This is a genomic window from Pseudomonas koreensis (assembly GCF_036668835.1).
Classification (GTDB): Bacteria; Pseudomonadota; Gammaproteobacteria; order Pseudomonadales; family Pseudomonadaceae; genus Aquipseudomonas; species Aquipseudomonas koreensis_I.
In genome coordinates, this window is sequence record NZ_JAZEVW010000006.1 from 1 (window position 1) to 57,671 (window position 57,671).

Sequence of the window (57,671 nt, forward strand, 5' to 3'; positions counted from 1 at the left end):
GGTGCAGCGCAGCAAACCGTAGCCGCTGCGCCCGGATCGATCCCGCAGCGAAGGGACCCGAGCCTGCGAGGGCCGTACGTAGGAGCAAGCGTTTTGGGTTACCTTTTTGGCGTTTGAAAAAGGTGACCCGCCGTAAGGGCGGAACCCCAAGTAGCCGTAACCGCAGCAACGGATATGCACCCAATCAAGCCTGAAAGAAAGCCATCGCCAGCAGGCTGGCTCCCACAGTTTCGATCGCGTACATCAGCCAGAAGCGCTCAGAAGCCGCCCCCCTTCAGGTATAAACAGGCCAGCTATCGACAATCCTGCCACCCCGCACAGCCAGCAAATCGCCAAATTGCAACAGCACAGATTCCGTTTGGGCAGGACGTAAAAAGACCTGATCCTCAACCCCAAGGCCCACAGCTGACGACCCATTGACCATCTCCTGATTCGAACTACGCCCATACACCGCATTACTCTGCAACCCCATGGGCGACTCGAACTCCGCCATCCAGTTACCCCCATAAACAAAGAAAGTCTGCCGCTGATTGGGGTCCCACCACGAAAGCAACCTCGACTTGCCATCCAGCGCCGGAATATTCACCGCGCCGGTACTCTTCAACACCGGCGTAGCGATATACGCCGCAGGTACATGCTCGCTCAGCGACGGCAAATCATAGTGCGTCGGCTTGAGCATCGCCGTCCCCACCGACACCTCACTGCTCAGCGTCTCGTGTTCATGCATGCGATAACTCGGACTGCCCGCCGTGTTCAGGCACAAACCCTCCCGCCACAAACCCGGAAACTGCTGCCGGGTAAAATCGACATAACGCTGATAAATCACCATGACCCTGACGAACAATTCATCGGGCGAACCGAGAATCCCTGGCACACCCATCCCCACAAACGGGTCGTAGCCCATGAACCCGGCAAACTCCAGGTGCTGCGGGTTGGCACTGATCAGCGCCAGCATCCTCCCCAGCGCCTGCACATCACCGACCCCGCCACGATGCAGCCCGACATCCAGTTCGATGTTGACGCGCATCCGCGTCCGCAAACCCTGCGCCAAAGCCAGGTATTGCTCTAACCGCTGCGGCCCATCGAGCAGCCATTGCAACTGCCGAACCGGATCGAACGAGCCTTTGTGCTCGCGGTAAAACAGCTCAGCCGAACGCACCGGCAGCGGCTTGCCGAGCAAGATATCGGACTCGGGAAACGCCACCGCATCATGGTTGAGAAACGGCTGATGAAACGACATCAACCGCTGCGTTCCGGCACGTTGCGCGACGTAGCTCAGCAGCCCCGGCGCCGGCAATGACTTTTCCACCAGCCGCAACTGCTTGCCGCCGCGCCTGACCGACTGCATTACCACATCGATGTTGTGATCGAGGCGATCGAGATCGATCAACAGTACCGGACGCATCGGGCCGTGCTCTTTCAGCTCCTTGTTCAGCGCCCGAAAATAATCACTGTACGGCCCGCCTCGGTCGCCCGGCCGCAACCACGCGCCGACGCCCACCAGCAAAGCGCCGACGCCCAAAGTGCCAAGGAGGAAATTACGTCGATTGACCGCCATCAGCTCACCCCCAGTATCGACGCCAGATGCGCATTGAGAAAACGCCCGTGCGGGTCCAGCGCCTGGCGCACTTCGACAAACTCGCGCCAGCGCGGATACAGCGGTTGCAGGGTTCGCGCGTTGAGCGTGTGCAACTTGCCCCAGTGCGGGCGGCCGTTGTATTTCCAGAAGATCGGCTCGATCGCCGCGAAGAAGTTGTGATGATCCATCTGATAATGCTGATGAACCGAGATCGAGCAGCTGTCACGGCCCTCGAACATGCTCAACGCAATGTCGTCAGCCTTGACGTAGCGATACTCGATGGGAAACCAGGTGCGCAGGTCCTTGTCCTGAATCAGCTTGAGAATTTCACGCAGGCACGCCGGGCCGTGCTCGGCGGCCACCGAGTACTCCATTTCGTTGAAACGCACCGTGCGCACGTTGGCGTAGATATCGAACGAATCGCCAACACGATCCTTGAAACTCGCCAGATGGCGCAGGCTGTTGAGCAGCGTGCGGCGCAGGTCGGGAAAGTCGCTGGCGTACTTGTCGAGTTTCTCGATCAGGTTGACGAACTCATTGCCGCCCTCTTCTTGCGCGCTGATCGGTGGCGTGGGCGGGTCGTTGGTTTCGTTGAGGGCAATAGACAAGGCGTAGTCGGAATGGGTGACGACGAGCATTTCCCAGTGCTGGTTTTCGCGGGTGTTCTTATCAAGGTCTTCGAGCAACTCTTCGGTTTTGGCGATCCATTGATGTTCGCGCAGGCGATAGGCCGGGCGGTTTTGCAGGCGGATCTTCGTCGCCACACCGAGCGCACCGAGCGAGACCCGCGCCGCGTTGAACACCTCGGGATGGCGCTGACGGTCGCAGTCCAGCACCTCGCCACTGGCCGTGACCAGTTGCACGGCGCAGACCTGTGCCGAATAGGACTGAAAGGTTTTCCCGGTGCCGTGAGTCGAGGTGGCGATGGCGCCGGCAAGGGTCTGGTAATCGATATCGGCCATGTTGGGCAACGCCTGGCCGATGTCTCTCAGCGGCACGCCCATGCGCGACATTGGCGTGCCGGCACCAAACTCGGCTTGCAGGGTTTTCCCGTCGTGGTCGAGCAAGCCGCTGAAATAACTCAGCGACAACAGCGTGCCGTCGGTGGGTACCAGCGCACTGAACGAATGCGCCGAGCCGACTGGGCGAATCCTGCCGGGTGCCTGCTGAATGGCGCTTGTCAGCTCATCAAGATTCTTCGGCGCCAGCCGCGCCGCCGGCAGGCAACTCTGCGCGCCCGACCAGTTGCGCCAGGGAATCAGGCGTGGCGCGCGGAGCAACTGGCCCAGCGCCGGGTGACTCGCCAGTGCGCTGAACGTGCCGACAACACTCGCCCGCTGCAGCAATTGCCGGCGCGTCAGATCCAAAGTCATGGCGGGCACCTTATTGCGGCAGCGGCTGATCGGCCATGAAGCCGATCAGTTGCAGGAATTGTTCTTCCGAGCACTCGACACACTGGCCCATCGGCGGCATGGCGTTGTAGCCATTGATGGTGTGCTCGAGCAGCGTGTCGGTACCTTGGCGGATTCGCGGCTCCCAGGCCTGGCGATCACCGCTAAGCGGCGCGTTGGCTGCCGGGTTGGCGTGGCACAGCTGGCAACTGTTGGCGTAGATCTGCGCCAGCGCCGGGTCGGCGGGCGTGATGTTGCGGTGGGTGGGCTGCGGCTTGGGTTCTTCGTCGCAACCGTACAGCGCCGTGGCCATTGCCAGCCATAAACAGAGTCGGATCGCCCGCATGAAAAGCCTCGCGTTGGGGTGGCGCTTGTTGTTATGCGCCCACCTTAAGGCAGCGCTGCCAGAGGGCTGAGGGCATTGCCGGACATTGAAGGGGGCAGACGGGGCCAGCCGGGGTTCACAAGCAGGGCGAAACAGGTCTAGGCTTGGAACGACAATTCCAAGACCTCCCCTCATCCCAATGTGGGAGCGAGCAGGCTCGCTCCCACAGGTATCGGTATTAACCTGCACATTGATTTCATCACGGGGTAGCGACATGACCACAGCAAACATCCTTGGCAATCTGTTCCCTTCTGTCAGCGACATCCCGGAAAAATACCGTCTCGACGCTCAGCTCGAGCAGCGCGAATACCTCGTCGACGGTGAATTGCGCCGCTGGGACGGCCCGCTCGCGCAAGTGCGCAGCCCGGTCTATCTGCAGGGTGCCAACGGCGACGAACAAGTGATCCTCGGCAGCACGCCACTGCTCGACGCTGAAACCGCCCTCACCGCCCTCGACGCAGCCGTGCGTGCCTACGACCGCGGTCAAGGTCTATGGCCGACGATGCGCGTGGCCGAGCGCATCCAGCATGTCGAAGCATTCCTGCGGCGCATGCGCGAACAACGCGAAGCCGTGGTGAAACTGCTGATGTGGGAAATCGGCAAGAACCTCAAGGACTCGGAAAAAGAGTTCGACCGCACCTGCGACTACATCGTTGATACCATCAACGCGCTCAAGGAACTCGACCGCCGCTCCAGCCGTTTCGAGCTGGAACAGGACACCCTCGGCCAGATCCGCCGCGTACCGCTCGGCGTCGCGTTGTGCATGGGTCCTTACAACTATCCGCTGAACGAGACGTTCACCACGCTGATTCCCGCGCTGATCATGGGCAACACCGTGGTGTTCAAACCGGCCAAGCTCGGCGTGCTGTTGATCCGCCCGTTGCTCGAAGCCTTCCGCGACAGTTTCCCCACCGGCGTGATCAACGTGATCTACGGCAGCGGCCGCGAAACCGTCAGTGCGCTGATGGCCAGCGGCAAGATCGACATCTTTGCCTTCATCGGCACCAACAAAGCCGCCAGCGACCTGAAAAAACTCCACCCCAAACCACACCGTTTGCGTGCTGCGCTGGGCCTGGACGCAAAGAACCCGGGCATCGTCCTGCCGGAAGTCGATCTCGACAACGCCGTCAGCGAAGCGCTCACCGGCTCGCTGTCGTTCAACGGTCAACGTTGCACCGCTTTGAAAATCCTCTTCGTCCACGAAGACGTGGTCGACAGTTTCATCGAAAAATTCAACGCCAGACTGGCCACGCTGAAACCGGGCATGCCGTGGGACAGCGGCGTCGCGCTGACACCGCTGCCGGAGTCGGGCAAAGTCGATTACCTGCACGGGCTGGTTGCCGATGCGCGCAGCAAGGGCGCCGAAGTGGTCAACCCGCATGGCGGCGAGGCCCGCGCGTCGTTCTTCTACCCGGCGGTGCTGTACCCGGTGAACCCGCAGATGCGCGTCTATCAGGAAGAACAGTTCGGCCCGGTGGTGCCGATCGTGCCGTATCGTCACCTCGATACCGTGATCGACTATGTGCTGGAATCGGACTTCGGCCAGCAGCTGAGCATCTTCGGCACCAACCCGGTGGCGGTCGGTCGGCTCGTCGACACCTTTGCCAACCAGGTCGGGCGGATCAACCTCAACGCCCAGTGCCAGCGCGGCCCGGATACCTACCCGTTCAACGGCCGCAAGAATTCCGCCGAAGGCACGCTGTCGGTACACGATGCGTTGCGGGTGTTTTCGATCCGTACGCTGGTGGCGACCAAGTTCCAGGAGAGCAACAAGGATCTGATCAGCGAGATCATTCGCGGGCGTGATTCGAGTTTCCTGACCACCGATTACATCTTCTGATCCACAATCAGGGCCTGATCCAGGTCAGCGAGCGCCCGGCCCATCAGTGTCTACACTGATGCCAGCACTGTGCTGGATGCCGGGAACCGGATCATGCTCGATTACTTCGCGTTAGGCGTGTTGGTGTTTGTTGGGCTTGTGCTGTTTTACGGGGTCATCGTCCTGCACGACATTCCCTATGAAATTGCCGTGCACCGCAACCACCCGCATCAGGATGCGATCCATGCCACGGGCTGGGTCAGTCTGTTCACCCTGCATGCGCTCTGGCCCTTTTTGTGGATCTGGGCGATGGCCTATCGCGAAGATCGCGGCTGGGGTTTTGGTGACGGCCAATCCGTGCAAAACCATGTGGTTCGCCTGGAACAACAGGTGATCGAACTGCAAGGTCGCCTTGAACGACTCGAAGCGCTGACGGCCACTGCCGCGCCCGCCCCGCACCGGGAGGGCTGACTCCCATGGACCTGTTGCTGATCCTCACGTACGCCGCGTTCTGCGTCGCCCTGTTCAAGATTTTTCGCATCCCGTTAAACAAATGGACCGTGCCCACGGCCGTGCTCGGCGGCATCCTGCTGATCGGCGCATTGATTTTCACCATGAACTACAACCATCCCTACTCGGAGGTGGCGCGCACTTATTTCGTGTCCGTGCCGGTGATTCCGGTCGTCAGCGGACAGGTGATCGACGTACCCGTAAAGGGTAACGAGCCGCTGGCAAAAGGTGACGTGCTGTTTCGCATCGACCCCACACCGTTTGCAAACCGGGTGAAATCGCTGAAAGCGCAATTGGTCGCGGCCAAGGGAGATCGCTATCGCATCACCGAACTGATCCGGCGCAACTTCGGCACCCAGCGTGAACTGGATGCCGCCATCGCTCGCACCGACGATCTACAGGCGCAGCTGGATAACGCACAATTCGAACTGGACAACACCACCGTCCGCGCGCCGAGCAAAGGCTTTGTCACCCATGTTTCGTTGCGCCCGGGGATGATGGCGAGCAAGTTGCCGTTGCGCCCCTCGATGGTGTTCATTCCCGAGGAAGGCCAATATTTTGCCGCGTGGATGCGCCAGAACAGTCTGCTGCGCCTGACCGTCGGCGACGAAGCGGAAGTGGCGTTCGACGGCATCCCCGGCAAGGTCTTCGCCGGGCGGGTTAAAAATGTCATCGGCGTGATCGCCGAAGGTCAGGTGCAACCTTCCGGCACGCTGATCGGCTACACCGGCTCACCGCCGGCCGGGCGGGTGCCGGTGATCATTGAAATCACCGATCCGGCCTTCGCCCAGTACAGCAAACTGATGCCCGGCGGTGCTTACGGGCAGGCCGCGTTGTACAGTCAGCACTTTCACCATATTGGTGCGATGCGCAAAATCCTCCTGCGTATGGCAGCATGGATGAATTACATTTTCCCGTTCCACTGATCTGAACCGAGATGACGAGAGGCTTGCACTGAGTACTTACAGCACCCATCGACTTCCGCCCTTGCTGCGCCGGGTCTTGCGCCCCTTGCTGGACCCGTATCGCCGTTACCGCCACGCCCGCCTGATCCACGCGGTGCGCGTAGCCCTTGGTTTGCTGGCGACGATCCTGCTGACCACCGGCATCAATCTGCCCCACGGCGAATGGGCCTCGGTGACCATGCTGGTGGTGATCGGCGGCCTGCAGCACCACGGCAATATCGGCAAAAAAGCCGCCGAGCGCGCCACCGGCACCCTGATCGGGGCCGCAGTCGGCTTGGCCCTGGTGGCACAACACGCGTGGCTGGGGATGCCGTGGCTGACCTATTTTGCGATGGCCGTGGTCTGCGGATTTTTCTCCTATCACGCCATCGGCAAGGGGGGTTACACCGCCCTGCTCTCGGCGATCACCGTGTTCATCGTCGCCGGGCATGGCGACAACCCGATCACCGATGGGTTGTGGCGCGGCGTCGATATTCTCATCGGCATTGCCCTCGCCCTGGCTTTCTCATTCGCCCTGCCGCTGTACGCGGTGTATTCATGGCGCTACAACCTCGCCGATGCGCTGCGCGACTGCGCCACGGTGTATGGACGCATCATCAGCGGCCAGCCAGTCAATGCCGACGAACATTTGCGTTTGATGAGCCGCCTCGGCGCGGTGATGGTGCAGTTGCGCTCGCTGATGCCGTCGGTGTCCAAGGAAGTGAAGATTTCCATGACCGAACTCGATGCGATCCAGCGCAACCTGCGCATGTGCATCAGCACTCTCGAAATCCTCGGCAATACCCGCCCGGATGCCAACGATCCAGAGGCCATGGCGCATTTGCAATCGGCGCTGAAGGCCGAGCATCGGCAGATTCGCGTGCAATTGATCGGTATGGCCCGCGCCTTGAAAAGCGGCGCCACCAGTCGCCTCGACAGGCCACAGGAGTTGCCGGAGGCCAACCTCGAGGCGCCGGTCTACAGCGCACTGGACGGTTATCGCTTGTTGACCCGGCAACTGGCGGCCAACATCGCTGAGATGCGCCAGCGCCTGGCAAAATCCGCCCCGCGCTGGAACATCTGAGTTTTATTGCGCGGCCAGTCGCCGCGCTTTGAAACCCCAGCCTTGCTGCATGCCGGCGGCGGCCAGCAGGATCGCCGCCACGCCCACCCATTGCAGGGTTTCCAGGCGATGGCCGAAGGCGAACCAGTCAACGAAGATCGCCGCGATCGGGTAGATAAACGACAGTGCGCCGGTCAATGCGGTCGGCAACTTCTGAATCGCACCGTACAACAGCACATACATCAAACCGGTATGAACAATGCCCAACGTCACCAGACTGGCCCAGGCACTGGGTGCTTGCGGCAACGCACTGAAATGCGCGAACGGCGCCAGCAGCAGAACCCCGGTGCAGACCTGAATCAGCGCGATCAGATGCGGCGGCGTGCCGGTAAGACGCTTGATAATCAGCGCAGCAAACGCATACAGCAACGCCGCGCCCAAGGCCAATGCGATGCCCAGCAGGTAATCGTTGCCACTCTCGCCTTGCGTGCCGTGGGCACTGACGATGGCCAACATGCCCATGAACGAGACCGCCAGCCAGAACAACTTTTGCACGGTGATCTTTTCGCCGAGAAACAACGCCGCCAGGCCCACCAGCATGAATGGCTGCACGTTATAAACCGCAGTGCCGATGGCAATCGACGCGCGAGAATACGATGCAAACAACAACACCCAGTTGCCGACGATCGCCACGCCACTGAGTATCGCGAGCAAAAACGTAGCGCGGGTTAGAATGCCCGGACGCAGAAAACCGAACGCCGCGCAGATCAACAGCAAGGTGCCGGCGCCGAACACGCAACGCCAGAACACCACGTCGAGCACCGGTTGCCCGGACACCAATACAAACCAGCCGATGGTCCCGGATATCAGCATGGCGGCGGTCATTTCCAGCGAGCCGCGACGCAAGGTTTTGTCCATGTTCATTCTCCCGAAAGGTTGGCGAAAGCATGGCAAAAGTATGCCAAGCACGCCGGGCGCCTCTCCAGCGCAAAAGACAGGCTAAACTTCCGATCTGCCTTTTTTATCGAGGGTCATTCATCGAAATGGCCTAATAGCGGAGTTGGCCCATGACTGACGATATCGATCAGATCCTTATTACTGCCTTGATGGAAGACTCGCGCCGCTCGCTCAAGGCGTTGGCGCAAATCAGCGGATTGTCCTCGCCCAGCGTCGCCGAGCGCTTGCGCCGCCTCGAAGAACGCGGCGTGCTCAAGGGCTACACCGTCGAGATTGATCCGAAGCATTTTGGCTATCAATTGCAGGCGATCGTCCGGGTGCGGCCATTACCGGGGCAGTTGCAGGAGGTGGAACGGCAGATTCTGTCGATCCCTGAATTCACCGAGTGCGACAAGGTGACCGGCGAAGACTGCTTTATCGCGCGCCTGCATGTGCGTTCGATGGAACAGCTGGACACCCTCCTCGACCGGCTCAATACGCTGGCGGAAACCAACACGGCGATCGTCAAGAAAACCCCGGTCAAGCGCCGTTTGCCGCCGATGGCCTAGATGTTTTTTGTGATCATTCGGCGTAGATTGTGATTTTTTGCGGCTAAGGATTGGCGCTATGAAAATTCAGGCAATGCTGCTGGCAGTCATGCTGCTCGGCGGTTGTGGCACGATCCAGACGGTCGCACGCAACGATCAGGCGGCTGTGGACGGGCTGAAGGAACAAAAAAGTTATTGCGGCGCGGTGCCGAGAATCTACAGCGGCCTCGCCTATGACTTCTGCACGCTGAACGCTCCCCTGGCCTCGGGTATTGACCCTGATGACCACCGCAACGCGGCCATTCCGGTGGTACTGGTAGACGCCGTCGTCTCCGGCGCGCTCGATACCCTGCTGCTGCCCTACACGATTTACCGCCAGCAAGTGGATGGCAGCATCGTCATCAACTGAGCCGGCACTTTCCTGCAGACAACAAAAAACCCGCCGAAGCGGGTTTTTCATCATTACATCATTGCTATCAGTCGTCGCGGCTCATGATGCCGAAGATCTGCAGCAGGCTGACGAACAGGTTGTAGATCGATACATACAGGCTGATGGTCGCCATGATGTAGTTGCGCTCGCCGCCGTGGATGATCGCGCTGGTCTGGAACAGGATGCACACCGACGAGAACAGCACGAAACCTGCGCTGATCGCCAGTTGCAGGCCGCTGATCTGGAAGAAGAAGCTCGCCAGCGTGGCACCCAGCAACACGAAGAAACCGGCGGTGATGAAACCACCGAGGAAGCTCATGTCCTTGCGGGTGATCAGCACATAGGCCGACAGACCACCGAACACCAGTGCGGTCATTGCGAAAGCCGAGCTGACCACTTCAGCGCCGCCCTGCATGCCCAGGTAACGGTTGAGGATCGGGCCGAGCAGGAAACCCATGAAACCGGTCAACGCGAAGGCGGATACCAGGCCCCACGCGGAGTCACGGAGTTTGTTGGTGAGGAAGAACAGCCCATAGAAGCCGATCAGCACCACGAAGATATTCGGGTAGCCGACCCGCATCTGCTGCGCGACGAAAGCCATCACGCCGCTGAATGCGAGGGTGAGCGCCAGTAGGCCGTAAGTGTTGCGCAGGACGCGGCTAACCTCTAGCTGCTCAGCCTGCACGCTGTTATTAACTGCGTAATCCTGTTCGCGCATGGCGACACTCCTGTTGGTTTGAAACGTTCAGTCGCAAAGATCATAACAGACGCTCTGTAACAAGCCATGCAGAGAGTTTGACAGTGTGTTTCATTCAGGTATTATGGCGCCCGCAACGCAACGGAGGTGTGGCCGAGTGGTTTAAGGCAACGGTCTTGAAAACCGTCGACTGTAACAGGTCCATGAGTTCGAATCCCATCGCCTCCGCCATCTTATGTACGACAAAGCCCTGATTATTCAGGGCTTTGTCGTTTCTGGCATTCAGGAAATTGGCTCCTCTCTCTGTGGATCGTTTCCGCATCTTTTCGGGCATTTCCGCAACGCTCCCCTTCCGACATCACTGGTTCGACCTAGATACCTGAGGATGTGGCTGTCTTCAACGGACAGCGTTCGGCCAATAGCGGTCATCGAATGTCTACACATGCAGTGGCGATTCATATAGATGGAGATACGAATTGCTGAGTGCTAAAGAGAGCGGCTCGCGCGTAGGAAATTTCCTACAGATCCGTCGGAAAAGCCTGAGCTTTTGCCGCTGAATTTCCTGTTCAAATCTCTCCTCAATGACTTTCGAGCGCTGGCTTGTTTAAGCCTGTCCTGAAAAAAATCAATGAATGAGAGATTTATGAACAGCATCTACCGAGCTATATGGAATCGCACGCGTACCTATTTTACGGTGCTGTAAGAGTCGGCGTCTGACGCTTTAAAATCGCGCAATAGCGTTGCGCGCTTACCTTCAAAAGCCCCGGCTTTCCCCTTGAGCATGTTGTCTGCCAGCTTGTTGTTGGCCTTTTCCAGCATGGGGCACGCCACTGGTGTGCTCGTCGACGGTACGATCTATAACGGTACAGGGAAAATGGTGACATCAGATGACAACAACCCTGCATTGCGGGTTATGAATGTCGGTGAGGCGACTTGGAGCAACGGTATTCTCAGCACTTCAGGCACTGGCTTGGGCGTTGTGCTGGTGGAAACCAACTCCACGCTGAACTTGACGTGGGTGCCTTCCGTTATGGCCTCGAGCAGCGCGGCGATGGTCTTGGTCGTTTGTACTTTTGTTGATAACAATCAGCAGGTTCATTTCGTTACTTCAGACAAGAAACAATTCCCTCCCAGGAAAGTAACCGCCGCCTGTAGCCAATTGGGGCACATGACTAGTACGCATTGACGTTTCTGTTGGCAATTAGGGGTTTAGACACCTGTCCGATTATGGCCGCGAACTGCCGCTTCTGACCGGCTGCTTCAGGCTAATTCATGCATAACGCGAAAGGTTCCGACGCCCCAAAGCAGAGACCGAAACAGGCTATCTACAGCAAGCCGCATACACATATTGAACCCAAAAAATCTGCCGCCCTCAGGCGGCAGATTCCAATCTCAGACGTTCCGATATGAATTACAGTATTGATAGCGCAGGTCGTCCCCTATTTGTCGCTTCTTCACCAACACTATCGTGTTCAAGCGCGGCATCCAGCACCTTGTTAGTATGGACAACTTTATTATCGCCATCACCCTCGTAGTCAACATGTTTGGCTCCGTCCAGCCGATTAATCGACGATCCGTTTTTCCCATCTTCCTCTTTGAAGTGATTCCACTCCCTTGACTGATAATCGAACATACTTTGATCATCGGGCGTATCACGCTGACCGTAATGATGAATGGCGTATCGGGCATATTCGATTTTATCCTGCCAGCCCGACTGAAGCAGACCTTCCTTGTCAAGATCGGCGTACCAGTCACTTTCTGCGTTAGTCGCGTCCTGTTCTTGTTTGTGTTGACTAAAAACCGACACGACCGCCCCGGCAATACCCAATGCCGCACCGACCAGGAACAGAGGGCCCACGGCCACTGCTGCAGCAGTGGCGCCCAACAGCCCGGCAATCCCGATCCCCCCCGCAACCACGCCTGTTGCACCTCCGGCGACCTGCAAGCTACCGGCAGCTATCAAGAGTGAATCGCCCTTTTTTCTACCTGCATCGATACTAAAAGAGCCGAGCACGACGTCCAGCGCGCCTCCCGCTAAATCTGTCAAGGCTCCCAGAACTTTTAGTGCCGAACCTCCTATCTTCGCATGTTTTGACATCGGCACTTTGGCATCGGGTTCAACGACGGAGCTGGCCAGACTTGCACTATCTGGCATGCTCGACGATGTCGGGCGCCCGATTGAGCTATCGATAACATCGTCGTGGATTGAAATGGAGGAAAGCCGCTGAAATTCTTCGTCAAATTTCAGCCTGCTATCAATGGCATTCAACTTTTCGTTGACAGCCTTTGACGACGTGTAAGGTTTTTCGTCTGGCGGAGCACTACCTAAAGGTCCTTTTTTATCCCAAATCTCCGGTAATGTCTTATCAAGTCCCAGTAGCTCGTAGGCCCCGCTTTTGCTTTTAGTCAATGAATCAAACATACCGGTTTTGATAAATTGAGAGCTGTTAGAGAGGAAGCTAATGAAGTCTTTGGAAATAGCCACCCGTTCCAAAGGATCGTCAGACAGTTTTCCACCTTGTCCGACCAACTGATAGATGCCGCTCACCAGTGAGGCGGTTCCCGATAAAGAGCTCAAGATGCCTTGGGAGTTCAGAACACTGAATACCTCCTTGAGCTTGGCGCGTTCGGCCGAAGGCATGTAGGTTTTATCGACGACCTCCTTTATCTCTGCCTCAGTGACAACGCCCCGGCTTTTGAACTCATCCAGTGCAGCCACCGCTTCAGAGCTCTTGGCTTTACCCAGGAGTAATCCATTGACGAACTGATCCATGCTGTCCTGAACGCGCTTGGGAACATCAATCCCTGCACTCTTTATGGCCGCCTTGGCCACTGCAAAAACATCCTTTATAGCCTGTTCCTTGTTTTCAGTACTGATCTTTGACGCATCGCCCTGAAGACTATCGAGCTGCACGGTCAGGCTATTACAGGTCAGTGTAGCCGTGGCTTCCTTGGCCTTGACCGGATCAAGTAGTGTCAGGCTTCCAATCAGTGCAGACACATCCTTCTGCGCAATGTCCCCTTGCCCGCTGCCGTTCATTTTCTGTAGGTAGTTCGTGTATTCGGGACTGGTCAGCTGCTGCACCAGGCTTTCAACCAATTTGTCACGATCCGGCACCGTGCTGATCGCGTCGCTCAGACTTTGCTTGTAGTCGCTGGCGATGTCTTCATTCGCAAATAATTCGGTCAGGCGAGCATCCACCTTGTTTCCATCAATGATGTCCTGCTCATCGGCAGCCGTCAGTTGAGTTTTCTTTTCATCCATTTCTCGAAAGGTCGTATCGTCGAGCCGGACATCTTCGACGTAGCCGGTCAGACCTCTGCCATTTTGCAGCGCCCCCTGAGCTTCAATGGCCATCACCAACTTGGCCTTTGGATCATCCTTACCAATCGAGCCGTCGGCGATACCCTGAGTATATTTATCCAACAGCGTCGTAGTGGCTTTTTGCGATACCGTCATATCGTCGGAGCTTTTTTGGCTGAGAATGTCCAGATCATCCAGTTTCCCCAGGCCATACTCTTCTCGCGTCCTGGAGACTTGCTCGGCATTGGCATCGGCGAGCAACCCATCCACACGTTCGTAAAGCTCAGGGTTGGTAGTCTTATCGACGATATATTTTTTATCTTCGGTCTGACCGTCTTTCTTGTCGGTCCCCACAAATTTAATTAGACCGCTTTCCGATTTCTCGGGGGTCTTGATGTCACTGGCACCCAGATAGAGGTCTGAACCCGCGAGCGTGCGCCCCTCCTCTTCCATGGCTTTATCGAGGGCGGCTTTATTGTCGGCTTCCGAATTAACGGTCGAAGGTTGATCTTGCACTAACTCCGGTGGCGGCTTCGTCGCACCCGAGTCCGCAAGCAGACTGGCGGCATAGTCCTTGAGCAGAGCAAACAGTTTAGGCGCGTTCTCTTTCAAAACTTCCGTCAGCTTTCCGTCTGCGGACACATACACAGCGCCAGTGGCCGTGTTCAGGTCGCTGTTCCAGTTAATCTGCAGCTCGGCGTTCAATGACGGTGGCGGGGTCAAGTCGGACGCGCGCAGCACCTCACCTCCGCGCAAGTTCTCCGAGTTCATTTGATTGCTTCTGGACGTCGCGTCACTCAACTGGCTGTTGAAAACGCTGGCATCCTGATTGATTGCGAGCGAGCCAGCATTGCCGGTGTCGGTCATAGATGAAAGTGAGTTCAGACTCATTGTTTTTTTCCTCACGCTGATTTTCGTAGCGACGACTTACCTCACGGCAGATCCGTCACGGGTCGAGCACCCCAACCCCATCTCCCATTTCGGGTGACAAAACAGAGGTGCGTACACGCGCCCAATAGCGTTCGAAACTCTCGGCGCTGGGCGACGTCGGGTGACGCTGAGCGGAAAGCATCGGCCCAGGTCGAATGAGTTTTTACGCCTCGGTTTAGCCTTCAGGCTCATAACAAGCGCGCTCCCACTAACAGATCGGCGACAACCTGGAACGTGTCGTCTGGCAGTGGGCTGCCGACCGGGCGTAACGCAATCCGGGCGGCCAGTTCGGCATTCACTGCAACAGGTTTGTTAAGGCGTCGGGCGTCATCGAGCAGCTCTTGCGAACCTTCTGCCTGTGCTCGACAGACGATTACAGGGACGGGGGTTTCTCCCCTGAGATATCGAACACCCACGACCCAACCACCCGCCGCACCGATTAGCAAAGTGGCGTGATGCACACCTCGCTTGGCGGTCGACGCCTGCATCTCGCTACGCTGACGGTTGCGTTCACGGCGGATCAAAGGGTCTCCGTCCATATCCTTGTGTTCGCGCTTTTGATCGCTCTTGCTCATGCGCATATCCTTTGCGAACAGCCATCGCTGAATCAGTACGTCGACCGCCCCTACAAGCAGAAAAGCCGCAATACCAGTGATGACCAGCGGTGTGAGCAATTGGAAGAATGAGCTGTAAAGGCAAGCGGTACCGCAGACCGATGACTCCATCAGGTTCTGCAACCCATTGCGATAAACCAGTACAAATGCCACTCCGAGCGCCAGCATCTTCAACAACGCCTTGATCAGTTCGATCAGACTGCGCATCGAGAAAATCCGCTTGAGCCCGGCCACTGGGCTGATTCGTTCGAACTGCGGCAGGATCGGCTCGACCGCAAATACGGCACCACCCATGACGAGAATATTGGTAAGGCTGACGACGACCACCGTCACCGCCAGAATCGGTACAACGGCGCGCACCAGAAGGCTCTGAGCCATGCCCATGATTCGCGGCCAGACTGTCTCGAAGGGCTCGACATACACCCGCGCAACCAACTCCAGAAATGCCCGAACCTGTTGTTCCAGCTCTGCCGACGTCGCGAACAGATAGAGCGTGCACGACAGAATGACGAGGCCGGTGACGAGATCCTGACTTTTGGAAACCTGCCCTTTCTTGCGCGCATCACGCAACTTCTTCGCCGAGGCCGGCAGGGATTTCTCCTCACTGTGCTCACTCACGGACGCTCCCCTCCATCGACAATGGCAGCGGTGCTTTGGCGGCCATTTCCAGCACACTAAACTGGCCGCGCAGCTGGCCAAGCTGGGTAAAGAAGATGGGCAGCAGAAAGCCCACATACACCACCATCAAAAATGCGAAGACGAGGTTCTTTACCGGTAAGGACAAATCGAAAAGATGCAACTGCGGGGTCATGCGAGAGAGGTAGGCGAGTAGTAGATCCGCCACCAGCAAGGCGATGATGATCGGTGCAATCATCATTATGCCGACCTCCATTACGTTGTCGAGCAGGTTGAGTGTTGCCAGCGCCATGGCCTGATTGACGATCGGAGAAAAGTCGAAGGCCGGCCATAATTGATAGCTGCGATAGAGTGCGTCGAGCAGGAGGCTGAAGCTGCCGGACATGAAAAACAACGCCGTCAGCGTGATGCTCAGCAGAGTTGCAGTGATGCTACTTTCTCCAGAGCCCAACGGATCAAGCAACTGCGCCATCGTCGCCCCGCGTTGCAGGTCGATCAGCTCGCCTGCCACCTCTGCGGCCCAAAAGGGGATGCCGAACATCAGGCCGATCAACAGGCCGACGAGCATCTCTTTAGCTAACAAGCCTGACAACATGAAACCCGAGGGCGCTTCGATCGCGGACAGGGCCTGGAACACCGCCGGGGCCACGGGAACGGCAATCACCACCGCAACCGCCGCACGCAGCATGCCGGTCAAACCAAGTCGATTGAAGGCCGGTGTGATCAATACGACACCCAGCACCCGCGCTACCGCCAATGCAAATGCGGTAATGAGCGGATAGACCACCTCAAAAAAGCCATCGAGGTTATGCAAACTCATCGTGAGCCCGCCATCAGCGTGTCCACGCTGCAAAGTTGTCGAGCACCTGACCGGCAAGGTTGCCGACCTGATTAGCCAGCAGCGGCCCGACAATCATCAGCACCAGCAGAACTGCAACCAACTTGACCGCCTGAGGAAGCGTCTGATCCTGGATCTGCGTCAACGCCTGAATCAGACCGACGCCAAATCCCACGACAATCGCAACAATCAATGCAGGCGCAGACAACAGCAGCACAAGCATTAACGCGTCATTCATCAGGGTAAGAAAAACATCCTGGCCCATGCGTCAGGTCCCATAGCTCATGATCAAGCCGTGCATTAGGCGCGACCAGCCACTGACCGCGACGAACAGGAAGATCTTCAAAGGAATGGAAATCAGCGTCGGCGAGACCATCATCATTCCCATGGCCATCAGGACATTGGACACGATCAGGTCAATCACCAGAAACGGGATGTACAAAAGGAATCCGATCTCAAACGCCCGGGTCAGTTCGGAGCTGACAAAGGCCGGGATCAATACCACAAGATCATCGTCACGCAGGTCCGACCGCGCGGCCTCCGACCAGACACTTTCCGTGGCCTGGAGGAAAAACGCGCGTTCACTTTCATTTGCGTAACGTTTCAGATGCGCTTGCAACGGCCCCCGCAGAACGTCGGCGGTCTCCATGATCTGTTCGACACTCTGCAAACGCGGTGGCCGTGTTTCCAGCTGATATGCCATTTCGCCCACCAGAGGCGCGGTGACATACACCGTCAGGATCAATGCAATGCCGTAAAGCACCAGATTGGGCGGTGTCTGCTGGACGCCAAGCGCGTTTCGAATCAAAAACAGCACGACCGAAATCTTCAGGAAGCCAGTCATGGTGACCACGGCCAACGGCACCAGCCCGATGGTCGACACGACAATGATGATTTCAATCAGGTTGGGTTGATATTCACTCATGGCAGTCAAGACTCGTCAGCCGTACACCCAGGCCCTCACCCAGCTTGACCAGCTCACCCTGACCGAAAACTTTGCCGTTCGCACGGATGACAACCGTCACATCCGGCGACTCGGACACACTCAAGACACTCCCTTCGCCAAGGGTTCGCACCAGCCCCAGAGAGAGTTCCAGGCTTGCGATTTCGCAGACAACACAAACGCTCGCCTGCTCGAGCCTGGTCACAACAGATTCGGGTGCAGCACTGTCAACGGGCACCATGTAAGGCTCCTTGAACGAGAAAACGGGCTTTAAATGAGTGGTCAGGTGCAGGTTGTATTCGTCAGCTTCAGCCAATGCCCACAGGCAGTCCTGGACGACAACCCGAACGCCGCTGCTGGGATGGTCCAGCATCAATACGTCGGTGATTTGCAGGTTCTGCAGTTCTTCAACTGTTAAATGCTGCCACCCTGTCTGCAGCGAAATCGCCATGGGAAATGAGTCCAATGTCCTCGGGTTGAGCGCAGCGTGCTGAGTGAGCAACCGATGTAGCTGCGAGGCGCAATCGAGATCCAGTTCCAACCAGGCATAAAGAGGCTTGCTGTCAGCCTCAAAGTCGAGTGTCACCAACAGACTCATACGCTCCACACCGGCAACGTCGGTGGGTGACGCAGTGAAGGAAACCGACAACGCTAGCGCGCGTTCAGCCTTCACCAGGTTCTCAAGCATCAAGTGCTCGAACACCACGCAACGCTGGGCCAAACCAGAGAGTTCGAGGTACTGTGAGACAGGTCCATTAGGTACCAGACGTTTCAACAGGCTGGGAGAAAGACTCAGACACCCTCCTCGACCCGCCAGTGAAAAAGGTAAGCGCAAGGCGTCGTCAGCCGCTCGGCCCATCCCGGAAATCCGCACTTTGACCGCCTCTCCAAGCAGTTCAATAGCCATCGCCTCTCGCGGTTGCGCGAACTGGTTGTGCAGCATCGCCGCCCGTGTCGAAAGTGCCGCAAGCTTGGAGCGCCAGCTCAAATCAATGTCAGCAGATGATGCGTGAGCCCGGCTCATACGCGTTCCCCCACCGACTGATCTTGCGCGTGTTCTTCAAACAACCATTCGGCATGACGGCTTGCCTTGGCGACCTGTAGCTCTACCAACGACGAAAGCGCTTCGTATCGGGTTTGTTGCTGGTGCAGCGCTTGTTGCAGCGGTTTAAGCCTGGCCAACGCCTGGACTTGCTGAATCTCGTTAATCCGTTGTCTCCGCGCCAGAGCATCAAGCGTCGCCAGGCTTTCGGTCAGCCGAAGCTGCGCATCCTGCAAGTCGTGAGTATTAGCCACCGTGCATAACATCTGCTGCCATGCATGCGCCTCGGCAGCCAGAAATCGTTGTCGCTCACCGTGGCGCGCTGCGTCCAAGGCTGCGGCGTGTTGTTTAAGCTTCAGGCAATGTTTTTTCTGATGTGCCAGCGCCGCTGCGGCCTTGCGTTGGCGAAGCTTGCGTAAAGCCAACAGCAGCGTCATGTCCTTGGAGGCGCAAATCATGAGATCACCCCGTGCATCCGCCGCAACGTTTCCGATAGCGCTACGTGCTCTTTCGACGACTGCTGTAAAAACGCCTGAATGGCAGGTTGTCGGGCGATCGCGGCGTCGATATCACTGTCGCTTCCTGACTCGTACTCGCCCACGCGCAACAGCAATTCAACCTCCGCATAAAGCGCCAGCGATTTACGAATCAGCGCGCCGGCGTGGATTTGAGCAGGTGAGTTGACGCTGTCAGCCAAACGACTGCGGCTACGCAGCACATCAATGGCGGGAAAATGATTGCGCTGAGCCAATTCAGGACTGAGAACGATATGTCCGTCGAGAATCGACGTCACTTCTTCGGCAACTGGGTCAAGGCTCGCATCACCCTCGGTCAACACGGTGTACAAAGCCGTGATCGTGCCATTTGCACCAGGCCCGGCGCGCTCCAGCAAACGTGGCAGTGCAGCAAAGAATGAAGGTGGAAAACCGCGACGGGTCGGCGGTTCACCGGCCGCCAATCCCACTTCTCGCTGAGCTCGGGCGAAACGCGTGACGCTGTCCATCAGCAGCAATACGTCCATCCCCTGATCCCGAAAATACTCCGCAACGGAGGTGGCAACATGAGCGGCGGTCACACGTTCCATGGCTGGACGGTCGGATGTCGCCACAACCGCTACCGTTCTTGAGCGCGCGACGGCATCCAGTTGCACGTCAAGAAGTTCACGAACCTCGCGCCCACGCTCGCCAATCAATCCGAGGACGATCACCTGTGCATTGGTTCCACGGATGATGCTTGCAAGCAACGACGTCTTGCCAACGCCAGGCCCACCAAAGAGTCCAACACGCTGCCCACGCGCAATGGTCAACAGGCCGTCGATTGCGCGTATCCCTAATTGCAGCGGCGCCTTAATCAATTGCCGGGTAAACGCCCCCGGCGGGTCGGCATGAACCGGATAGAGCTGTATCGGCAGCTCGGTTTTAGAAAAAGGTGATGGCGATTCGCTGCGCGCAACATTCAGGGTTGCGCCCAAAGGGCTGATAACCCGGCCGAGCAAATGCGCGCCCATTTTTATGCTGAGTGGTTGCCCGCTGGGAATCACTTCACAGCGAGTCGACATTCCATCGAGTTCACCGATGGGCGTGAGAATGGCCTCTTCATTCGAAAAGCCGATCACTTGCGCAAAAATCGCTCGGTGGGTCACCGGGTCGTATAACTGGCAGAGTTCTCCGATACACGCCACGGGCAAGCTGGCGTAGACCATGGTGCCGCGAATGCACCGCACCTTGCCACGCAGCAGCCGCGGCCGCGCCAAACGTGCCAGGGCCATCAAACTTGGCACAATCGCTTCAAGTTTGACCTGATGGCTTGCTCGCATCCCGTTCACGGACACTCCTGCAAGTCATTCGCCGTCAGCGCGCGACGCAAATTGAGCAACTGCGTGTCCAGCCCCAAGTCCACTGACACCGTCGCGCTGGACAATACACATTGGCGCGACTGCAATTGCGGGTCGCCGCTGACCGCCAAACAAAGATCAGAGCGTATCGGGTTCAGTTTGAGCATGCGCTCGACGGGTTCCAATTGCGACGGAGCGACACGCAGTGTCAGCCTCTGCCCATCACGCCAGTCGATTAGCGCCTTTTGAGTCAGACGCCAGAGCAATTCGGTGTCCTCGAGATTGCCCACGCACTGCTCGGCAATCGTAAGCGCCAGCTCGCCGAGCTGAGCCTGCAGCCCATCGATGTAATGTTCGACTTGCCGATGGGTATCAAGCAGTAACTGCGCGGCTTCGATTGCTCCGGCTTCGCGCCCTTCGGCAAAACCTTTTGCATTGGCATCAGCGATCTGCTGAGCCGAATTGGCAAGCATTTGTGCTGCTTGTTCTCGGGCACGATCCAGAAAGTCATACCCATCCATCCAGGCAGACGCTTGTGAAGCGCTCAAAATGATCGTTTCTGGTTGCTTGGGTAATGAACTCATGTCGCCTCCGCCAAGTGATCACGAAGGGTCCGGCTGGCGAGGACGCGACGCATGATGCTCGGGCCCAACTCGCTTATCTCGAGTCTTGGCGCCGAACAGATGCGAGCCGGGCTGACCATCAGTTTCAACCATGCCATCACGGATTTCGGTTGCTCTGCCAACCAGGCCTGAACGCAGGCTCCACCTGCCTCGTCGACAGCTAGCTCAAGTGCATCCAGATCGGCAGGGACAGGTTCATTGCCAGCAAGGTCGTGATGCACCAGCGCCAAGGTTTGCAGATGCTCGCCGAATCGCTCCGACTGCGCACGGACAGCCGAAGCCCTGACCTCCTGAATGAAGGCTTCGGACCAGTAGATCGCACCGCACTCACGGGCCAGATCATCGAGATTCAGCAACGGCGCTTCGGCGCCGCCGACGTCTGAGGGCACAGACAATTCGAGGGGCAGACAAATATCAAACCGCCGCTCGAGCATACGTCTCAAGCGCTCATGGAACCGCGGTTCTCGAGCCATCAGATAAAAATCCTGCGACTCCAATCCACTGCCTTCAAAACACGCAGCCAGGTTTGCCGGATGGACGAAACTCACCGGCTGCTCGATAAAATCAGCCCAAGTGCGATCATGAAAGTTACGCGCAGTATCTGGGGTCATGGCGCCGTATCCAGGACAAACGCACGGGGCTGGCGATTTCGATGAAGTAGCCATGCCAATGCTGCCACCAACCCCACAACGGTCAGCAGTAAAGTGCCAAACAACAGGTAGGCCAGGCCAAGACTGCTTTCGAACATCAACATGCCGAGAAAGGAGCCAACCGGTGCACTGGAGTCGCTCGGCACACGCTTTTCAGCCCTGACAGGAATGACTGAAACACCCTCGTAGGAAAGGCCCGAGATGCCCTTGGCCACAAGTGTCTTGATTTGCGGGATTAACGAATTGATATCCAGCCCGGCTTCGTAGCGCACAAAAACTGAAGCCGACGCGGGTGCAATATTGCGCTTGAGCAGATCGTTGTCAGGCAGCACCACATGGACCCTTGCAGTCAGGACGCCGTCAATCTGCGAGACGGTATGCGCCAGCTCCTCGCTGAGGGCATAAATCATTTGCGCGCGTTCCTGAACTGCGGACGACACGAGGCCGTTGCTTTTGAAAACCTGGCCCAGGTTGGCGAACTCCGGGCGCGGCAACCCGATCTCATCGAGCGTGCTGACGGCCTGGGCGAAGCGATCTTCAGCGACGTTGACGGTCGAACGGCCATCTTTTTGCACCACCCGATTCGCTGCTATGCCTTTATGTAACAACGCGGCAACCATCGTGTTGGCCTCATGTTCGCTGAGATTGGTATAGAGCTCGACTTTGCAGGCCTGCAGCAAACCGCATATCAACGTGAGCAACAGCAGTCGTGCGATCGGGCGCGTGCAACCGGATTTGAGCAAAGGCCTTAACGGATTGCCGAACAACGTAGAGAGGAAGCTCATGCGGCTACTGGCCCTTCAACAACGTATTTGCCGCGCCGGATACCTGGGTGGCACCGCGCACGACCAATTGGGTTTCGATTGAGTGATCGAACATCAGGCTCAAGGATTTGATCGTCATCTCCAGTGAGGCACTTGAAGCAGGTCCGGACGAGACGTTGCCGCCGGCGGGCGATATGCTGCTCAAGCTCTGGGGTTTGCTGGGTTGTGAAGGCGACGACAAGGTGCCGGCACGATCAGCAAATTGCTGCACACGACTCAGAAAACCGTCAAGGTTTTGCATGACGTCCACGCCCACCTGGGCAGGACTTGCACCATGAGTGACTCCCTGAGAAATCTGCGCCATGTGCTCGAAAAGGTTCTGCGACGCCTGAGCGGTTAACGCTTCGGTCGTGACCGTTGGCGCGACAGGTAATCCGGCTGAAAGGCTGGGGATCATGCTGTTGTCCTTTTTAAGTGAATGACGCAAAAAACTCAGGAAGTCCCTCGCCGTTACTCGTCCGACATGGCTTCGTTCAACATTTCATTGGCCCTCGGCATGATGATCATCTGCCCTGCGACGGTAACGGCCCCACTGATTAACTGGTCGGTGAACTCGGCGTCACTGAGCCCGGAAGCGCCGTCGAGGGCAGCGTCGAACTGTTGTTCATCACGGCCAGCAGGCGACTCATTGATGGCGCTCGGATCAATTGCATTGATGGACATATGCGTACTCCAGGTGTGTTTGCCCGCAGGCGGTGGTTGATGCTCAGGAGCGGGTGCCAGTAACCCTTACGGTTTCACTGCCCCCGCGAAACACTCTGACCCCTTGCTCGGTGACTGCAGGCAAAGGTCGTAAAGATGCTAAAAGCTGTTCAACCAGCGTCCGGTAACCAGGCGGGCCGGAAACGGTAACCACGTTTTGCTGCGGGTTGAGTTGCACAGAGATGCGTTGCCCGACGATCTTCAATCCATCCAGCAGGCGTTCAATGCTGCGGCGATCAAGCGCGTGGGTATCAAAGCTCTGACTGCCCATGTCCTGTTCGGAGTCGATGTAAAGCGCGTGGCTGTCGTAGTACCAGGTCAAGCCATTGGCAGTGGTAACCCGTGCAAGAAATTCTCGGGCGTTGTCTTCAACGACGCGGCCACGAACCCGGCCTTTCACGGTCCCCGAAAGCACAACGGGGATATCGAGATTGCGTCCAAACTCGTTGAGCACACCGCGCACATCCTGATCAATGACCAGGTATGGATAGGGCGCGACTTGCCAGTCATCGACTGAAGCAATCGCCCACTGCGTAACCAGCAGCAGCGATGCGCAGACCAGCGTGGAACGCGGTGATTGAAGAGGCCTCATTCGCCCTCCCCCGGAGTAACCAGGCCGATAGCCACAGCGCGCCTTTGCGAGGTTTGGAGCGCTTTGATGGCACGTGCCTGGGCAATGAGTTCACGCCGTTTGAAGACAGGCATGTCTCCCAGGCTGACGGCGGCACCCCGCGCATTTCCGGCGAGGATCAGGATCAGTGCCTGACGCCGCAGGTGCTTTGCGCCGGCCTCCGGCGCAGCAACGACACGCGCGATCTGATCCAGCGCGGCTTTCAACTGGCCAGTCAGGCCCAACGCCAGTGCCAGGTTGCTGCGCAATTCCAGGTTGTCAGGCTCCAGCGCCAACGCGGCAGTAAATGCATCTACGGCTACCTCGGATCGCCCCGCCATGGCCGCTGCACCGCCCCAGCGGTTATATGCAACCACGCTACGCAGTTCGTGAGCAGCCATGGCCAATGTGCCTTCAGCTCGCTTGAAGTCACCGGCATACAATTGCACAGTGCCCAGACCGAGCAACGCAGGTTTGGAGTCGGGCTGATGCACCAACACCGACTGAAACGCGGACTCGGCGCCTTTAAGGTCACCGGTAGTCAGGCGCACGCGCCCCAATTCGAGCATCGTCGCCGGTGCCTCATCGGACAGCACCGCAGCACGTTCGAACAACGCGCCTGCCGAAACCGCATCACCCTGCCGCTCAACTTCTCTGGCCAGATGCATGACTCTTTGCTGTTCGAGCGATGCCGTGGATGTATGGGTGCAGGCACTGATTGAGAGGCAGACAAATACGATGCCTAGATGCCGGCGCAGGATGTTTCGCGATGCGGTTTGCGTGGGCCGCGTCAAAGAGATCGATCCAGTCTCCGTGCGACGTCCCTGCGGCATCTGTTTATTGCGCAATGTGCAGTTCATCCGCTGATGCCTCCCGATTACTTGAGGAGGACAACGGGCGCGCCTCATCTCCTTGTATGTAGCGCTCGGCCGCGCGTGCGACCGGCGCAGACAACGTTGGGCCAATGTCTTGCCCCCTGTGCAAATCCGATGCGCTTTCAACCATGCGTTGCAAGTTCAGATTGTTGGCGCAACCTTGCGGCAGGATCTGTTCAGTGCCCTGCACAGCCAATCCCAGACAGGCTTTGGGTAGATTTGCCAACGCAGAATCATCACCCGCACCGGGCAAGTAGTCAGGGGAATAAAACGGCGTTTCCAGGTGGGTCGAGCATCCCGACAGGACCAGACTCGCCAGGAGCAATAACCTTGCTTGACGCGGCATTTGATCAGTCCACATAGAAGCCGAACTCCTCACCACCATGATGGCGGTAGTCGGGAAAATCCCCAGCCGGATTGGTGGTTCGAGGATCCAATGGGGTTGCCAGATGTCTAGCCGATACGGGTTCGACTAAATAGGGAGTGATCAGAATGACCAGCTCGGTTTCGTTACGCTGAAAACGCTTGGACTTGAAGAGATTGCCTAATACCGGGATGTCACCCAGCAGCGGCAGTTGATTCAGGCTGCTGGAATTGCTGCGCTGGAAAAGTCCGGCGATGGCAAATGTTTGCCCGCTACCGACTTCGACACGGGTATCTGCACGGCGCACCAGAAATGTTGGCAAAGAAAAACCGGAAACGTTGACCGTACTGTTGGTCACCAGGCTGCTGACCTCGGGTCGCACCTGCAGCGCAATCCGCTTGTTCGGCAATAACGTCGGCGTGAACTGCAGCGACACCCCGAATTGTTTGTACTCGACACCGACCAAATCATTGCTGACGGGTACTGGCACTGGAATTTCCCCACCGGCCAGAAAATTCGCAGTCTGGCCACTGACGGCCGTGATGTTCGGCTCGGCGAGAATCTCCAGCAATCCGTTGCTCTGCAATACATCGAGCAGAACATCAATATTCGCGCTGTTTGAATGCAGGCCCGCCGATATCAGGTTGGCGCCCGGGACACTTCCGGCGGAGATCAAACCAAAAGAAAACGAGCCGTTGTTGAATAAAGCGCTCCAGTTGACGCCGTACTGTAATAACTTGTCGCGCGACACCTCGGCAAAACGCACACGCAGGTTGATCTGTGCAGAACCGGCGTAGGTACTGGTATTTAGCGCGGGAATACCCGGTTGCGCACTGCTGCGAAGTAAAGATGCAAGCTCAACAGCGGTCTCTACATTGCCGGTTTCGCCACTCGCCAGCAATTGCTTGCCAACGGGTTTGATGTTGGGGTGCGCCCCTGCATGACCGAACGAAACCGCTTGCTGGGCTGCCGGTATGACACGCAGGCGCACAGAAAACTCAGTGGCTTGATCGGCGTCCAGGGCAATCAGATTGGTTTCGCCACTGACCTTGCCATAGACATAGGCTACGCCCGGCGACACCACACGAATATCCGCGACCCCTACGTCAGCCACGAGCAACGACTCTACGGGTTGTTCGAAACGCAGAATGCGTCCCTGGCTCTCCACCACCTCGAGAATTTCATGGCTGGCCGGATCAACGGATGTCGCCCCTTGGGCCGGCCAACAACTTGCCAAAAACAGAACTGCCGTGCCCCACTGCAAGACCCGCAAGGCACGCGTATCAATGCCACGACTTGCGGGGGTAGTGCCAGGTTGGCCGAAGGCGAAAGTCATCATGGCATCACTTCCGTGAGAGAGGGCTGCGCCGGGATTGGTGCTTGCGCACGCCCATTGGGCAGATTGAGTGACAGCGCCGATTGGAGGCTGAAATCGAGGGTCAGATCCTGGTAAGCGAGGACCGGCACATCCAGTTCATTTCTCATCAGCAGTTGGCGCAAGTAGCGGCGTAAATCGGCCGAAGACATGACCACCAGTGACAGGTCGTCCGAACAGATTTCAAACTGTTTGCGCAGCGGGTCCACCACAGCCTCAACCAACCATTGAGGCAAACTTTCAGTGCGCCCGGAATCGGTTCGCCGCAGTGCATGCCTGATGGCATCTTCCAGAGGTGGGGACACGACACAGGCGCATATCACGTGCTGATCGTCGGCATATTGATGGCAGATTTGCGGTGCAATGGCAGAGCGCACGTGCTCGCTTAAAACATGCAGTTCCAGATCACGAGCGCCATGCTCTACAAACACTTCCAACAAGGCCCGCAAGTTAACCAGAGGCAAGCCTTCATCAAGCAACCGCCGAAGGATCTCTGCCAGCTTCTGCAATGTGGTGACGCGCAAAGTTTCCTTGACCAGTTCCGGATACTCGGCCTCCATTCGGGTCAGCAGTTGACGTGCCTCCTGAATGCCTAGAAAGGCACTCGCGTGGCGACTGAGCGTCTGTTGCAGGTGCGCGGCCAGCACCTGATCAAGGGAACTGATTACTACCCTTGCTTCTTCGAGCTTAGTGCGATGCTGCTCGTCGACCCATAGCGTTTCCTGGCGCACTAGTGGCATGCCGCGAACCGTTTCAAGACCCAGCAACTCCAGATGCACTGGGTCGTCATGCACCAGTAAATAGCCGACAGGCAAACGGCCACGAGTGACCGGAACCGCCTCCAGATCAATGGCGAAGTGTTCGGCAGCCAACTGGCGATCGACTCGAATACCAACACTGGGTAACTCGATGCCGAATGTAGATGCCAATGCGTTTCGCGTTTTTTCCAGTAACGGAATCATTTCGCCAGGACTCAGATGAGCAGCGATGTCATCGCTGATTCGCAGGAGTACACGCGCACTGTCCTGAGGCCACTGCGCTACCTGTGACAGAGGGTCTGGCTCGGTGCAAAGGTTTTCCGGTGTCTGCGTCTGGCGCGCAGTCTCACTGCGACGGTTGATTAGCCACGCTGAACCGCCAAGAAGCATCGCAATGAAAATGAACACTGGGGCGGGGAAACCCGGTATGAAAGAAATGGCGAGCAGAACACCGGCCGTCAGTGCCAACGCCTGGGCGTTAGAACTGAGTTGACCAATTATTTCAGTGCCGAGATCTCGTTCTTCGTTCGACGCTACACGCGTCACGACGATGCCCGCGGCCAGCGCAATCAGCAGTGCCGGTATCTGGGCGATCAGACCATCGCCCACTGACAGAAGTGAATAGGTATGCACTGCATCCGCAAATGCCATGTCCCGCCGTACCATGCCAATCATCAACCCGCCGAATAGGTTGACGAAGAGGATGACCAGGCTGGCAATCGCATCACCTTTGACGAATTTCATCGCCCCATCCATCGCACCGTATAACTGACTCTCGCGCTCCAGGCGTGAGCGACGCATCCGCGCTTGCGCAGGATCGAGATCGCCGTTGCGCATGTCGTTGTCGATACTCATCTGTTTGCCTGGCATTGCATCGAGTGAGAAACGCGCGGCCACCTCGGCCACCCGCTCCGCACCCTTGGTGATGACCAGAAACTGCGCCACTGTGATGATCAGGAACACCACCAGGCCAATGACTACTTCACCGGCAATGACGAACTCGCCGAATGCCTGCACGATTTGACCGGCGTCGCCATCCAGCAAAATCAAGCGGGTGGTGGTGATCGACAAGGACAGACGGAACAGCGTGCTCAGTAGAATGATCGGCGGCAAAGCCGAGAAATCCACAGAGTGAGACACATAAAACGCGACCACCAGAATCAGCAAACTGAATGCGATGTTTATCCCGATTAATGCATCCACCAGCAATGTCGGCAATGGAATGATCATCATCACAACGGCCAACAGCATAAAAGCTGCAATCACCACATCGCCGCGACGTGCAGCGCAGTGAGCCAATCGATTCAGGGCCGGGAGGATCATCATGAACGCGCCTTTCCTTGCAGAGCCAGACAGTCACCAAAAACTTGTCGCGCCTGGTCCCTTTGGCCGAGATTCCACAAAATTCGGCTTTTGAGCAGCAGCAAAGGCGGCGTCAGACCTTGTAGAACTGCCAGGTGCTCAATCGCCTTGAGTGCCCGAGAACCGTCTCCATTCATGTCAAACAAGCGAGCAAGAGTCAGCAATATCTCGACGTTTTGCGGAGCTATCTGATTGGCCATCAACCCGTAAACCAGCGCGTGCTGATGCTGACCACTGCGCGCATAACGTCGAGCATGCATATGCAGCCACTTGACCGAGTCGAGATCCATCTGCGTCATCATTAATCGAGATCCGCGACGTAATTGATGTGGTCCATTTCCATCAACTTCGCGCTACCGGCCACTTGCAGTTGCTCAAGTTCGGTTTGCAGCAATGACAGCGCTGACGTCCGGGCATCAGGCGTCAGTCGCGACACATGCGTGTTGATCAAATGCTGCAGAATTTCAGTGGAACGTTGACGACTGAACGAAACCGCCTCTCCGTTCACCAATGAGCACAATTGCCCAAGCGACTGCTGCCGGTGGACTGCTGACGGGGCACCGCTGTCAGTTTTGGTATTGGCTTTCTCCGCTGCGGGTTTAACGGTCGACGGGACAGCCCTCTTCAATGAGACGCCGAACACAGACTCGGCAAGGGACGAATCGGACTTCAGTTGTCTATTCAGTAAATCGACTTTCATAGACAGCCCAATGCAGGAGTTAGAAGGAGGCGCCCGGAGTCATTCATAGGGTGAACACATACTCAGTGGCGTTACGTTTCAGAACCAATTGGGTCTTCTCGATGCGCAATAGAATCCATCCATCGCTCATCGCAGCCCCTGGGTACAGGCGTTCACCGTGCTCGCCAATCACATACGGGGCTACTCCCTGCCAGACCGCTTGAACTTTCACTCGCGGTGCTGCTGGTTCAATCTGGATCGTTACTGCGTTTTCAAGAACATGAGTAGTTCCGTAAGTACGATCAAACCATTGCAATGCCTGTTCCCAGCGAGTTCGTTGTTCACTTGTCAGTGCGCCACTGACACGTAAATACGTGCCCTGCCCCTCAATATGCAGAGGCGTCAATTGGAGCTCAGCCAGTTTGGCTCGCAATGTATTCAATGCCGGCGGCAACTTCACATTGTTAGTGCCATTTTCGACACTTCGCTGAACACCAGCAGGTGCGACCTCAATAGTATCCGCCTCGACGAACAACCCACGCAGACTCAGACTCAGTGCCAGCACTACTCCAATCAACATCAGGCCGACCCGATACTTTTTAAGTGCAACAGAAAAACTATCGAGCGTAGAAACTGCCGAGGCTGACGCACGAGCTGTCATCCTCAGAGAAACACCATTTACAGTTAATTTTAATGGCAACAAACTACGAAGCCCGGTTCCCTCGGGAACATGAATATCATCGACAGTAATACCGCCCGCATATGCCTCCACCATGACATAAGGAAACTGGAGACCTATATTTAAATGATGCGACTCAAGCCGTGGATCCCGCAGAACAATGTCACAGGTCAGTTCCGAACCAAGGCTCAGATTCGCCTTGTCAAATACAACGGTGACGCCTGCGTGCAAGCCTGAGAGGATTTCCAACTGCGCCTTTATTATTTTTTTAGTCGAGATCACAGCGAGACCATCTCAATGATTAATTAATCATCAGAAAACCAACACACTACAAACTGTCAATCAAAAAGATCCAGTTCAATCAAACAAGAAACACCATTTTCATTAAACGGCGGGGCTGCGCATGCGCACAGCCCCGCCGCCAATCAGTTCTGTGGACGCTGTTTAGCAGCATCGAGATCAGATTTTTTCTCTGTAGTGATTTCAGTTACTTTGGCAGACTTTTCTATAGCCTGATCAAACGCAGCAGTCATTTTGTCGAGAGCCGCATCCGAACTACTATTGCCAACGTTACCAACGGGTGCTGAACACATGATTGTAATCTCCATTATTTATTATTAGCGCATACCAAAAGTTAAAAACCCACTAAGGTGCGCAATAACAACTTCCCACACGAGATCCTACCAAGTCAAGAGTCACAACAACAAAAAACAACAAATTATCACCCCGCAAATATACACACCCACACTGCAGCCTTTAGATACACCTAAATACAATAATGACAAACGTAAAAAACAAAAAATCTTGAACAGACGTATATACGGATTTTTTTATTAGTAATAAAACATATCTAACACTTCGCATATAGTAGTTACTCATGCGCGCACTGAATGTAGGAAAATTCCCAGCGAGGTGTAGGACTTTTCCGAGCGATCAATTCTTCATTCTGAAATAAAAGAAACCTGTGCACCGCATCGAAAATTTGACACCAGAATGTCAGCGATACAAACCTCGTGCGCGTAGTCTGTCTTTTCGACGAACTCGGCTTGGTCAATCTTGTTTTGGCGGTGCCATCCAAGCCGATACTGGCCGATGCTTACAACTTTGCAAGCTTGCTAAGAATCTACACCTATGGATATCTCAACCTTATTCAGTCGAGCTGACATTTGTAGCGAGAAGCCCAGCTAAATGTCGAACTGATTTGGTTGACCGAGCGCCTGATTTCTAACTTCAAGATCAACTTCCGAAAAACACAGCAAAGCCATCCGAGGCATCTGCCGTCAGTTCGTTTGATCTAAGCTATCTCTCCACTTCACATCGGCTACAAAGGGCGGCCGCGCAGCCATGTTAGTCGGCTCAGATTGGGCTACGACGTGACTGTACACATCACGCTGAAGCCGATCCTGTTGGTGGCGAGCAGCGACGGCAGCCTTGCTCGGGTCAGCGGTATCGCGGATCAACGCTTCAGTAGCCAGCACGTCGACCTGCTTGCCATTGGGAGATAGGACCAACCTGCAAACCCGTGTAGGGGGCGGCCCTTGGGGAGGACCCGTAAAATCGGAGCGCCGCCCGGCCTGCCCAGCTCATGCCTTCGGTTCGGCCTCATTCAGGTCCAGCCGCTTGGCCACCCAGCGTTCGTACAACCCGATGGCGACATCCGCACCCGCCATTGCAGTTAGGCAACCCAACCCTCCCTCGTGTAACCAAGGAGACGGCGATGTCGAAATCAGGCGGTAGCAAAAGTGGTTCAGCACCAGCAAGTGAATCGGGTGGCTCGAAAGCGCCGCCGGTAGCAAATCTGCCAAGCAAAACAGGGAAGCCCTCGGGAGACGGCCGCGGTAACGCACCGCCTGAAGGCAAGTAAATTCTTGCGATGGGGTTGGCTGCTCTCATAATTCCTTGCTTCGGTGCTATCTAAAAAAGCTAAGGATTTTTGAATATCTGCTCTCGCATTTTCGTGGCTGGAATGATCAATGACTTCGTGTAATAGGTTTTATAGCCATACGCGGTAATGCGTACCTTGCAGGGTATGAGAGCTTTATTGACTAGAAGCGGCCGGACGGCTTCGTAATCATTCAGATCGAGTTGCGTCCCATCGGGTCTTGTATTGTAAAAAACAAGTTCTGACGTGAAAGTGTAATTTGGCCTGGTTTGGCTGATCGCATTCACCAGACCTTCAGCCTTTATATCTATTGAATGCTCGGACGAAAAATCCATATCGCCGTCTAACGAACAGGTCAGCGTTGGCGTGAGCTGATTAGAGTTTTCGAAATCATTGAATGCGTTAACCAAATCTACTGTTGAAGTGAATTTCACAGTAAAAAGATTATTCGGCCCTAATTCAAAAGACGACAAAGTGAGGTCTGCGGGAGGGATGTTGGCTGTTTTTACACAGCCAGCGCAGAGAAGTAATGTCAGGTAAACGAAGCCGCGATATAGATTCATTGGCCGAAAAAACCATTAATGGAATCAAAAATCAGATCGAGTGCTGATTTTGTTTCCTGAACAGGTTGAATGAACATCCAGTCTGCGGAGGCGTGGTGGATGTCGATGGTTTTGTTCATGGTCGGACCGGACTTTATATTCCAGCGTTCGCCGAAATCGGCGACGCTGTCAGAAGAGTCGGGTTTGCTTGAGCTGGCTCGAATGTTAATCCAGGACTCTGCGACAGGTTGCGGCTCTGACATGTAGATATCCGAGCCCAGCCATACCCAAAAACCTTCGCCGACAGGGTCGAGTGTCACCAGAAATTTAATGGTGTAACCCGCTTCAGATAAAATTTTTGAAAGATGTGCTCCGTTCCACCCCCCCAAACTATGACCCACGATATATACCGGGCTTGATTTGCCGGGTATTTTATCGATGAAGTTGGTCTTGATGTCGCCGGAGCCTTTGGCGTCGTTGTAACCTCTGGCCCAGCTTGTGTATTTGGGCTTCAGTTTTGCGTTCGGGCTTATTCTGTTGTCGAGCAGATTTTTTGCGGCATCAATGTTGTGATAGGCGCCTTGAAAGTAATACTTTTCCTGGTCTGCGGCGCCACCGATAAAGAAGACGATGGCTTTCTTTTCCGGAACTGGTACAGCTTTTACGGTTGAGTCATTTGCAGCGGTCAATGTTTTCGTTGCTGCCAGGCTTGCCGTGTTGCCGTTTGGAAGAACAATTTGCTCTGCGGCCATTAATTAGTCTTCCAGAAAGATTTTGATGGTTTCTGCCAAGTGCGAACTCACCATATGGGTGAAGCCCATCGAGTCGCTAACGCCATGTTCCAGGCTTCCATCCTCACGTTGGATGGCATAACCGTGATTAGGCATTGGCTCGCCAGTCGTGCCGTCGACCAGTTTGATCTTGTCGCTGAAGTGCACCGGCATTGGCAGTAAGCCGCTGAAGGGCGCTGAAACAACGGTGTCGCCGATGATGACGGTGCCGGAACCGCCAATGACAATGTTGCCATGGCCCCCGGTGCTGTCTATTGTCGCGGCGTTCAGGCCGTTGATAAATACAGTCGAACTGACGCCCCCGGTAATCGGGCTACCACAGGCGGATTTGTCGGTCATGCGAGCAGCAGCGAGGCCGTCGAAGAATACGTTCGGCGAGCCGCTGGCAATAGTATTGGTGCCGTGTCCTGGAAGTGGGCAACTGGTGGGATCTGAGACGCGAGCAGCTGGTTTTCCACTCATGGGAGGTTCCGTTTCGAAATGTCAGTGGCGGGCTCGTGATTGTCACGCGAGCATGGGGACGCAATTTGCGTTAGACGATTGGCGTTTTTACGAGCAGCACCTCGACGTAGCCGACGCCCATGCAGGGATGGCTTACAGTTCTGAAATGCGGGGGCGTATATGAGAAGTGCCGGCGCGGAAGCGCTTCCGTACGTGGGGCAGGCATAGAAGTAAATCGTCCTTGAAAAATCGCGGTGAAGGATGCCCGAGGTGAAGATTTCGTTCAACGAGATTTTTCGAGTGCTCTTGCACTTTTGGTCTCATTTCCGAAACTTTCCATTGCGGTCTATTTTGTACCGACGAAGCCCCGATTTTTCAGGGCCTTGTTGTTTCTGGCATACGCAGTTTGCCCCGCAGTGTCTGGATCGTTCCACCTCTTTTCGGTCATTTCCGCCCCCTCTTCCTCACTTCAAATGAAAATTCCGCACCCACCAATCCGCCAACTCGTATTCACCATGCGGCCGCACCCGATCGTGCTCAAACAAGAAACCGCCCCCGCCCCTAAAAAACTGGACTGCCATCAGCGTTTAAAGGCGTAATACGCCCGCTGTAAATCCGCGACTTCCCTTGTTGCCGTTGGCGCCTCGCCGCATTTCTGCAGCTCGCGTACGGGCCCCTTCCAACGGGCAATCGGGCATCGCCAGCCTGCGCAATCGTTGCGCTCATTGTGGAGAGCAGGGAATGGAACATGTCGATCATGTATTGATCGTGGATGATGATCGCGAGATCAGGGAACTGGTTGGCAACTACCTCAACAAGAACGGCCTGCGCACCACCGTGGTTGCGGACGGCCGTCAGATGCGGGCGTTTCTGGAAACCAACAAGGTGGATTTGATCGTACTCGACATCATGATGCCGGGGGACGATGGACTGTTGCTGTGCCGTGAACTTCGCGTCGGCAAGCACAAGGCAACGCCGGTGCTGATGTTGACCGCGCGCAGCGACGAGACCGACCGCATCATTGGTCTGGAAATGGGCGCCGACGATTACCTGGCCAAACCTTTCGCTGCCCGCGAACTGCTCGCCCGTATCAATGCCGTTCTGCGCCGTACGCGCATGCTGCCGCCCAACTTTGTGGTCAGTGAAAGTGGCCGAAAGCTCAAATTCGGGCGTTGGCGCCTCGACACCACCGCTCGCCATCTGCTCGATGAGGATGACACGCTGGTCTCGCTGAGCGGCGCCGAGTACAGGCTGCTGCGGGTTTTTCTCGATCATCCGCAGCGGGTACTGAGCCGTGACCAACTGCTCAACCTGACCCAGGGCCGCGACGCGGACATGTTCGACCGTTCGATCGATTTGCTGGTTAGCCGCGTGCGTCAGCGTTTGCTCGATGACGCGCGCGAACCGCTCTACTTGAAGACCGTGCGCAATGAAGGGTACGTCTTTACCTATGCGGTCGAAGTGCTCGAGGAGCAAGCATGAAACTCGCCTTGCAATGGCCTCAAACGCTGGCGTCGCGGCTGTGGCTGGTGTTCCTCGTCGGCCTGATACTCGCCCAGTCCCTGATGTTCGCCGCCCAGTATTACGAACGCTACGAAAGCACCAAGACGGCGATGCTGGGCAATTTCGAACACGACACCGCGACCTCCATCGCCATCCTCGACCGTCTGCCTGCGGCTGAGCGTCCGGCGTGGACCAAGCGCCTGCAGCGGCGCAACTACGACTATTTGCTGCGCGAGCATGATGCCGGAAGTCCGCTGACCTCGAATGATCTGGCCGGGACTGCGGCGCAGTCACTGCAAGTCGCCCTGGGCCGCGACTATACGCTGAGCTTTGTCGAAATCCCCGGCCCACGCCCGCATTTTCAGGCGCAGCTGCGATTGTCCGACGGTAGTCCGGTCACCATCGACGTGCGCCCTTCTGTCAGGCCGTTGTCGCCCTGGTTGCCTTTCGCCCTGTTCGCTCAGTTGGTGTTGATGATCGGCTGCACCTGGTTTGCCGTGCGGATCGCGATACGCCCGCTCAGCCGTCTGGCCGAGGCGGTGGAGAATCTTGATCCGAACGCACATCCGATGCATCTGGATGAAAGCGGCCCGCGCGAGGTGGCCTATGCCGCCCGCGCCTTCAACAGCATGCAGGCGCGGATCGCCGCTTACCTCAAAGAGCGCATGCAACTGCTGGCGGCCATTTCCCACGACCTGCAGACACCCATCACGCGCATGAAGCTGCGCGCCGAGTTCATGGAAGATTCGGCAGAGAAAGACAAACTGGGCAACGACCTCAACGAAATCGAGCATCTGGTGCGCGAGGGTATCGCCTATGCTCGCAGTGTTCATGGCGCGACCGAGGCCAGTTGCCGGGTCAGTCTGGACGCCTTTCTCGACAGTCTGGTTTGTGACTATCAGGACACCGGTCGAGAGGTCAGCCTGAGCGGCAAGAACGGCGCGGTTATCGAAACCAGACCGCATGCCCTGCGCCGTATTCTGGTGAATCTGGTGGACAATGCGCTGAAGTACGCTGGCACCGCCGAAGTGCAAGTCAGTACAAACGCAGGCAGCGGCGTTTCGATCAGTGTGCTGGATCGGGGGCAAGGCATTCCCGAAGAGGTTCTGGCAGACGTGGTCAAGCCGTTCTATCGGGTGGAAAACTCACGCAGCCGCAGCACAGGCGGCACCGGCCTTGGCCTGGCCATCGCTCAGCAGTTGGCTATCGCAATTGGTGGTTCACTGACGTTGCGCAACCGCGACGGTGGCGGGCTCTGCGTCACCCTCGACATCGGCGTCCATCCCTAGCCCGCGCGGGCTGCACATCAACGACGTCCGCTATCGGCCGGATACAGTGGCACGCATTTGTAAGCCACTGTATCCAGCGCCTTTACATACTCAAAACAACGCATAACTGCCGGTTAGCGAACATAGCCGGTACACATGCCCCTGCAAGAATTCTCCCCATCGACTCGCCACCGCATCCCCGAATGGCGAGCCCTGACACTGCATTTTTAAGCGGCAGTCACTCCGATTGCCAGAAAACCATGTTGTTCTCCAGCCGTCTCCAACCAATGAAAAAAGGAATGATCATGCGCAATATCAAATCGCTTTTGGCTGTCACCATCACCGCGGCATTGGCACTGACCTCTTTGCACAGCACGGCGGCCGTTGAACCCGGCGCCGCCAAGCCCACCGTCGTGCTGGTACATGGTGCATTCGCCGAATCGTCCAGCTGGAATGGGGTTGCCGCTCAGTTGCTGAAACAGGGATATCCCGTCATTGCCGCAGCCAACCCATTGCGTGGCGTCAAGCAGGACTCGGATTATGTTGCCGATATTGTCGAGCATACGGCCGGTCCGGTAGTCCTCGTTGGCCATTCGTACGGTGGCTCGGTGATCACCAACGCCGTTCACGACAATCCGAAGGTCAAAGCGCTTGTTTATGTCGCAGCCTTTGCCCCGGACAAAGGCGAAACCGCCATCGAGCTGTCCGGTCGCTATCCGGGAGGCACCCTGGGTCCGACCCTCGCCGCCCCGGTGCTGCTGAAGGACGGCAATAAGGATCTCTACATCCAGCAGGACAAATTCGGTCAGCAGTTTGCCGCCGATGTACCCGCCGCCGAGTCGGCACTGATGGCCGCTACACAGCGGCCTATCAGCGAGGCTGCGTTGAAGGAAGCGTCTGGCGAACCAGCCTGGAAAAAACTACCGTCGTGGTTCATCTACGGCTCGGCGGACAAGAACATTCCCGAGGCGGCGCTGAAGTTCATGGCCGATCGCGCGGGCTCGAAAAAGACCGTGACCGTCCAGGGTGCATCCCATGTGGTGATGACGTCCAACCCGCAGAAAGTCACCGCGCTGATCATTGAAGCAGCCCAGGCCAGCGCCAGCGGATCATCGCACTAAACGATACAGCCGCCCGAAAGCGGGGCTTGCTCAAAAGGCTGTGGCTTCGACAAGAAACAGATCCGGCGCAACGCGTCGGGTCTGTTCCTGTTTGAACGAGCAGCGGAACTTCCTGCGCTACTTTTTTGCCTCAACCGCAATGGTCTCCGGATGGAAATGGCGTTAGCATTTCATTCATCTGGCTTAAGAAGCCTGTTTTTTCAGATCAGGGTCGCATTGTGGAAAAGCTAAAACGCCTTCAGAGCGGAATCGAAGGGCTCGACGCGCTGCTTCAGGGAGGCCTGGTCGCGGGTGCTTCATACATCATTCAAGGGCGTCCGGGCTCGGGCAAAACCATCCTCGCCAATCAGCTGGGGTTCCATCATGCCCGCAACGGCGGTCGCGTTCTGGTCGCCACGTTGCTGGCCGAGTCGCATGACCGGCTGTTCCAGTTTCTGTCGACGATGAGTTTTTTCGACGCTTCTCGAGTGGGTGCAGAAATACAATTCGTCAGCGCATTCGATACGCTGGAGAACGAAGGTCTCGACCAGGTCGTGAAACTGCTCAGGCGCGAAATCAGCCGGCAGAAAGCCACGGTCATGGTGGTCGACGGTTTGCTCAATGCACGCTCCAAAGCCGACTCACCCATCGACACGAAAAAATTCATTTCCGAGCTGCAAGGCCACGCGGCGTTCGCCGGTTGCACCGTGCTGTTTCTCACCAGCTCGCGCCTTGACGACGGCAGCCCCGAACACACGATGGTCGACGGCGTCATCGAAATGGGCGAAGAGCTTTTCGGCACCCGCTCGGTACGCCGCATTCACTTGCGCAAGACCCGCGGCAGCGGCGCGTTGACCGGTTTGCACGAGTGTGAAATCACCGATGACGGCCTCGTCGTCTATCCACGCCTTGAAACTCTATACAAACGCCCTTCCGCCCCGGACAGCGCCGACATGACGCGCATTCCCAGCGGCATCGCGTCACTGGATCAGATCCTCGGCGGCGGACTGTATAGCTCCAGCGTGTCGCTGGTCATGGGGCCTTCAGGGATCGGAAAAACCACCCTGGGTCTGAAGTTTCTGGCGCAGTCGACGCCCGAAGCGCCGGGCCTGCATTTCGGTTTCTATGAAAGCCCGCAGCGGCTGCGCCTGAAAGGCCAATCGCTCGGCATCAATATTGAAGAAATGGAACACAGCGGTGCGCTGAGCATTGCCTGGCAACCGACCACCGAGGGTTTGCTGGATGGCCTCGGCGCGCGACTGCTGAGCATCGTCGATGAAAAGGGCATCAAGCGCTTGTTCATCGATAGTCTGAGCGGCATGACCAGGGTTTCCACCACCCCGGAACGCATCACCGACTTCTACAGTGCGCTGATGAACGAGCTGCGATCCAGGGGCGTTACGGTGTTCGCCTCGTGGGAGATGCGCGATTTGTTCGGTTCCGAGGTGAGCTCACCGAACTCTGACCTGTCCAGTATTGTCGACAACCTGGTCCTCATGCGTTTCTTTGAGCATCACGCTGAACTTCGCAGGACGCTTTCCATTCTTAAGGTACGCGATAGCTCCTATAACCCATCGCGGTTCGAGGTGGTTATCCGTGATCAAGATGTGTTCCTGGAAAAGGCTTTGAGAAATGAACCTTCAGCCTCAGCTGAGTCATTGCCTGGTTCAATATCGTAAGTCTTCGAGCGGGTTGAAATAACATGACCACCATCCTGGTAGTCGATGATGAGTATCTGATTGCTGACATCCTTGGCTTTGCCCTTGAGGATGAAGGCTTCATGACGGTGACCGCGAGCAATGGCAAGAAAGCGCTCGACGTGCTGGAGCGAGAACGGCCAGCGCTGGTCATCACTGATTTCATGATGCCGGTCATGGACGGCCTCGAATTCGCCGAAGCCGTGCGGGCGCAGCCCTCGGTCAAACATTTGCCGATCATTCTGATGAGTGGCGCGCAGGCGCATATCGGCATGGAGCGATCGGATCTGTTTGATGTGGTGGTTGCCAAGCCTTTTGACATTGCCGAGATTGTGGCGCAGGTCAAGAAGCTGTTGGCGACGGACTAGACGAGCGCGGATGGCGTGCGGCGGCGCGATTTCGGCCAGCGCTCATTGGTCGAAAGCCGCCAATCCAGTCCTGCAAAAAAGCCCGCAAAGCGGGCTTTTTCATGCGCGCCGCAAAAGCGCTGGTTACTTGTTCCTCAACAGTACTTACGCCTCACCGCCCTTGCGGTCATGCGGAAGAATAAAGTTGCTGTCCCGATCCGCACCTTAGACGGCACACGATCAGCGACCTGCGTTTGTGAGTAAACCTGCGTGGCACCCGCCCCACAAATCTGAACAACCAACGTGCATTTCTGGCAGTCCCGCCCGCCCCTGACTCCTCTCACAATGGCCGCCACTGTGGTTACACGCATCCACACCCAGGACCGAGGAGTCAGCTATGTCAGGTAAATTCGCCAATCAGGTTGCAGTCGTTACCGGCGCTTCCACCGGGATCGGCTTTGCGATTGCGCAGGGGTTGATTGCAGAGGGTGCGAAACGGGTTTACATCACTGGCCGTTCTGCAGCCACGCTGGAGGCGGCGGTCGCCAGGCTCGGCGATAAGGCCGTTGCGGTCATTTCCGATGTCGCGCGGCAGACTGATCTGGACACGCTGAAAGCGACGATTGAAGCCCACGATAATCAGTTGGACGCTGTGTTTGCCAACGCGGGTATTTGTGAAAAGAACCCGCTTGGCGAAACCACCGAAGCGGCTTACTTCAAGCTGTTCGACATTAATGTGAAGGGTGTCTTCTTTACGGTTCAGACGTTACTGCCGTTGATGAAAAATGGCGCGTCGATCGTATTGACGGCTTCTATCTGTTCCAGCAACGGCATGGAAGGACTGAGCCTTTACAACGCTTCCAAGGCTGCGGTGCGCTCCTTCGCCCGGACCTGGGCCAACGAACTCAAAGGTCGCAAAATCCGCGCAAATGTCGTGAGCCCTGGATTCACTCGCACGCCACTGATGGATAACGGTTTGAAGATGAGTGAAAGCGACATTGCCGCACTGCGCCAGCATGTCGAGCAGATCACGCCGCTGGGGTATATGGCCCAGCCGGAAGAAATCGCCTCGTCGGCGCTGTTCCTGGCCTCGGCCGATGCGAAATATGTCAACGGCGTGGAACTGATGGTCGACGGCGGCCTGTCGCAGATCTGAACACGCCTTTCCATAAATCCGAGCGGTTTCACACAGGAGATTCCTATGCCTGCGAAAAAGGTATCGGCGCCGGAGCCGCGGCGCTGGTTGATGTTCGCCATCCTGTTGGTCGGTGCGTTTTTGCCGCCTCTGGATTTTTTCATCGTTAATGTGGCGCTGCCGTCGATTCAGCAATCGCTGGGCACCGCCTCCTCCGCCGAACAGTTGATCATCTCCTCGTACGCGGCGTTGTATGCGGTGACGCTGATTACCGGCGGACGCCTGGGTGACCTCTACGGCCGCATGAGGATGTTCTTCGTCGGCCTGGTGGGATTTGCAGTCGCCTCACTGATCTGCGGCTTCGCCGAGTCGCCGTGGATGTTGATCGCCGGGCGTTCGCTGCAAGGCGTGACGGCAGCGGTCATGGCGCCCCAGGCGCTCGCTTCGGTGCAGGCCATATTTCCGGAGTCGGAGAAGCCGTTGGCGCTGAGCCTGTATGGCGCGGTCTTTGGCTTGGCGTCGGTCATCGGCCAGGCTTTGGGCGGGATATTGATATCGCTCAACCTGATGGGCCTGGGCTGGCGGGCGATATTTCTGGTCAATTTGCCGATTGCGTTGCTGGTGATCCTGATCGCTATTCCAGTGGTCAGGGAAACCCGTGCGCGACAGACCACCCGGCTGGATCTGGGCGGAACGGCACTTTCTGTGCTGACACTTGGGGCGCTGATCGTGCCGCTGATCGAAGGACGTGAAGCAGGCTGGCCGTTGTGGGCCTGGCTATCCCTTGCAGCGGTGCCGCTGCTGGCCTGGTGGTTCTGGCGCTACGAAGCCCGGCTACGCCAGTCAGGCGGCGCACCGTTGCTTGATCCTGCGGCATTACGTGCGCCTGGCCTTGGGCGGGCGTTGCTCGTCGCGCTGAGCTTCTACTCAATCGGCGTGTTTTTCCTGCTGTTTTCCATTTACCTACAGGGCGCCCTGCGCACGAGTCCACTCGACGCGGGTCTGGTGTTCCTGCCTTTCGGCGCCGGATTTTTGCTGGGACCGCTCTCGACCAAGCAGTTCGGGCGTGTTCTGGGCGCTTATGTGAATCCCGTCGGAATGGCACTGGAAGTGCTGGGGCTTGTGCTGCTGGCCGGGCTGGTGACGCAGACGCCGATGCTGGCCAGCCCCGCTGCGCTGCCACTTGCCGTGAGTCTCTTCTTGATCGGTTTCGGCCAAGGGCTGGCCCTGCCAACATTGATGCGCATGATCACCGGGCGTGTGGCGCCCGCGTACTCGGGCATGATTGCGGGCATCACCAGTTCCACCCTGCAAATCAGCACATCCCTGAGCGTGGCGATCATCGGCGGGATTTTTTACACCCTGCTGGGAACGGATACGGCCGCGGCTGCCATCACCCACGCCTTCACCGTCTCGCTAATGTGCATGGCGGCCTGCCTGACAGTCGGTACGGGACTGAGCATTACCCTGGCGCGCCAGCCGGCTGGCGGATTGCAGACCGCAGCGATGCAGCCGACTGAATGAGTCAGCGGGCTGCTTATGAGCCGATCATGCTGGCAGCAAGGTCGGCAAGGGCGCGCAAGCTGTCCATCTGGCGCATGTCCTGGTGATAACCCATCCATATATCGCGACCCGGTGGCGGCGCATGCGGATCAATCAGGCGCAGCGCCGCTGACCGGTCGCCCAAGGCGCGCGGCAGTACGGCAACGCCCTGCCCTTGCGCGCACATTTGCGCCTGGACGGTGCGGCTGCTGCTGGTGAACACGGTACGGGCCAGCGGGTAACGCTGCTGCAGCCAATGCACATCCGGGTAATGAGACTGAGCGACGCTCATGGTGATCAAGCCAAGCCCCTCGCCCTCGGGTTTTGGCTCAGGAGCATCGACGGCCGCGTACAACCCGTAGCTCAGGGTCGTCAGCTTGCGGTGAACGATATCCGGTTCGGTGAACGGCACGATTCGAAACGCGATGTCGGCGTCGCGACGCGCAAGATCGAACAATCGATGCCCGGCGATGACCTCGGGCACGATCAATGGATAACGTTGAACCACCTCACGCAGGACCGGGGCCAACACATAGCAGGCGAACCAGTCAGCGCAAGAGATGCGCAACACACCTTCAGGCTGGGCGCTTTCCCCGGCGAGGCGCCTTTCGATGGCCAAGGCACTTTGCTCCATGTCCTGCGCCAGGCTGAGCACTTTCTCGCCGCTGTCGGTCAGCACCAGTCCTTGGGCGGTGCGAAGGAAAATCGGCTGGCCGCTGGACTGCTCAAGCACCTGCAGGCGCCGCCCCACCGTCGGATGACTGACCCCCAGCAGTTTGGCCGCAGCACCCAATGAGCCGGTGCGGGCAACCGCGAGAAACACCCGCATATCACTCCAGTCCATGCTTTACCCCGTACAAAGTTGAACAGTGAGAGTGCTGCAATGGCAGTGCCGTAGCAATCCCGCGCGCTCCATACGTGTTCGCAAGAATGTCTGTCGACGCATCATGAGGACGGTGGACATGAACACAGGTGTTACTTCCAACCTCAGCGGGCCGATGACTCGAATGGACGCCGCGCTGGCATCTGGGTTAATTTTTTGTCCGTTTATCCATAAGGCGCCACGACCATGACTGATCGTCAGATCATTGTTCCAGACAGCATGACATTGCTCTGCGAGCAGGCCGGTTACGCACCCGCAATTAAAGTGGGAAAAACGCTTTACTGCGCGGGTCAGATAGGCCGGACGCCGGAATTAGCCGTGATCGAAGACCCTGAGCAGCAGTTTCTGGCAGCCTGGGAAAATCTCCGGCTCGTCTTGCAAGCCGGTGGCTGCGCATTTGCAGATGTTGTGGAAATGACCACCTATCACGTCGACATTCACCGCCACATGCCGACATTCAGACGCGTGAAGGATGCAGTCTTTCCCAGGGGCACTTGCGCGTGGACATGCATAGGCGTCGCGGAGCTGGCTCGACCAGGACTTCTTGTGGAGATCAAGTGCGTGGCCGTAGAGCGCTAACTTCCTCGCAACACTGCGGAACGTTCAACGCAACGCTGGCAATCATTTCCTGCCTCGCCCGCCCCCCTTCAGCGGTTGCGAATCAGCGCCGGGCGGTTTTCGATCACTTCGACGTTCGATAGCAAGCGCACGAACTTTCTCGCTACCCAGGTGCCTCACTCGAAGCGAAAAAACCGGCACTGCAATTTTCTTGTACAGCCCGTCCCCGCCGCTAAATCCAAATAATTAATTCCTTCGCATGGAGCCCGGCCTGAACCGAAATCCTTAACGGGAAACATTCGATATCGAGTAGCCATCACTTGATCGCGAAGTCGGATTCAGGGTTGCCCAGAGTTTTCTGCAGAGCTTATCAACGACACATTTTGTTTCATCGAAAAGCCCCTTGGATCCAACGTCCCGACAAACGGAAAATTCGTTTTTTTCCTCTATTTAACAGAGCGTTAAGAGATCCAATGAAAGCGCTTCGTAGTAACTGACAGTTATCAGGCGACCCGAACTCACACTCCCTATCTATGGTTTTGAATATATCCGTGCGGTCCGCCGATGCACTAACAGGGAGTAGTAATGGACAACATCGTTATCGCCGACAAAGCCAGTTCGCAACTCACCGCGCAGAATTGGGGCGATGTTCTGCTCAATCAGCCTTCAGTTGTACAAATTCCGGCCCGGCCCGAGCAACTGGCTTCAACCAGTCGCAGCGGTCAGGATCTGATCCTGAATCTGAAGACTGGCGAGCAGATCAAAATCACCAATTTCTTTGTCACCAGCCCTGATGGAGTTGCCAACGACATCGTGCTCCAGGGCGACGACGCCACCCTGTGGCAGGCGCGCTACAACGCAGAACCCTTCAATGGCTTTACCTTCGACGAAATAGGCTCGCTCGACGAGTTGATCGCCGGTGTCGGCGTGGTTGACGGTGCCACCCCCGCATGGGCGATTGCCGGGCTGGGTCTGTTGGGCGCGGGCGGTGCGGCCGCGGCTGCAGGCGGTGGTGGCGGAGGCGGCGGTGGTGGCGGCAATGGCGATGCGACGCCACCCGCGACTGCGACCGGTCTGAGCTTGTCGGCCGATGGTCGCGTGCTCAGCGGATTTGGCGAGGCTGGCAGTCTGGTACAGGTACGCGACGCAGCGGGCAACCTGCTGGGCTCAGGCACCGTCGGCGCTGACGGGCAATTTCAGGTTGATCTGAACACCCCGCAAACCAATGGCCAACCCCTCGACGTGACGCTGACCGACGGTGCAGGCAATGTGTCCACACCGGGCACGGTGACTGCGCCGGACACCACTGCGCCTGCCGCTCCCGCCAATCTCAGCGTGAGCGCCAACGGCACGCAACTCGTTGGCATTGGTGAAGCCGGCGCGACCATTCAGGTGCGCGCAGCCGATGGCCGCCTGTTGGGCAGCGCCGTAGCGGCGGCGGATGGCACCTTCAGCGTCACGCTCAGCCCTGCGCAAACCGGCGGACAGCCTTTGACCGTCAATGCCATCGATGCCGCCGGGAATATCTCCACGGGCGCGACAATCAGCGCACCGGAGATCGTCGAACCGCAAACACCTGCCAACCTCGGTCTGAGCAGTGACGGCAGCCAGCTCAGCGGTACGGCCAGGGCCGGCACCACGGTCGAAGTGCGTGCCGCCAATGGTGACGTGCTCGGGCGTGCGACGGTCGGCGCTGACGGCACCTTTACGGTGACGCTCAGCCCGGCGCAAGCCAACGGTGAAGTAATCAGCGTTGTCGCGCTCAATAGTGCCGGCGTGCAATCGCCTGCGGTGACATTCAACGCAGCGGATATTACCGGCCCCGCTGCCGCCACGGACGTGTCCGTCAGCAGCGACGGCCTGTCTGTCACCGGCCGCGGCGAACCCGGCAGCACGGTCAGTGTGACCAATGCCCAAGGCACTGTGCTCGGCACGGCGCTGGTCGCGGCGGACGGCTCGTTTACGGTTCAACTCAACGCGGCGCAAATCGACGGTGAAGCACTCAGCGTGCAGCTCACCGACGGCGCTGCCAATCCTTCGCCGGCGGTCACCGTCATAGCCGTCGACCTCGACGGCCTGACGCAGCCCAGCGACATCGATTTGAGCGTGGATGGCGCGCAAATGAAAGGCCGCGGCCAGGTCGGGTCTACCGTGACCGTGCGTGATGCCAACGGCAACGTGCTCGGCTCCGCTGTGGTCGGCGCCGACGGTACCTTCACCGTGCAATTGAGCCCGCCACAGAACAATGGCGAAACCCTGCAGATCAGCGCCAGCGATGGCGCGGGCAATACCTCCGCCCCGCTGACCTATGTAACGCCTGACACCCAAGGCCCGGCGCCACTGACGGGCGTCACCCTGGATAACCAGGGGCAGACGCTGACCGGTCAGGGTGAGGCCGGCGCCGCCATCACCGTGCGTGATCCGGCGGGCAATATCATCGGCACCGGCACGGTCGGCATCGACGGCAATTTCACCATCAACCTGTCGACACCGCAGACCGACGCGCAACAACTGCAAGTGATTCAGACCGACGCCGACGGCAACCCGTCGGCGCCGGTCAACGTCACGGCGCCCGATCTTACGGTACCGGTTGCAGTCTCCGATGTGGACATTTCCGCTAACGGCGCTGTGGTTACCGGTAACGGTCAGCCCGGCGCCACCGTGACCGTCACCGACGCCGGCGGCGTGGTCTTGGGAACTGCCGTGGTCGGCAGCGATGGCCGTTTTGAGATCAATCTTTCCTCGCCGCAAACCAACGGTCAGAATTTGAACGTCGCGCAGACTGACGCCTCGACGTCGGCTTCGCCGGCTGTGCCGGTTCAGGCGCCGGATATTCAAGCTCCCACTGCGCCTGCGAACGTGGCACTGGACCCGACGGGCAGCATACTCACCGGTACCGGCGAGCCCGGCGCCACGGTGTCGGTCAAGGATCTGGCCGGCAACACGCTGGGCACCGCGATCGTCGACGGCAACGGTGCGTTTACGGTCTCGTTGAACAGCCCCCAGACCAACGGTCAGCCGCTGCAAGTCAGCCAATCGGACGGTGTAAACGTATCCCCCGGCACCCCACTGACTGCGGCCGACACCACAGCGCCGCTGGCCCCTGACAATCTGGTGCTCAACAGCAATGGCGTAACGTTGACCGGTACCGGCCAGGCCGGAAGCACCGTCACCGTCACCGCGCCGGATGGCACGGTGCTCGGCACCACGCTGGTGGCCAGCAACGGCAGCTTCACCGTCAACCTCAGCCCGGCGCAACTTGATGGCCAGGAGCTCAGCGTCATTCAGACCGATGCGAGCACCCTGCCCTCGCCGGCCACCCCGGTCACCGCACCGGACGTCACCGCCCCGCCAGTACCGACCGGGTTGATCATCGACCCGGCGGGTGCCACCGTCACCGGCACCACGCAGCCGAACAATACCGTCGAAGTGCTGGACGCCAACGGCAACGTCATCGGCACCGCGACCGCTGACGGCACGGGCGCTTTCACGGTCGACCTCGATACCGCCCAGACCAATGGCGAAGCCCTGCAGGTGGTGGTGTCGGACGGTACCAACGCTTCATTGCCGGGCGCTGTCACTGCGCCGGACAACACTCCGCCGGCGCCGGTCAGTGATCTGGCGCTCAACCCGGCAGGCGATCAGGTTTCCGGCCTCGCCGAGCCCGGCACGCGGGTCACCGTCAGCATCGCCGGGGGTGGCACGGTGTTGGGCACCGCGATGGCGGGTGCGGATGGCCGTTTCGTGGTGACCCTGAATCCACCGGCCGAGCCTGGCGGTGATCTGGAAGTGATCAGCACTGACGGCGGCGGCAACGATTCTCCGGCCGTTCCACTGACGGGCCTTGACGGAAGCCAGGTCGCGACCCCGGACAATCTCGTCTTGAGCGCCGACGGATTCACTCTGACCGGCACGGGAACGCCCGGTTGCACGGTAACCGTGACCAACAGCAATGGCGATGTACTGGGCTCTGGCCTGATCAATGAATTCGGTAGCTTCACCTTGTTGCTCAGTGCCAAGCAGATCAACGCGCAGGTGCTGCAAGTCACCGCCACCAGCCCCGACGGTGATGTCTCGGTGCCGGGCACGGTAACGGCGGCCGATGGCACACCGCCCGAGGCGGTGAGCAATCTGCTATTGAACGCCACCGGCAGCGCGCTGACCGGCCGTGGCGAAGCCGGCGCGACCGTCACCGTCACTGACAGCAACGGCACGGTGTTGGGCACCGCACTGGTTGCCAGCAATGGCAGCTTCAGCCTGACGCTGACACCGGCGCAACTCAATGGCCAGGCGCTCACCGTGATCCAGAGCGACGCCGCCGGCAATCCGTCGCAGCCTGCCAGCCTCATCGCCACCGATCTGCAGCCGCCCGCCGCCGCAACCGCCGTCACCATCAACGACGTCGGCACCGTGGTCAAAGGCCAGGGCGAAGCCGGCAGCACCGCGACCGTGCGTGATGCCGCGGGCAATGTATTGGCCACCGGTGTGGTCGATCAGAGCGGCAACTTCCAGATCACCCTGCCCAACGCGCAGACCACCGGCGAGACCCTGCAAGTCACCCTGACCGATGCCAACGGCAACACCTCGACCGCCACCGGTGTGCTCACCGTCGACGGCACACCGCCCGCCGCCGTACAAAATCCTGTTATAAGCGCCGACGGCACTACGCTCAGCGGCACTGGCGAAGTCGGTGCGACGGTCATCGTCACCAATGCCAGCGGCACCGTGTTGGGCAGTGGCGTGGTTGGCGCGGGCGGTACCTTCAGCGTGACCCTGGCGCCCGCGCCCACCAACGGTGAAGCGTTGGCGATCAGCCAGACCGATGCAGCGGGCAATGTGTCGCCATCGACCAGCCTCAACGCGCCCGACATCAGCCCTCCGGCGGCCCTGACGCAGGTCGTGGTGAATGCTGATGGCGTGACCGTGACTGGTCATGGCGAGCCTGGCGCCACCGTGTCCGTGCGTAGCGCCGACGGCACGGTGCTCGGTACCGCGCAGGTGAGCAGCGGCGGCGCGTTCAGCGTCACCCTGAGCACGCCGCAGCTGAATGCCGAGGTGCTGACGGTTACTCAGGAAGACCCGCCGGGCAATGTGTCGACGGCCATCGAAGTGATCGCGGTCGATCTGACCCCGCCAGCCATTCCGAGCGGGCTGACCTTGAACGCCGCCGGTGTGCAACTGGCCGGTAATGCCGAGGCCGGTAGTACGGTCACGGTGCGCGATAGCCAGGGCAACTTGCTCGGCAGTACGACCGCCGCCGCCAATGGCACGTTCCAGGTGACGCTCAATAGCGCGCAAGCCAACGGCCAGTCGCTGAACGTGACGGCCACGGACGCGGCGGGCAATCCGTCAGCTCCGGCCATTCTCAATGCCGCTGACACCACTGCGCCGGGGGCGGCGAATGATCTGGCGGTCAGCGCCAACGGTGCGACGTTGACCGGTATCGGTGAAGTCGGCGCCAACGTTGAAGTTCGCGACGCCGGCGGTGCGCTGTTGGGCACCGCCACTGTCGGCAACAACGGCAATTTCAGCATCACTTTGTCACCGGCGGCGGTCGCCGGTTCGACGCTTTCGGTTGTGCAGATCGATGCCGCCGGCAACAGCGGCCCGGCGACACCGGTGACGGCGCCGGGCAATCTGGCGGAAAGTGCGCCAACCAATCTGGCCCTCAGCGCCGACGGCTTGACCCTGACCGGTTCCGCCAATGCTGGCAGCACCGTGAGCATTCGCAATGCCTCGGGCGTGTTGCTCGGCAGCGCCGTGGCGGCGGCCAACGGTAGTTTCAGCGTTACCCTCAACGCTGCGCAACTCAACGGCGAGCAATTGTCTGCCGTGGCGACATCGACTACAGGCATCAACTCGTCGCCTACCGACTACACCGCGGCCGACATCGCCGCACCCACGCCCCTCAGTGAACTGAGCCTGGCAGCGAACGGCACTGCGCTGACCGGGCGCGGTGAAGCCGGCGCCACCGTCACCGTGCTTGGCACCGGCGGAGCGATCCTCGGCAGCGCAGTGGTGGCGGCCAACGGCACCTTCAGCGTGACCCTCAACCCGGCGCAAACCTCGGGGCAGACCCTGAGCCTGAGCCAGGCCGATGCCGCCGGCAACGAATCCAACAGCGTCAACCTGATCGCTCCGGACCTGCTCGCCCCCAACCCACCCGCCGCCCTGGCGGTGAGCAATGACGGCAGTGTGTTGACCGGCACCGGCGAGGCCGGTACCACGGTCAAGGTGTTCAACGCCGCTGGAACGCTGGTTGGCACCGGCACCGTGAGCATTGACGGTAGCTTTGCGATCACCCTGACCACGCCGCAAGCCAACGGTCAGGCACTGACCGTGTCGCTGACCGACGCCGCAGGCAACACCTCGGCGGCGACACCGTTCACCTCGGTCGACAGCACGCCGCCAGCGGCCGTGGCGCAACTGGGCATCAGCGGCGACGGCGCGACCTTGACCGGGCGCGGCGAACCGGGCGCGCAGGTGCGGGTCATCGACAGTGACGGCAATGTCCTCGGCACTGCACTGGTCAGCCCGACCGGTACCTTCACCCTGACGCTGACCCCGGCGCTGAGCAATGCCGAAGTGATCAGCGTGGTGCAAGCCGACGCGGCGGGCAACGACTCGCCTGCGGTGAGCCTGACCACCCCTGATTTCACCCCGCCTGACCCGCTGGCCAATGTCGACATCAACAGCTCAGGCGCGCTGGTCACCGGCACCGGCGAGCCCGGCGCGACCGTGACCGTGCGCGACGCCAACGGCACCCTGCTCGGCACCAGCGTGGTGCTCGCTGACGGCTCGTTCAGCGTGACGTTGACCCCGCCGCAGATCAACGAACAGATCCTCAACGTGCAGCAGGCCGATCCGCCCGGCAACGTCAGCGCACCGGTGCCGGTCACCGCACCGGACTTGACCCCGCCCGCCACGCCTGTGGATCTGCAAATCAATGTCGCTGGCGACGTGCTCACCGGCCGTGGCGAAGTCGGCGCCGAGGTCAGCGTAAAGTTGGCAGACGGCACGGTGCTAGGCACCGGCACGGTCGGCAGTGACGGCCTGTTCCAGATCACCCTCTCACCGGCGCAAACCAATGGCGAAACGATCTTTGTCGAGCTCGCGGATGCCGCTGGCAACACCTCGCCTGCCGGCACCCTGCTGGCCGCCGACAGCACACCACCGGCGGCGCTGACCGATGTGGCGATCGATGCCAGTGGCAGCCTGATCACCGGCTCCGGCGCGGCGGGTTCGCAAGTGGTCATCACCAACGCGGTCGGCACCATTGTCGGCACCGGCACCGTCGCGGCGGACGGCAGTTTCAGCGTGACCCTCAATCAGCCGCTGCTCAACGGTGAAGCCCTGTCGGTGATCCAGCGCGATGCTGCAGGCAACCCTTCGCCCGTAGCGCCAGTTACCGCGCCGGACGTCACCGCACCGGCTGCCCCTAACGGGCTGCAACTTACGGCTAATGGTTTGACACTGACCGGTACCGGTGAAGCCGGCGCCACCGTACGCGTGCTCAGCGCGACCGGCACCGTGCTGGGCTCGGCAACCGTGGCAGCCAATGGCACCTTCAGCGTGACCCTCAACCCCGCGCAGGTTAACGGTGAGCAATTGAGCGTCAATCAGACGGATCTGGCCTTCAACACTTCACCGACCGCACCGTTGCAAGCAGGCGATACCACCGTTCCACTGGAAGTCGCCGACCTAAATGTCAGCCAGGACGGCCTGACCGTAACCGGCACCGGCGAGCCCGGGGCGACCGTCACCGTGCGTGACGGTGCGGTGGTACTGGGCACCGCGACAGTGGCCGCCGACGGCAATTTCAGCGTGACGTTGTCCGCAGCGCAACTCGATGGCCGCACGCTGTCGGTGGTGCAGGCCGATGCGAAAAACAACCTGTCCGAGCCCGCCCTGGTCGATGCGCCAGACAGCACCGCGCCGCTCGCGCCGACCGTCACATCGTTGACCGCAGACGGCGTTTCGATCGCCGGGACTGCCGAAGCCGGCAGCACCGTGACGGTGTTGTCGGCCACTGGCGCCGTACTGGGCACTGCCGTGGCGTTGGGCAATGGCACTTACACGGTCACGCTCAACCCGGCCCAGACCAATGGCCAGGTGTTGTCGGTGATCGCGACCGATGAGGCACTGAACGTATCGCCAGCGCTGCCCTTCCCTGTGCCCGATGTCAGCGCTCCAGATGCCGTCACCGGTCTGACCATCAGCGGCGATCTGACCCAGCTCGCCGGGCGTGGAGAGGCCGGTGCCAGCGTCGAGGTGACTGACGCGCTCGGAAATGTCGTCGGCACTGCCACCGTCGCGGCCAACGGTACGTTCCTGGCCACCCTGACGCCGGGCATCACGGCCGGGCAGGTATTGACCGTGACCCAGACCGACGCGGCCAATAACGTTTCCGCTGATGCCATCCTGAGCGTACCGGCTGTCCCGGCGCCGGATGCACCAGGCAATCTGCTCTTGTCGGGCGACGGCGCGACGCTGACCGGCACCGCGGCAATCGGCACCACCATCAACATCTTCGGCGCTGACAACAGCCTGATCGGCACCGACATCACCGGTCCGGACGGCACGTTCAGTGTCGTGCTGACGCCGGCGCAAACCAATGGCCAGAGCCTTGAGGTCACCGCCAATACGCCGCTGGGTGGCGCTTCATTGCCAACGGAAATCACTGCCGATGACACCTCGGCGCCAGCGCCACTCAGCGACCTGGCAGTGAACGCCAGCGGCACACTGGTCAGCGGTCGCGGCGAAGTCGGCGCAACGGTGAGAATCACCGGCGCGGGCGGTGTGTTGCTGGGTGAAACGGTCGTGGCGGCGAATGGCACATTCAGCGCACAACTGAATGCGCCGCAGGTGAACGGCCAGCTACTCAATGCCACTCAGACCGATGCGGCCCTCAACACGTCGTCCGGTCTCAACGTCACCGCACCCGACATCACGCCCCCCGCCGCACCGACCGCGCTGCTGCTCAGCGGCGGCGGGCTGGTGCTGGGCGGGCTCGGTGAAGCCGGTGCCCTCGTCACCGTGCGTGGCGCTGGAGGCACGGTGCTGGGTACCGCAACCGTGGCGGGCAACGGCACGTTCTCGGTGACCTTGTCCACGGCGCAACTCAACGGTCAGCAATTGAGCGTCAGCCAGAGCGATGCGGCGGGCAATGTTTCACCGTCAACCAACCTCAACGTCGCCGACACCACAGCACCGACAGCGTTGAGCAATGTGACCCTGAACGGCACCGGGCTGGCGATCAGCGGCACGGGTGAAGCCGGCGCCACGGTCAGCGTGACCAACGCCGCCGGTACCGTGCTCGGTACGGCGGTGGTCAATGCCAGCGGCAGCTTCACCGTGCAACTGTCCAGCGCTCAGCTCAACGGCCAGCAGCTCAACGTGCAACAGGCTGACCCGGCGGGCAATCTGTCGCCGGTGTTCAACCTGACGGCGAACGACACCCAGGCACCGCTCGCAGCGACCGGTCTGGCGCTGGCCACCAATGGCCTGACCGTGAGCGGCACTGGCGAAGCGGGCGCGACGGTGAATGTCTATGGGCCGGGTGGCGCGCTGCTCGGCACCTCGACAGTAGGCAGTGGTGGCACCTTCAGTTTCAACCTGAACAGCGCACAACTGGATGGCCAGCTGTTGACCGTGCGCCTGGTCGATCCGGCCGGCAACCTCTCGCCGAACGCCAGCCTGACGGCGCCGGATGTTACCGCTCCGGGCGCTCCCACCGGGGTCAGCGTCAATGGCAGCGGCACCTTGCTCACCGGCGTCGGTGTGCCCGGCTCAACCATCAGTGTGCGTGGCGTCGGCGGTGTGGTGCTCGGCACGGCCACCGTCGCCGCTAACGGCAGCTTCTCGGTGCTGCTGGCGTCGGCGCAGATCAACAGCCAGGTGCTCAGCGTCACTCAGGCAGACCCGAGCGGCAACGTGTCGGCAGCGGCGAGCGCCACCGCGCCCGACCTGACGCCACCCGCTGCCGCCACGGCGCTGCTGGTCGGCGCCGACGGTCTGAGCGTCACCGGCACCGGTGAGGCCGGCGCAACCGTCACCATCAAATCGGCCGCCGGCACCGTGCTGGGGACCGGCACGGTCAACAATCTCGGGCTGTTCAACATTGTCCTGAACAGCGCGCAGATCAACGGCGAAAAACTCACCGTCAACCTCAGCGATGCGCGCGGCAATGTCTCGGTCGCCGCTAATGTCACGGCGCCGGATATCGACGTCAACGCACCGGTGGTGGCCAGCGATAACCTTGCCGTCGGCACTGTCACTCTGGCTCCGGTCACCGCGTCGCAGACCTTCAACGATTCGTTCACCACGCTGCTGGCCGGCTTCTCGAAAACTTTCACCTTCACCGTGGCCGGCGGCACGCGGCTTGATCCAACCCTGACGTTGACCACCAACAGCCTGATTTCGCTGCTCGACGGCGTGGTCTACACATTGCAGGTGAAGAATGCCAGCGGCACCTGGGTCACCCTGGATGTCAACGGCAGCGGCGGTCTGCTCGACCTCATTGCCCTCACCGGGCAAGGCGTGCGCGTCGACATTGGTAACTTGCTGTCAGGCGACTACCGGCTGACCGTATCGAGCACCGGCATCGGCGTGCTGACCACGGTCAACACGCAACTGCAACTCGACGTCAGCAGCCTGACCCAGTTCAACGGCATCGCCGGGCCAGCGGTGACCGGCAACGTCATCACCAACGTCGGCGTCGATGGCACCGCCGACCAGACCGGCCCGGACAACGGCGCGCAATTGCAGATCTTCAAGAACGGCGCCTGGGTCAGCGCCGGGGCCGGCACCACGGTGCAAGGGTTGTACGGCACGCTGACCATCGACGCCAACGGCAACTACAGCTACAAGCCCAACGGCAGCGTCAGCAGCGTCGGCAAAGTCGACGTGTTCAACTATCAGTTGGTGCACCCGAACGGCTTGAGCGACACCGCCAACCTGTACGTGCGCATCGATAGCCCGCAAGCCACCGAAGTGTGGAACGACGCCAACCTCGGCAGCCCGGCGCTGGTGGTCGATGCTACGGCGGACATCGCGTCGACTGACGTCACTCTGGTCAACCGCGAAGTCACCAGCAACTCTGCCCTCGGCACGTTCAACGTGTTGCTGGGCGGTGGCAGCGGCAACTACAACACCGTGGTTGCGGCAAACACCGTCAGCGACCTGACCGTGATGGTCAACTCGAGCAACCTGCTGGCCCTGCTCGGTTCGATGACGGTGGGCCTGTACAAACTCAACACCGCGACCAACCAGTACGTGCTGGTCAAGAGCTACGGCGGCAACGCGCTGCTTAATCTCGGCGGCGGCAACTACGGGATCAAGTTCGATGATCAGACCGCGGGCACTTATCAGGTGCGGGTGGCGGTCGGCGGTCTCGGTCTGCTCACCAGCGTCAATACCAGCCTGATCAACGTCGCCACCTACACCAACCAGTTTGTGGTCGGCAGCTACACGCCGGTGTCGGGCAACCTGCTCACCGACACCGCGGGCGGCGGCGCCGATGTGCTGGGCTCGGTCTATACCCTGCTCAGTGTGTTGGTCGCTGGCAGTTACGTGGCGCCGGGTTACAACGGCGTCTCGCTGGTCGGCAACTACGGCACGCTGCTGGTGCAGGCCAACGGCAATTACACCTACACGCTCAAGGCCGGGCTGACCGATGCAGTGATCGGTCAGGAAGACAACTTCACCTATCAGCTCACTCACCCCAACGGCACGGTCGATACCGCCACACTGACCATCGACCTGAACAAGGCCGGCGCCTTCGCCAGCACCGCGTTCTCGGCGCTGGCCAGCGATGACCTCGGTCTGGCTCACGCGCCTGCCGCCAGCGAGTTGATTCAGGGCACCGACGGCAACGACACCCTCGACGGCTCGCACGGCGGCGCCATCACTCTGCAAGGCGGGGCCGGTAACGACACGCTGATCATCGCCGACCAGCAGTTCACCTCGGTCGATGGCGGCAGCGGCACCGACACCCTGCTCTGGGCCGGTGGCGACGTATCGATCAACCTCGGCGATCTGCAGAGCAAGATCGATAACGTGGAAATCCTCGACCTCAACCACTCCAGTGCGGTGTCACTGACGTTGAACCTCAGCGACTTGCTGGCGATCACTTCCTCTGACAACAACACCCTGCTGATCAAGGGTGATGACAAGGACAGCGTGCACATGACCGATGGCTGGGTCGCCGATGGCGCGCAACAAGCCGACGGCATCGACTATGTTCAATACACGGCACAGGAGGATCCGAGCCACCACTTGTGGGTGCAAAACGGCATCCAAGTCGTCTGAAACAAGGCACCAGCAACGTCCGTCTCTCAACAGTAAGGGAAGTCTGTGGAGTCAGTTTTTCGCCAGAAATGGCCGGTGGTCGTGCTGACCATCGGCCTCTACCCCGCGTTCACCGTCGACGTTCGCGCCGACGACAATCTCGACAGCCGCTTGCGCAGCATCAGCCCGGCGCAACTGCAACAACCGGCAGGCAATGACAACCGTCAGCGCCCTGCCCCTGCTTCGCGGGCGTCCGCCAATGTGGACGCTTTGGGCCTGGAACAAGCCGTGCGCCTGGCCGTGGACTGGCACCCTCGGATCGGCGAGGCCATCGGCACGCTGTTCCAGCAAGGCGAAGGCGTCAACGTCGCCGAATCCGGTTATTACCCGCAGGTCACCGGTGGCATCAAGGGCGGTTACACCAGCGGTTACGGCAGCGATGCCGGCAGCCAGTCAGTGAACATTTCCCTCAAGCAGATGCTCTACGATTTCGGCAAAGTGTCCAGCTCGGTCGACGCGGCCCGCGCTCGCGTGGTGCGTAGTCAGGCCGGGATTCTGCTGGCGATCGACGACGTGGCCCGCGACACCGCCAAGGCCTACATCGAAGTACAGCGTTATCAGCGTCTGCTTGAGGTTGCCCGTGAACAGATTCAAGGCATCGGCGGCATCGTTGATCTGGCAAAACAGCGCAGCGACATGGGCGCCAGCACCCGTTCCGATATGGTTCAGGCGCAGTCCCGGGCCGAAGGCGCGACCGCCACGTTGCAGGAATTCAAGGCGCAGTACGCGCGCTGGCAAGCCACCTTGACCAGCCTGCTCGGACGCCGCACGCCGCCAGCGGTCAGCGAAGCCGCCGCGCCGACGCTGAGCCAGGCCTGCGATGCCTCGCAAATCTCCGATGCCCTGCCCGCCGTTCTGCAAGCCGCCGCGCAACGCACCCAGGCCCAGGCCGAACTGGCGCAGGCAAAGGCCGAAGCCTACCCGACCCTGTCGCTGCAACCGTCGGTCAATCAATACCTCGACGACCATTACGACGATCAGAACTCGCGCGCCGATCGCACCCAGGTCGGGATCTTCCTCAACCTCGAAGTGCCGATCTATCAGGGCGGTGCCATCAGCGCCCGCAGCCGCGCCGCCGGGCATGCCTTGACCGCCGCGGACTCGGCCGAAGACTTTGCCCGACTGCAAGCCCGCCAGGGTCTGGCTGAAGCCCAGGCGCAGACCTCGGGCCTGAACCGTCGGCTGCGCTCGCTGGAATTGCGCCAGACCAGCATCACCGAGGCGCGCATGTTGTACGGCCGACAGTACCTGGAACTGGGCACGCGGCCGCTGCTGGACTTGCTCAACGCCGAGCAGGAAATCCACCAGTCGCGCTTCGATCTGGTCAACACCCAGGCCGATCTGCAACGCCTGCAGATCGATTGCTTCTACAACAGCGGGACGATTCGCCGGGTCTTCGGCATCGACCACAGCGCCATCCAGAATGTCGAGATCCTGCCATGACCGACGCCAGCATCACTATTCCCGAAACCGTGGCTGCCGAGGCGCGCGAAGATTATTCGCCGTGGCTGGAAGCGGTGCTCAAGGTCGCCCGTCACTATCGCATCGATGTTTCCCCGGAAAGCGTGCGCCTGGCTTCAGTGCACAGCGAAGGCCGCGTCGAAGAAGTGCTTCGGCACATTGCCCGTCAGGCCGGTTTGAGCGTGAAGTTCGCGGTGTTCGACAACAAGAGCCTGAGCCGTTGGCGCAC

The 57,671-nt window shown here is 58.9% G+C and carries 49 protein-coding genes, 1 tRNA gene and 3 pseudogenes (1 of these 53 running past the window's edge); 20 read left to right on the forward strand and 33 right to left on the reverse strand.

The window, feature by feature from the left end; translation table 11 throughout:
- Positions 1–274: 274 nt before the first annotated feature.
- The 3 genes from V6F91_RS18090 to V6F91_RS18100 form a co-directional block, all read right to left on the reverse strand.
- Positions 275–1,483 (reverse strand): DSD1 family PLP-dependent enzyme, encoded by a 1,209-nt coding sequence (locus V6F91_RS18090; RefSeq protein ID WP_332767228.1) that lies wholly within the window; start codon positions 1,481–1,483, stop codon positions 275–277.
- A 74-nt stretch (positions 1,484–1,557) separates the two neighbouring features.
- Positions 1,558–2,886, reverse strand: a complete 1,329-nt coding sequence (locus tag V6F91_RS18095) for a D-arabinono-1,4-lactone oxidase (protein WP_332767230.1) — start codon at positions 2,884–2,886, stop codon at positions 1,558–1,560.
- A gap of 76 nt (positions 2,887–2,962) precedes the next feature.
- Positions 2,963–3,316, reverse strand: a complete 354-nt coding sequence (locus V6F91_RS18100) for a c-type cytochrome (protein ID WP_332766755.1) — start codon at positions 3,314–3,316, stop codon at positions 2,963–2,965.
- Between the two features lie 253 nt (positions 3,317–3,569).
- Between V6F91_RS18100 and V6F91_RS18105 the strand changes: the two genes are divergently transcribed.
- The 4 genes from V6F91_RS18105 to V6F91_RS18120 all read left to right on the forward strand — a co-directional run bounded on the left by V6F91_RS18105 (position 3,570) and on the right by V6F91_RS18120 (position 7,712).
- A complete protein-coding gene (locus V6F91_RS18105; protein ID WP_332766757.1) occupies positions 3,570–5,195 on the forward strand; it encodes an NADP-dependent glyceraldehyde-3-phosphate dehydrogenase in 1,626 nt (541 codons plus the stop codon).
- A gap of 93 nt (positions 5,196–5,288) precedes the next feature.
- Positions 5,289–5,645, forward strand: a complete 357-nt coding sequence (locus V6F91_RS18110) for a DUF3302 domain-containing protein (RefSeq protein WP_332766759.1) — start codon at positions 5,289–5,291, stop codon at positions 5,643–5,645.
- A gap of 5 nt (positions 5,646–5,650) precedes the next feature.
- Positions 5,651–6,610 (forward strand): HlyD family secretion protein, encoded by a 960-nt coding sequence (locus V6F91_RS18115; RefSeq protein WP_332766761.1) that lies wholly within the window; start codon positions 5,651–5,653, stop codon positions 6,608–6,610.
- 61 nt (positions 6,611–6,671) lie between these two features.
- Complete coding sequence (locus V6F91_RS18120; protein WP_332766763.1) at positions 6,672–7,712, forward strand: FUSC family protein; 1,041 nt, start codon at positions 6,672–6,674, stop codon at positions 7,710–7,712.
- 3 nt (positions 7,713–7,715) lie between these two features.
- Here V6F91_RS18120 and V6F91_RS18125 read toward each other — a convergent pair whose 3' ends face one another.
- Entirely contained in the window at positions 7,716–8,609 is an 894-nt protein-coding gene (locus tag V6F91_RS18125) for a DMT family transporter (RefSeq protein ID WP_332766765.1), read from the reverse strand.
- A 149-nt stretch (positions 8,610–8,758) separates the two neighbouring features.
- On the opposite strand from V6F91_RS18125, the gene V6F91_RS18130 reads away from it, so the two are divergent.
- Both V6F91_RS18130 and V6F91_RS18135 read left to right on the forward strand, forming a co-directional pair.
- The gene (locus V6F91_RS18130) at positions 8,759–9,196 is read left to right on the forward strand and encodes an Lrp/AsnC family transcriptional regulator (protein WP_093101884.1); all 438 of its coding nucleotides are present in this window, start codon (positions 8,759–8,761) and stop codon (positions 9,194–9,196) included.
- Between the two features lie 58 nt (positions 9,197–9,254).
- Positions 9,255–9,584 (forward strand): YceK/YidQ family lipoprotein, encoded by a 330-nt coding sequence (locus tag V6F91_RS18135; protein WP_332766768.1) that lies wholly within the window; start codon positions 9,255–9,257, stop codon positions 9,582–9,584.
- Positions 9,585–9,651: 67 nt separating this feature from the next.
- On the opposite strand, the gene V6F91_RS18140 is transcribed toward V6F91_RS18135, so the two are convergent.
- Positions 9,652–10,323: a Bax inhibitor-1/YccA family protein gene (locus V6F91_RS18140; RefSeq protein ID WP_126363874.1), complete on the reverse strand. Its 672-nt coding sequence runs from the start codon at positions 10,321–10,323 to the stop codon at positions 9,652–9,654.
- A gap of 122 nt (positions 10,324–10,445) precedes the next feature.
- Here V6F91_RS18140 and V6F91_RS18145 point away from each other — a divergent pair.
- A tRNA-Ser gene (locus tag V6F91_RS18145) sits at positions 10,446–10,533 on the forward strand.
- A 544-nt stretch (positions 10,534–11,077) separates the two neighbouring features.
- On the forward strand, positions 11,078–11,488 hold the full coding sequence (locus V6F91_RS18150; protein WP_332766772.1) for a hypothetical protein: 411 nt from the start codon (positions 11,078–11,080) through the stop codon (positions 11,486–11,488).
- A 225-nt stretch (positions 11,489–11,713) separates the two neighbouring features.
- On the opposite strand, the gene V6F91_RS18155 is transcribed toward V6F91_RS18150, so the two are convergent.
- The 22 genes from V6F91_RS18155 to V6F91_RS18260 all read right to left on the reverse strand — a co-directional run bounded on the left by V6F91_RS18155 (position 11,714) and on the right by V6F91_RS18260 (position 30,537).
- Positions 11,714–14,497, reverse strand: a complete 2,784-nt coding sequence (locus V6F91_RS18155) for a hypothetical protein (RefSeq protein ID WP_332766774.1) — start codon at positions 14,495–14,497, stop codon at positions 11,714–11,716.
- A 227-nt stretch (positions 14,498–14,724) separates the two neighbouring features.
- Positions 14,725–15,768: an EscU/YscU/HrcU family type III secretion system export apparatus switch protein gene (locus V6F91_RS18160; protein WP_332766776.1), complete on the reverse strand. Its 1,044-nt coding sequence runs from the start codon at positions 15,766–15,768 to the stop codon at positions 14,725–14,727.
- Complete coding sequence (gene sctT, locus V6F91_RS18165) at positions 15,761–16,606, reverse strand: type III secretion system export apparatus subunit SctT (protein ID WP_332766778.1); 846 nt, start codon at positions 16,604–16,606, stop codon at positions 15,761–15,763. The genes V6F91_RS18160 and sctT overlap by 8 nt, the downstream gene beginning before the upstream one ends.
- A 13-nt stretch (positions 16,607–16,619) precedes the next feature.
- Positions 16,620–16,889 (reverse strand): type III secretion system export apparatus subunit SctS, encoded by a 270-nt coding sequence (sctS, locus tag V6F91_RS18170; protein ID WP_261735292.1) that lies wholly within the window; start codon positions 16,887–16,889, stop codon positions 16,620–16,622.
- 3 nt (positions 16,890–16,892) lie between these two features.
- The gene (gene sctR, locus V6F91_RS18175) at positions 16,893–17,549 is read right to left on the reverse strand and encodes a type III secretion system export apparatus subunit SctR (RefSeq protein WP_261735291.1); all 657 of its coding nucleotides are present in this window, start codon (positions 17,547–17,549) and stop codon (positions 16,893–16,895) included.
- Positions 17,542–18,591 carry a FliM/FliN family flagellar motor switch protein gene (locus tag V6F91_RS18180; RefSeq protein WP_332766784.1) on the reverse strand — a complete coding sequence of 350 codons (1,050 nt, stop codon included), beginning with the start codon at positions 18,589–18,591 and terminating at the stop codon, positions 17,542–17,544. Before V6F91_RS18180 ends, sctR begins: the two co-directional genes overlap by 8 nt.
- Positions 18,588–19,067, reverse strand: coding sequence for a hypothetical protein (locus tag V6F91_RS18185; protein WP_332766787.1), 480 nt, complete (start codon positions 19,065–19,067; stop codon positions 18,588–18,590). The genes V6F91_RS18180 and V6F91_RS18185 overlap by 4 nt, the downstream gene beginning before the upstream one ends.
- Positions 19,064–20,377, reverse strand: a complete 1,314-nt coding sequence (locus V6F91_RS18190) for a FliI/YscN family ATPase (protein WP_332767232.1) — start codon at positions 20,375–20,377, stop codon at positions 19,064–19,066. Before V6F91_RS18190 ends, V6F91_RS18185 begins: the two co-directional genes overlap by 4 nt.
- 53 nt (positions 20,378–20,430) lie before the next feature.
- The gene (locus V6F91_RS18195; protein ID WP_261735288.1) at positions 20,431–21,027 is read right to left on the reverse strand and encodes a FliH/SctL family protein; all 597 of its coding nucleotides are present in this window, start codon (positions 21,025–21,027) and stop codon (positions 20,431–20,433) included.
- On the reverse strand, positions 21,024–21,677 hold the full coding sequence (locus tag V6F91_RS18200; RefSeq protein ID WP_332766789.1) for a hypothetical protein: 654 nt from the start codon (positions 21,675–21,677) through the stop codon (positions 21,024–21,026). Before V6F91_RS18200 ends, V6F91_RS18195 begins: the two co-directional genes overlap by 4 nt.
- Positions 21,674–22,501, reverse strand: coding sequence for a type III secretion system inner membrane ring lipoprotein SctJ (sctJ, locus tag V6F91_RS18205; RefSeq protein WP_332766791.1), 828 nt, complete (start codon positions 22,499–22,501; stop codon positions 21,674–21,676). Before sctJ ends, V6F91_RS18200 begins: the two co-directional genes overlap by 4 nt.
- A gap of 4 nt (positions 22,502–22,505) precedes the next feature.
- Complete coding sequence (locus V6F91_RS18210; protein ID WP_332766793.1) at positions 22,506–22,937, reverse strand: hypothetical protein; 432 nt, start codon at positions 22,935–22,937, stop codon at positions 22,506–22,508.
- A 53-nt stretch (positions 22,938–22,990) separates the two neighbouring features.
- Positions 22,991–23,203 (reverse strand): hypothetical protein, encoded by a 213-nt coding sequence (locus tag V6F91_RS18215; RefSeq protein WP_261735284.1) that lies wholly within the window; start codon positions 23,201–23,203, stop codon positions 22,991–22,993.
- Positions 23,204–23,246: 43 nt separating this feature from the next.
- Positions 23,247–23,834: a type III secretion protein gene (locus V6F91_RS18220; RefSeq protein WP_332766795.1), complete on the reverse strand. Its 588-nt coding sequence runs from the start codon at positions 23,832–23,834 to the stop codon at positions 23,247–23,249.
- Positions 23,831–24,520 (reverse strand): tetratricopeptide repeat protein, encoded by a 690-nt coding sequence (locus tag V6F91_RS18225; protein WP_332766797.1) that lies wholly within the window; start codon positions 24,518–24,520, stop codon positions 23,831–23,833. The genes V6F91_RS18220 and V6F91_RS18225 overlap by 4 nt, the downstream gene beginning before the upstream one ends.
- Before the next feature lie 169 nt (positions 24,521–24,689).
- A complete protein-coding gene (locus V6F91_RS18230; RefSeq protein WP_332766799.1) occupies positions 24,690–25,073 on the reverse strand; it encodes a hypothetical protein in 384 nt (127 codons plus the stop codon).
- Positions 25,074–25,077: 4 nt separating this feature from the next.
- The gene (locus V6F91_RS18235) at positions 25,078–26,427 is read right to left on the reverse strand and encodes a type II and III secretion system protein family protein (RefSeq protein ID WP_423815341.1); all 1,350 of its coding nucleotides are present in this window, start codon (positions 26,425–26,427) and stop codon (positions 25,078–25,080) included.
- On the reverse strand, positions 26,427–28,550 hold the full coding sequence (gene sctV, locus V6F91_RS18240) for a type III secretion system export apparatus subunit SctV (RefSeq protein WP_332766803.1): 2,124 nt from the start codon (positions 28,548–28,550) through the stop codon (positions 26,427–26,429). Before sctV ends, V6F91_RS18235 begins: the two co-directional genes overlap by 1 nt.
- The gene (locus V6F91_RS18245) at positions 28,547–28,888 is read right to left on the reverse strand and encodes a type III secretion protein (protein ID WP_332766805.1); all 342 of its coding nucleotides are present in this window, start codon (positions 28,886–28,888) and stop codon (positions 28,547–28,549) included. The genes sctV and V6F91_RS18245 overlap by 4 nt, the downstream gene beginning before the upstream one ends.
- On the reverse strand, positions 28,888–29,286 hold the full coding sequence (locus V6F91_RS18250) for a hypothetical protein (RefSeq protein WP_332766806.1): 399 nt from the start codon (positions 29,284–29,286) through the stop codon (positions 28,888–28,890). The genes V6F91_RS18245 and V6F91_RS18250 overlap by 1 nt, the downstream gene beginning before the upstream one ends.
- A 43-nt stretch (positions 29,287–29,329) precedes the next feature.
- Entirely contained in the window at positions 29,330–30,226 is an 897-nt protein-coding gene (locus tag V6F91_RS18255) for a SctD/MshK family protein (RefSeq protein ID WP_332766808.1), read from the reverse strand.
- 143 nt (positions 30,227–30,369) lie between these two features.
- Complete coding sequence (locus V6F91_RS18260; RefSeq protein ID WP_261735275.1) at positions 30,370–30,537, reverse strand: hypothetical protein; 168 nt, start codon at positions 30,535–30,537, stop codon at positions 30,370–30,372.
- A 402-nt stretch (positions 30,538–30,939) separates the two neighbouring features.
- On the opposite strand from V6F91_RS18260, the pseudogene V6F91_RS18265 reads away from it, so the two are divergent.
- Positions 30,940–31,234 (forward strand): annotated as a pseudogene (locus tag V6F91_RS18265) (IS5/IS1182 family transposase); the annotation flags it as partial.
- 38 nt (positions 31,235–31,272) lie between these two features.
- On the opposite strand, the pseudogene V6F91_RS18270 reads toward V6F91_RS18265, so the two are convergent.
- From V6F91_RS18270 to V6F91_RS18290, 5 genes and pseudogenes are all read right to left on the reverse strand, one after another.
- Positions 31,273–31,458, reverse strand: a pseudogene (locus tag V6F91_RS18270) (terminase small subunit); the annotation flags it as partial.
- A 69-nt stretch (positions 31,459–31,527) separates the two neighbouring features.
- Positions 31,528–31,638, reverse strand: a pseudogene (locus V6F91_RS18275) (phage holin family protein); the annotation flags it as partial.
- Positions 31,639–31,867: 229 nt separating this feature from the next.
- Positions 31,868–32,389, reverse strand: coding sequence for a hypothetical protein (locus V6F91_RS18280; protein WP_332766810.1), 522 nt, complete (start codon positions 32,387–32,389; stop codon positions 31,868–31,870).
- Entirely contained in the window at positions 32,386–33,120 is a 735-nt protein-coding gene (locus V6F91_RS18285) for an alpha/beta hydrolase (RefSeq protein WP_332766812.1), read from the reverse strand. Before V6F91_RS18285 ends, V6F91_RS18280 begins: the two co-directional genes overlap by 4 nt.
- Before the next feature lie 3 nt (positions 33,121–33,123).
- Positions 33,124–33,621, reverse strand: coding sequence for a PAAR domain-containing protein (locus V6F91_RS18290; protein ID WP_332766813.1), 498 nt, complete (start codon positions 33,619–33,621; stop codon positions 33,124–33,126).
- A 720-nt stretch (positions 33,622–34,341) separates the two neighbouring features.
- On the opposite strand from V6F91_RS18290, the gene V6F91_RS18295 reads away from it, so the two are divergent.
- From V6F91_RS18295 to V6F91_RS18325, 7 genes are all read left to right on the forward strand, one after another.
- Positions 34,342–35,082, forward strand: a complete 741-nt coding sequence (locus V6F91_RS18295) for a response regulator (RefSeq protein ID WP_090283087.1) — start codon at positions 34,342–34,344, stop codon at positions 35,080–35,082.
- Positions 35,079–36,392 (forward strand): ATP-binding protein, encoded by a 1,314-nt coding sequence (locus V6F91_RS18300; protein ID WP_332766815.1) that lies wholly within the window; start codon positions 35,079–35,081, stop codon positions 36,390–36,392. The genes V6F91_RS18295 and V6F91_RS18300 overlap by 4 nt, the downstream gene beginning before the upstream one ends.
- A 284-nt stretch (positions 36,393–36,676) precedes the next feature.
- Entirely contained in the window at positions 36,677–37,492 is an 816-nt protein-coding gene (locus tag V6F91_RS18305; RefSeq protein ID WP_332766817.1) for an alpha/beta hydrolase, read from the forward strand.
- 218 nt (positions 37,493–37,710) lie between these two features.
- Positions 37,711–39,150 (forward strand): ATPase domain-containing protein, encoded by a 1,440-nt coding sequence (locus V6F91_RS18310; RefSeq protein WP_332766820.1) that lies wholly within the window; start codon positions 37,711–37,713, stop codon positions 39,148–39,150.
- A 23-nt stretch (positions 39,151–39,173) separates the two neighbouring features.
- A complete protein-coding gene (locus V6F91_RS18315; protein ID WP_093101892.1) occupies positions 39,174–39,536 on the forward strand; it encodes a response regulator in 363 nt (120 codons plus the stop codon).
- Between the two features lie 376 nt (positions 39,537–39,912).
- Positions 39,913–40,671, forward strand: coding sequence for an SDR family oxidoreductase (locus V6F91_RS18320; RefSeq protein WP_332766823.1), 759 nt, complete (start codon positions 39,913–39,915; stop codon positions 40,669–40,671).
- 45 nt (positions 40,672–40,716) lie between these two features.
- Positions 40,717–42,174, forward strand: coding sequence for an MFS transporter (locus V6F91_RS18325; RefSeq protein ID WP_332766825.1), 1,458 nt, complete (start codon positions 40,717–40,719; stop codon positions 42,172–42,174).
- A gap of 13 nt (positions 42,175–42,187) precedes the next feature.
- Here V6F91_RS18325 and V6F91_RS18330 read toward each other — a convergent pair whose 3' ends face one another.
- Complete coding sequence (locus tag V6F91_RS18330) at positions 42,188–43,036, reverse strand: LysR family transcriptional regulator (RefSeq protein ID WP_332766827.1); 849 nt, start codon at positions 43,034–43,036, stop codon at positions 42,188–42,190.
- 225 nt (positions 43,037–43,261) lie between these two features.
- Between V6F91_RS18330 and V6F91_RS18335 the strand changes: the two genes are divergently transcribed.
- The 4 genes from V6F91_RS18335 to V6F91_RS18350 form a co-directional block, all read left to right on the forward strand.
- Complete coding sequence (locus V6F91_RS18335; protein ID WP_332766829.1) at positions 43,262–43,654, forward strand: RidA family protein; 393 nt, start codon at positions 43,262–43,264, stop codon at positions 43,652–43,654.
- A 564-nt stretch (positions 43,655–44,218) separates the two neighbouring features.
- The gene (locus tag V6F91_RS18340; RefSeq protein WP_332766831.1) at positions 44,219–55,942 is read left to right on the forward strand and encodes a BapA/Bap/LapF family large adhesin; all 11,724 of its coding nucleotides are present in this window, start codon (positions 44,219–44,221) and stop codon (positions 55,940–55,942) included.
- Between the two features lie 45 nt (positions 55,943–55,987).
- Positions 55,988–57,424, forward strand: coding sequence for a TolC family outer membrane protein (locus V6F91_RS18345; RefSeq protein ID WP_332766833.1), 1,437 nt, complete (start codon positions 55,988–55,990; stop codon positions 57,422–57,424).
- Positions 57,421–57,671, forward strand: partial view of a type I secretion system permease/ATPase gene (locus tag V6F91_RS18350; RefSeq protein WP_332766835.1) — the beginning only. The gene runs 1,912 nt beyond the window's last position; 251 of the gene's 2,163 nt are visible here — the first part of the coding sequence; the start codon lies at positions 57,421–57,423; its stop codon lies off the right edge, out of view. The genes V6F91_RS18345 and V6F91_RS18350 overlap by 4 nt, the downstream gene beginning before the upstream one ends.

Excerpts from the sequence above, each read along its gene's own strand:
- V6F91_RS18280 (WP_332766810.1), bottom strand. The coding sequence starts at position 32,389 with ATGAATCTATATCGCGGCTTCGTTTACCTGACATTACTTCTCTGCGCT.
- V6F91_RS18110 (WP_332766759.1), top strand. The coding sequence starts at position 5,289 with ATGCTCGATTACTTCGCGTTAGGCGTGTTGGTGTTTGTTGGGCTTGTG.
- V6F91_RS18130 (WP_093101884.1), top strand. The coding sequence starts at position 8,759 with ATGACTGACGATATCGATCAGATCCTTATTACTGCCTTGATGGAAGAC.
- V6F91_RS18230 (WP_332766799.1), bottom strand. The coding sequence starts at position 25,073 with ATGCCGCGTCAAGCAAGGTTATTGCTCCTGGCGAGTCTGGTCCTGTCG.
- V6F91_RS18245 (WP_332766805.1), bottom strand. The coding sequence starts at position 28,888 with ATGATGACGCAGATGGATCTCGACTCGGTCAAGTGGCTGCATATGCAT.
- V6F91_RS18340 (WP_332766831.1), top strand. The coding sequence starts at position 44,219 with ATGGACAACATCGTTATCGCCGACAAAGCCAGTTCGCAACTCACCGCG.
- V6F91_RS18185 (WP_332766787.1), bottom strand. The coding sequence starts at position 19,067 with ATGATTTGCGCCTCCAAGGACATGACGCTGCTGTTGGCTTTACGCAAG.
- V6F91_RS18305 (WP_332766817.1), top strand. The coding sequence starts at position 36,677 with ATGCGCAATATCAAATCGCTTTTGGCTGTCACCATCACCGCGGCATTG.
- sctR (WP_261735291.1), bottom strand. The coding sequence starts at position 17,549 with ATGAGTGAATATCAACCCAACCTGATTGAAATCATCATTGTCGTGTCG.
- V6F91_RS18100 (WP_332766755.1), bottom strand. The coding sequence starts at position 3,316 with ATGCGGGCGATCCGACTCTGTTTATGGCTGGCAATGGCCACGGCGCTG.
- V6F91_RS18225 (WP_332766797.1), bottom strand. The coding sequence starts at position 24,520 with ATGCATCTGGCCAGAGAAGTTGAGCGGCAGGGTGATGCGGTTTCGGCA.
- V6F91_RS18235 (WP_423815341.1), bottom strand. The coding sequence starts at position 26,427 with ATGACTTTCGCCTTCGGCCAACCTGGCACTACCCCCGCAAGTCGTGGC.
- V6F91_RS18135 (WP_332766768.1), top strand. The coding sequence starts at position 9,255 with ATGAAAATTCAGGCAATGCTGCTGGCAGTCATGCTGCTCGGCGGTTGT.
- V6F91_RS18195 (WP_261735288.1), bottom strand. The coding sequence starts at position 21,027 with ATGAGTTCATTACCCAAGCAACCAGAAACGATCATTTTGAGCGCTTCA.
- sctJ (WP_332766791.1), bottom strand. The coding sequence starts at position 22,501 with ATGAGCTTCCTCTCTACGTTGTTCGGCAATCCGTTAAGGCCTTTGCTC.
- V6F91_RS18180 (WP_332766784.1), bottom strand. The coding sequence starts at position 18,591 with ATGAGCCGGGCTCACGCATCATCTGCTGACATTGATTTGAGCTGGCGC.
- V6F91_RS18220 (WP_332766795.1), bottom strand. The coding sequence starts at position 23,834 with ATGAGGCCTCTTCAATCACCGCGTTCCACGCTGGTCTGCGCATCGCTG.
- V6F91_RS18250 (WP_332766806.1), bottom strand. The coding sequence starts at position 29,286 with ATGAAAGTCGATTTACTGAATAGACAACTGAAGTCCGATTCGTCCCTT.
- V6F91_RS18315 (WP_093101892.1), top strand. The coding sequence starts at position 39,174 with ATGACCACCATCCTGGTAGTCGATGATGAGTATCTGATTGCTGACATC.
- V6F91_RS18295 (WP_090283087.1), top strand. The coding sequence starts at position 34,342 with ATGGAACATGTCGATCATGTATTGATCGTGGATGATGATCGCGAGATC.
- V6F91_RS18210 (WP_332766793.1), bottom strand. The coding sequence starts at position 22,937 with ATGATCCCCAGCCTTTCAGCCGGATTACCTGTCGCGCCAACGGTCACG.
- V6F91_RS18300 (WP_332766815.1), top strand. The coding sequence starts at position 35,079 with ATGAAACTCGCCTTGCAATGGCCTCAAACGCTGGCGTCGCGGCTGTGG.
- V6F91_RS18320 (WP_332766823.1), top strand. The coding sequence starts at position 39,913 with ATGTCAGGTAAATTCGCCAATCAGGTTGCAGTCGTTACCGGCGCTTCC.
- V6F91_RS18125 (WP_332766765.1), bottom strand. The coding sequence starts at position 8,609 with ATGGACAAAACCTTGCGTCGCGGCTCGCTGGAAATGACCGCCGCCATG.
- V6F91_RS18140 (WP_126363874.1), bottom strand. The coding sequence starts at position 10,323 with ATGCGCGAACAGGATTACGCAGTTAATAACAGCGTGCAGGCTGAGCAG.
- V6F91_RS18215 (WP_261735284.1), bottom strand. The coding sequence starts at position 23,203 with ATGTCCATCAATGCAATTGATCCGAGCGCCATCAATGAGTCGCCTGCT.
- V6F91_RS18105 (WP_332766757.1), top strand. The coding sequence starts at position 3,570 with ATGACCACAGCAAACATCCTTGGCAATCTGTTCCCTTCTGTCAGCGAC.
- V6F91_RS18115 (WP_332766761.1), top strand. The coding sequence starts at position 5,651 with ATGGACCTGTTGCTGATCCTCACGTACGCCGCGTTCTGCGTCGCCCTG.
- V6F91_RS18155 (WP_332766774.1), bottom strand. The coding sequence starts at position 14,497 with ATGAGTCTGAACTCACTTTCATCTATGACCGACACCGGCAATGCTGGC.
- V6F91_RS18325 (WP_332766825.1), top strand. The coding sequence starts at position 40,717 with ATGCCTGCGAAAAAGGTATCGGCGCCGGAGCCGCGGCGCTGGTTGATG.
- V6F91_RS18285 (WP_332766812.1), bottom strand. The coding sequence starts at position 33,120 with ATGGCCGCAGAGCAAATTGTTCTTCCAAACGGCAACACGGCAAGCCTG.
- V6F91_RS18335 (WP_332766829.1), top strand. The coding sequence starts at position 43,262 with ATGACTGATCGTCAGATCATTGTTCCAGACAGCATGACATTGCTCTGC.
- V6F91_RS18290 (WP_332766813.1), bottom strand. The coding sequence starts at position 33,621 with ATGAGTGGAAAACCAGCTGCTCGCGTCTCAGATCCCACCAGTTGCCCA.
- V6F91_RS18330 (WP_332766827.1), bottom strand. The coding sequence starts at position 43,036 with ATGGACTGGAGTGATATGCGGGTGTTTCTCGCGGTTGCCCGCACCGGC.
- sctT (WP_332766778.1), bottom strand. The coding sequence starts at position 16,606 with ATGAGTTTGCATAACCTCGATGGCTTTTTTGAGGTGGTCTATCCGCTC.
- V6F91_RS18260 (WP_261735275.1), bottom strand. The coding sequence starts at position 30,537 with ATGTGTTCAGCACCCGTTGGTAACGTTGGCAATAGTAGTTCGGATGCG.
- V6F91_RS18200 (WP_332766789.1), bottom strand. The coding sequence starts at position 21,677 with ATGACCCCAGATACTGCGCGTAACTTTCATGATCGCACTTGGGCTGAT.
- sctV (WP_332766803.1), bottom strand. The coding sequence starts at position 28,550 with ATGATGATCCTCCCGGCCCTGAATCGATTGGCTCACTGCGCTGCACGT.
- sctS (WP_261735292.1), bottom strand. The coding sequence starts at position 16,889 with ATGGGCCAGGATGTTTTTCTTACCCTGATGAATGACGCGTTAATGCTT.
- V6F91_RS18190 (WP_332767232.1), bottom strand. The coding sequence starts at position 20,377 with ATGGCCCTGGCACGTTTGGCGCGGCCGCGGCTGCTGCGTGGCAAGGTG.